This is a genomic window from Enhygromyxa salina, assembly GCF_002994635.1.
Taxonomy (GTDB): Bacteria; Myxococcota_A; Polyangia; order Nannocystales; family Nannocystaceae; genus Plesiocystis; species Plesiocystis salina_B.
This window is the reverse complement of record NZ_PVNL01000035.1, coordinates 115,343-157,498: the sequence shown is the minus strand read 5'-3', so window position 1 is coordinate 157,498 and position 42,156 is coordinate 115,343. Positions and strand designations below refer to the sequence as shown.

Below are 42,156 nucleotides of genomic sequence, written 5' to 3'. Positions count from 1 at the left end.
GCATGGGTGTCTCCGTGGGGGGTGGGGTGAACGCCAGCGTTCGCCCTCGCTTAGCACATGTCGCCGGCGAGCGCTCCGCGGCTCCCCGTCCGCGTGCCATCGAGTGGTGGAGGGGCGAGTTCGAGACCGACGTGCCCGTGGGGCTGTTCCAGTAGACCTGCATGTGAAACCTCGGTGCACGTTGACCCCACCGACCTCGGCGAGCGTGTCGTTGGGCTTGGGCTCGGCGACTTCTCGCACCGCGTGCGCGAGTGACCAGACCCGGATCGGCGCCGTGCGGCTGCGCGAGCCTGATCCGCCGCACGACTACGTCGACAACCGCGAACACACGGTGCCGCCTTTGTTCACCTGCGCGAGCTCGAAGGCATCGCGCACCAGCTGAGCCGCGACGACGTCGACGACCACCGCGGCCAGCTCACGCTCGGCGCCCGCGTCGGCACGTCGCGACCGAGCAAGGCCGCAAGCAACGTGGGCCCGGATGAAGGTCTCGTTGACCGTCGCGGGGTCGCCGGTGATCGCCGCGATCCGACGCGCGAGTCGCCGCCCCCGCTCCCGGTAGGCGCGCGTCAGGATCTGGCACCGCTCGTCCCCGTCCATGGCTGTCGCTGCGGCCCGTCCGCCCGCAGACGTAGCGTCCATGGTCCGGGTTGTCGACACGCACCCCCTGAGTGACGCCAGCCCGGGTAATTTCCAGGTCCCGCCAAGAGAATATTCGCTCGCGCGGCGATCGTCCGACCCGCCCGCGTGCGGTGCTCTTCACTCCACCCGCGACCATGCCACGTCGACTCCGCTCGGGTGATCCCCCGGCGCATGGCCAGGCGCCAGGCTCCGCTCAGCCGCGGCCCAAGCTGGACCGCGGCTTCGCGGAGCACCGCTCAGCGGCGCCGCCGAACGAGGCCAAGCAAGGTCAGCAGGTCAGCAGCGCCAGCGGGCCGCTCGTGCCTCGAGCAGCCCGAGCTGGTGCAGCTGCGGCTGGCATGGGTCTGGCACTGACGAGGGTCCGTGACGACGCCCCCCCTCTCAGCCACTGAATTCGAACCACCAAGCGCTGTTCCCGGGTCCGCGAAGCCCCTCGTCGAGCCCGACCGACTGTCCGCGAACCGTCTGAGTAGACCGAGCGACAGCTGACGACAGTCGGCGACAGTCCGCATCGGTGCTCCCCCACGCGAGAGACGAACCATGGACTTCGAAGAAACCCGCGCCCTCCTTGCCGTGATCGACAGCGGCTCGTTCAAAGCGGCGGCCTCGGCCGTCAAGCAGCCCCGCGCGACGCTGCGCCGCCGGGTCGACGCCCTCGAGGCGCGGACTGGGGTGGCCCTGCTCGAGCGCAGTCGCAGCGGTGTCATCCCCACGCGCGCGGGCGAGCTGCTCGCGAGCCAGGGCCGCACGATGTTGCGAGAGACTCAGGTGCTGCTCGACGCGCTGCGCAACCTCGGCGACGCCCCGAGCGGTGAGGTCCGCGTGGGGATCTCGGCCAGGCTGCCGGCTCACCAGCTCACCCGCTCGTTCGGGCTGTTTCAGGCCAAGTTCCCGGCCCTGCGCGTGCACGTGCGGGTGTCCGACGATCCCCTGGCCGAGCTGATCGAGCACGTGGACATTGCGATCCACGCCGGCCGAACCACCCCGCCGGGCAACTGGCACTCGCGCACGCTGATGTGCATGACCGAGCGACTCGAGGCCAGCCCCGCGTACCTGCAGCGCCACGGCGTGCCGCGCTCGATCGCGGAGCTCGAGCACCACTTGCTGCTCGGCTGGCAGAGCCCCGGCGCGCCCTCGTGCTGGCCAACCTTCGAGGGGGGGAGCTTCGAGATCGAGCCACGGCTGACCACGAACGACCTCAACCTGCTGCGCCAGTTCGTTGGGCTCGGGCTTGGAATCGCCCTGCTACCCGACTTCGCGCTGCCCCACGCCATGCCCGAGGATGAGCCCCTGACCGAGCTGATCCCCGTGCTCGACGGGCTGGTCGGCTGCCGTCACGAGCTGCGCGTGGTCGTGCCCGAGGCGATGGTGGAGATCCCCAACATCAGGGCGACCCTCTCGCAGCTCGAGCGGTTCGCGGCGGGCCTGCGTCCGCAGCCGAACGCCGGAGCAAGCAACATGAGTTCGCTGCCCACGGTGGACCAGCCTACAGATGGCGTCTGCAAGCGGGCGAGGAGCCTCGCCCGAGCTGAAAGCAGTTTCGGGTCCGGCCTGCAGGGGCTGCACGCGCGGGCCGAGCTCAGTTGACCCAGCGGGCGGCGAGCAGGTCGTCGCGGTTGCCAGCCAGCGCGAGCACGTCGCCCTCGCGCAGCGGCTGCTTGGGATCGATCGTCAGCAGCTGATCATCGCGCCGCCACTCGAGCACCTGCACGTTGACCTGTCCGCGCAGGTCAAGCTCGATCAAGCTCCGCCCGGCCCAGTTGCGGCCTACGACCACGCGCTCGAGGGTCACGCCGAGCCCCAGGTTGACCTCGTGGTCGAGCCCGGCGCCGCTGTGCAGGGCGAGCTCGGCGTCGCGCTGCTCGAGCACGTGCTCGCTGTAGTGGGTCATGAGCACGGTCCGCTCGAGCAGCCCGAGCAGCTGACGATCCGCGTCGACGACCGGCAGCACGTCGCGCCCCGAGCGGGAGAATGCCAGCATCGCGCCAGCGAGGGTGTCGTCGGGGACCAGCAGGGTCGGGCGCTCGTTGGTCGCCATCGACCCAGCGCTGGCCTCATGGTCGACCTCGCCACGCAGGACCCGGGCCGCGAGCGCGCGGCTGTCGATGACCCCGGCGACGCGCTCGTGCTCGTCGAGCAGGTACAGCGTGGGGGTGTCCTCGACCAACGCGGCGCGCTGCAGCTCTTCAAAGCTCGAGCTCATGCGCAGCATGTGATCGGGCAAGACCATGAGATCCCCGACGTGCCCGCGCTGCATCACGCCGATGTCGTCGCCAGTGTCGAGCACCCGCGAGCTGCCGCGGCGGCGCAAGGTCAGATCGAACAAGGTGTCCTTCTCGACCCGACCGGCCACGAACGCCGACAAGATGCAGGCGAACATCAGCGGCAAGATCAGCCCGTAGTCGCCGGTCAGCTCGAAGATCATCACGATCGGGGTCAGCGGCGCGCGCAGGGTGGCGCCGAGGTAGGCGCCCATCCCGACCAGCGCGTAGGCGGCCGGCTGACTCACGCCGTCGCCGAGCACCAGGGCCGCGAGCGCGTGAACGACCGTCCCGACGCAAGCGCCGATCACCAGCGACGGCATGAACACGCCGCCCATCCCGCCCGAGCCGATCGTCAGCGCCGTCGCGAGGATCTTGAGCAGGGCCAGCTGCAGGGCGATCTGCCAGACCAGCTCGCTGTTGAGCGCATCGAACACGATCCCGCGGCCGGGCCCGAGCAGCTGGGCGAACAGGACCACGCCGAGGATGCCCACGCCCAGCCCGCCGAGCCCGGGTCGGATCCACTGCGGCAGCGACTTCATGCGCTCGAACAGATCCCCGATCCACAGGATCACCCGGCTCATCAGCGGGCTCAGCAGCCCGGCGACCACGGCCAGCGCCAGGAAGAAGATCATCTCGAGCAGCAGCCGGTCGCCCGCGACATCGCCGGGGGCGATCAGCTCGGACCGCTCACCAAAGATCGCGTACGAGGTGAAGGTGCCCGCGACCGCCGCGACGATCAGCGGCGTGAACACGGACATGGTGCCCACGTTGCCGCCGACGCTGCGCTTGAACACGACCTCGACCGTGAAGATGACTCCGGCGAGGGGCGCGTTGAAGGCCGAGGCGAGACCCGCCGCGCAGCCGGCCCCGACCATGGTGGTCTGCCTGCGCATGCGCAGCCCGAAGAAGCGGGCGACGACCGAGCCGACCGTGGCCCCGATCGCAACGGTTGGTCCTTCGTGACCGACCGAGCCACCCGAGGCGATCGTCAGCCCGGTCCCGATGCCCAGCACGCCGCCCGAGCGACCCTTGAGCTGACCCTGCTGGCCGACGGCTTCGATCACGGCGGGGATGCCCTCGGCGAGGTCGCCAAAGTAGCGGCGCGCGACCACCCGCAGGGCGCCGACCATCAGGCCGCCGAGCGCGGGCGCGAGCACCAGGTAGATCCAGCCGAAGCTCGGGAACGCTTTGCCGACCGCGGGGAACAGCTCGACGGCCCGGGCGATCCACAGCAGCAACACGCCCGCCGTGGCCCCGCTCGCAACCCCGACGAGCACGGCCATCATCAGCAGATAGAGGTGGTCGTCGCCGACGGCTTCGGCGATCCGCTGACCGACCCGCAGCCCGAGCTCCTCCCACAAGCGAACAATCCGTCCGGTCGCGGGCAGCGGCTTGTAGAACCCAGTCTTGCTCGTGTCCCACATGCCCGTCGCCGGGCGCGGGCGCGCGTGGCCGAGCGCGTCGATCGAGCTCGTTGGCTCACGCGGGGCCGCACCGACCGAGGCGTAGGTGCTGGTCTTGCGGGGCGCGCGGCGGCGGGTGTGGGAGGGCGGCGGCTCGGGTTCGTCGACCACCGCGTGCGCGCCCGTGTCCTCGCGAACCTCGAGCCCGGCCAATGATTGATGGACCCCCGCCGCGTGATGCTTGCGACGGCCGCGGGCACCGACCTTCGCAATTTCGTAGGTGCCCGAGGCTGCCGGGCCGTCGCTGCTGGTGATCGGAGAGCGCAGCTCCTCTTCGAACGCGATGTCCAGCTCCAGGCTGGGCTCGATCGGCAGCTCGGTGCTGGGCTCGCGCACCACCACCGTCTTGGAACCAATCGTGATCGGCGGCAGCTCGACGGGCTCGGTCACTGCATCCGACACCGACTCGGGCACCCCGTCCGCCGCAGGCTCCCCAGCAGACTCCGCCGCAGGCTCCTGGCCTGGCTCAGGCTCGGCGTCGCGGTCGTCGTCACCCACGGCTCGGGCTCAGTTTGGCAGGCTGTAGTAGATCCCGGCCATCTCGCGCTTGATCAACCCGAGCAGCTCCCGGCTGTCGGCCGCGAAGGGGTCGATCCCCGGGGCGAAGTACTGCGACGGATCCAGGTCCGTGCGCATCATCTTGGTCTGCCAGATGTTCTGCCCAGGCAGCGCCAGGTCCTCGCACTCGTAGTCCGCGAGCACCTTGGGATCGATGAAGTCCTGGATCGACCGCACCGTGTGATCCATGTAGACGCGGTTGCCCTCGGTGTCGCGCGTGAAGCCCCGGACCACGTAGTCGATGATCACCACGTCGTTCTCGAAGCTCTCGAGCATGTAGTCGAGCGCGCGCAGTGGCACGATCGTCCCGCAGGTCGCCACGTCGATGTCGACCCGAAACGTGCAGATCCCGCGGGGATCGAGCACGTCGGGATAGGTGTGGGCGCACAGGTGGCTCTTGGTCAGGTGCGCCGCCACGCTCGACGCGATCTTGCCGTCGGCACCCACGACCTGGCCGTGGCCGAGGTCGCTCATCAGCACCAGCGAGCTCGCTCCATAGGGATCGTAGTCCTGGGCCGAGACGCTGAGCACCTCGGCGTCGATGATCCGCGCGATCTCACTGAGGATCTGGGTGATCCGCGGCCCCGAGAAGTGCTCGTGCAGATACGTGATGTAGCTGTCGCGCTCGGCCTGGGTCCGCGCCACCGCGAAGTCATAGAGGTTGAAGCTCACGATCTTCGTGAGGTTGTTGAAGCCCTCGAGGCGGATCGGCTCGCGCGGCATAGGCTGGGCATTTTCGGCAGCCTCGGGTTTTTTGCAAGTCAGCGGCCCCGTGCAACGCGCGGACCACGGGCGAGCCGGGTGCAACAGCGCTACATCCGCAGTTCTGGCCGGCCGTCGCGGGCGCTGCTGTGGCCCGGCAGCCGGCATGCGATGCTCCCCAGCGATGCAGCCGCTGTTGCTCGCGCTCGCCGACGACGAATTACCCAACTACGACGCGATCGCCCTGTCGCCGGGGGTCGGCTGGTTCTTGCTCGCCGCCGTCACCTGCCTGGCGATGTTCTTCCTCGCGCACCGCGACGCGTGGCGAAAGCTGTGGCTGCGCATGGAGGACCCCCGCCCGATCGCCGCGATCCGGATCGTGTTTGGGTTCTGCGCGCTGTGCAACGTCAACGGGCTGTGGGAGCTGTTCGAGTACCTGTTCATGGACGAGGGCGTGTTCTCCACGGACATCGCCCAGCACTACCGCGCCCGCTCACAGTTCGCCGGGTTCGGCGACGGCAACAGCGAGACCGATCCCGCCAAGTTCTTCTCGTTCGGCGCGTTCGTGGAGTGGCTCAAGGGGCCCAACTACTCGCTGCTGCTGTTCGACAGCTCGCCCAAGTTCTTCTGGACCTACCTGGTCTTGTTCGAGATCTCGATGGTGATGTTCATCGTCGGGTTCCAGACCAAGTGGATCAAGTGGGTCGCGTGGTTCCTGTACATGGGGATCATCCTGCGCAACACCCTGTTTTGGGAGGCGACCGAGAACGTCTTCCGGGTGTTCTTTTTCTACCTGCTGCTGGCGCGCTGCGGCGAGGGCTGGAGCGTCGACAACTGGCTGCGCTGCCGACGACTGCGCAAGCAAGGCCGGCTGTCGGTGCCAGGTGGGCCAGGCAACGGCGCTGGCGCGGTCGTCGAGACCGACGCTGCGGATCCCTACCGGAGCGGCGCGACCACGCGCTACCTCGAGCCGATCTACCGGGCGATCCCGGCGTGGCCGCGGGTGTTCGTGATCCTCAACATCGCGGTGCTCTACTGCGCCACGGGCACGCTCAAGAACGGCCCGGTCTGGACCCGGGGTGACGCGTTCTACTACGCGTTCAACCTCGACCACTTCTATCGCCTGCCGCCGCAGCTGCTGTCGTCCTACTTCGGCACCTCGCTGTTTCGGATCAACACCTGGGTCGTGCACTGGTGGGAGGCCCTGTTCCCGCTGGTGGTGTTCGGCTTGATCCTGCGCTGGCACCGACGCGAGAAGATCCCGCGGCTCGAGGGCGCCCGCCTGTGGCTGGCGCGGATCGGCCTGGGTGGGTTCGTGGCGTGGTTCTACGCGATCATCTTGTGGAGCTACCCAGTCCACTACCGGGCGCCGGCCCAGGGCTTTCGGGTGTTCGGCCGGGTCTATCAAGACGACGAGGCGATCACCCTGATCCAGTGGATCGTCGGCGTCAGCATCCCGCTGGTCGCGGCGCTGGTGGTCTGGGGCTTCCGCAAGCTGCGGGATCGCCAGGACATCCCGCGTGAGAAGCGGGGCCGGCTGCGCTGGCTGGATCTCGACTGGGTGTGCCGCTGGGTGTTTGGCCGGCGGCTGTGGCTGATGCTCGGCATCATCTTCCACGGGCACCTGATCCTGACCATGAACGTGGGGTGGTTCTCGCCCGGGGTCCTGGCCCTCTACCCAGTGTTCCTCAACGGCGACGAGCTGGGCCTGCTCAGCACCAAGATCGGCCAGTTCCTCCACAAGCACCTCAGGCTGCCGATGCCCAAGCACGTCCGCGAGGGGCAGATGATCCCGTCGGCCGATCTCGACCTGCCGCCGCAGCCACCCGCGGGCGCGAGCAAGGGTTGGAAGCCGATCCGCGACGGCTACCAGCAGCCGTGGGCGATGCTGTTCACCGGGCTTGGCCTGGCGATCGTCGGCGTGATCCGCCGGGTCCAGACCGACGAGGACATGTGGGCCAGGCTCGGCAAGCTCGCCGACAACACCGCCAAGACCCCCCTGCCCAGGGGCCTCACCGACCAGGTCCACCTGATCGAGGCCAACTGGTTCGTCTTGATGATCGCCGTGATGGCGGTGGTCGTCATGGCCCGGCGCGTGCGTGGGTTCGACTTCAACCCGTGGTTCTCACCGGTGATCTTACTGGCGGCGTGGCTGGGCAGCGTCGCGGTCGAGCGCGAGGCGGTGGGCATGATCTGGGTGGTGCTCGCGGTCGGCGTGCTCAGCTTTGGCGGCTGTCACGTCAAGGCCGACGCGCCCAAGCCGATCCCCACCCACGATCCGGTCACCGGGCGTCAGAACCGGCCGTGGTCGCACGGGCCGATCGGGCGCACGATCGTCACGCTCGTCGCGGTCTATCACCTGGGCGCCGTGGCCTCGACCGAGTTCCCCGAGAAGGACTCGTGGTCGACCTTCCGCCACGACATCGACCAGACCTACAAGCACTGGCTGCAGACCACCCAGACCACCCAGGGCTGGGGCATGTTTGCGCCCAACCCCCCGCGCAGCAACGTGTTCTTGCGGGTCACGGTGACCGACCAGGAAGGCGAGATCTACGATCTCAACACCGACGTCTACGCCTGCTTCATGCCCGGCGCGACCCAGGCGATCTGCGACGCCGTGTACCCGATCCCGTGGGTGTCCTACACGCGCCAGCGCAAGATCAACCGGCGGATCGCAGGCAGCGAGGGGGGCAACGGGGCGTGGTACCAAAAGTGGCACGCGCGCTGGGTCTGTCGGCAGTGGGAGCTCGAGCACGGCGAGCTCCCGCGCCGGGTCGAGCTCTACAAGGTCACCTATCCGATGCCTTCGCCGCAGGAGGTGTTCATGAAACCCTACGACGCGAAGACCCAGTACAACGCCAAGGGTAGCCACACCAAGATCCACACGACCGAGTGCAAGAGCACGACCGAGGGTCAGCTCAGGAACGAGATCCGGCGCCGCCACGGGCTGCCCGAGGTCGACGAGAATGAGATCCGCACGTGGAACAAGCACCGCTGCGCCAACTGGGAAGCCAAGCTGATCGAGGACGCGCGCGAGCGCGGTGAAGAGGTCGACGTGCTCGACCCCCGCTTCGACGTGTGCCTCGACATGCCCAAGGAGGTCCGCAAGGCCGCGTACGCGCGCGGCCGGGTCGACCTGCTGTTGGACGACGACGAGGACGACGAGTAAGTCAGCGGTAAGTCAGGATCCGCCGGGCTTGCGGCGGATCTTGCCTTGCAGCGCCTCGACCACGACGTCGTGCGCCTCGCCCTCGAGCGTGCCTTGCAGCAGTCGGCGCAGGTAGGTGCGATGCTCGGGATCCCCGGCGGCCCAGCGCAGCGGCTTGCCCTTGAGCTTGCCAAAGTTGAACGCCGGCTCGCCGTCCTTCCACATGAACCGGCGGCCCAGATCGACGAACGCCGAATTGAGCGCGGTGCTGAGCTCGTCGAGCTCGCCGACCTGGGTCGGCAGATCTTCGTAGCGGGCCAGCTGCCCGGCGAACACCTTGAGGCTGGCGATCGTGTCGGCCTCGGCTCCGTGCGCGCCCTCGAGCGTCTCGCTGCAGTAGAACTCGACAGCGGCCGCCAAATTTCGGGGCTCGCGGGCGTGGAAGATCACCTGCGCGTCGACCAGGCGTGGCACCGAGAGATCGAGCTCGACCTCGCTGCGCGCGAACTCGGCCTTGAGCAAGCGCAAGTCGAGCCGGCTGATCGCAAACCCGGCCAGGTCGGCGCCGCGCAACACCTGCGCGAGCTCGCCCGCGAGCTCGACGAAGCTCGGGCAGCTCTCGAGGTCTTCGTTGTAGATGCCGTGGATCTCGCTGGCCTCTTGCGGGATGCGCTGCTTGGGATTGATCCGCCAGGTCCGCGGGGCTTCGATCGCCACGGGATCCGATGACACGCGGAGCAGCGAGATCTCGATGATGCGATCGCGCTGCGGGTCGACCCCCGTCGCCTCGATGTCGAGGAACACGACCGGGCGCTCGAGGCTCGAGACAAACTCGAAGAAGCGGGGGCCGAGGTCCTTGATCTGCGGTACGGAGGTGGGGGCGGTCGCGTCGCTCATGCGGCCGCCCTTATACCCGTCGGGCTTCGTCTGTCTCGCGTCCCGTCAAACTCTGCATCAGACCGAGCGCAGCGCCGGTTCCTGTGCGCCGCGGAGGAACCTGCGCCGGCGGGCGCCGTGCACACCTAGTAAGTTCGGTTGCTTCAAAATTGGGCGCTGATGGCAGAATTCGAGCTGCCGAACCCTTCATTGGTTTCTTACCCACCCAGATCGCTGGTAGGTTACCTGCCATGACGTCGGGGTCTCGTCGTTCGTACACTGCGCGCTTCACCATCGCCACGCTGAGCGGCGCGCTCGGGCTCATGACGATCGGCTGCAAAGAGGCACCTGGTGACGCATCTGATGACGGCATCGACTCGGGCATCGACGGCGGCATCGACAGCGGTGTCGACGACACCACTGGCGATGGCGACTCGGGCGACGGGGACATCAAGCTCGACATCGAAGACAACAACGAGACCGACACCGTGCCGTGTGGTGAGGGTGAATTCTGCGACTGCGAGGTCCCCGTCCACACCCCCTGCGACGACACGGCCAACACCCCGATCGTCCAGGCCCTCGGGCTCAACTGCCCCGGCGAGCCAACTGTCACGTTCGCAACCAACGGAGCGACGGCCGGCATCGGGATGCGCTCGTCGTTCGGCAACCTTGGCGCGTTCCCGCCGCGAGAAGGCAGCAAGTACGTGGTCATCGGCTCGGGCCGCGTCGACGAGCTCGACGACAACACCGGGCTCGGCTGCAGCTCGGACCTCGGTGCCTATGACCCGATCACGCTGCCAGCCCCGATGGTCGGCTCTGACGTCGGCGCGCAGACCTGCGCCGACAACCCTGACCTGATCGGCATGGGCGACTGCTCGAACACGATCGAGTCGCAGCTCGCCGGCAGCGTCAACGACTACACCGAGCTGCGGATCACGGCAGAGGTCCCGCAGGGCGTCAACTCGTTCAGCTACGACCTCGCGTACTTCAGCTTCGAGTACCCGGACTATTACCTGTCGGTCTACAACGACATGTACATCGGCTGGCTCGAGTCCGAGGTCTGGACCGGCAACGTCTCGTTCGACAACGACGGCGCGCCGATCTCACTCAACGCCGGGTTCCTCGACTACCGCGACGCCAACCCGCTCAACGACCCGGATTGTCAGGGCGGCTGCTCGGCTCCCGAGCTGCACGGCACCTGCATGGAAGGCCACGCGGGCACCAAGTGGCTCACCACCAACGCTGGCGTCAAGCCGGGCGAGACCTTCACGCTGGTGCTGGGGATCTTCGACATGAGCGACTCGGTCCTCGACAGCTACACCTTCATCGACAACTTCCAGTGGGGCTGCGACGGCGATCAGCCGCCCTCGACCACGCCGATCGAGTAGGTCGGCCAATCTCAGCGCCCAGAGGTCTTGGACGGTAGCGCCTGTTGGTCACGCTCGGCCGTGACGAGGGCGGCGATCCGCTCGGACACCCACCCGAGCAGCTCTCGCTCCTCGCTCATTTGGCGCTCGTGGATCTTCTTGGTGACCTCGAGCCCGGCGAGGATCCCCAGACCGAGCCCCGAGAACACCAGCACCGGCTCGAACGCGACGAGCAGCCCCGGCAGCAGATCCGTCAGCACTGCGCCCGTGAAGAACCCGAGGAAGCCCCCGAGCACGATGCCTCGGCGCCGCCGCTTGCGGGCCAGCGTGGCGAAGCTGCGGCGGATCACCAGGCGCGCGCCGCCGGGCTGACGATCGATGCTGACCTCGGCCTCGCGGTTGGCCCAGGTCATGCCGCCCTCGAATTGCTCGACGCCGCCGGTGCCGCCGAGGTTGCGCTCGAGCTCGCGGACGACCCGGCGTTGGGTGTCGAACGAGGGCAGGGCGGAGAGCTCTCGCTCGGCGAGGATCGTCGACGGCATGCCGAAGTGGGTGCGCTCGCCGGCCTTGAAATGGTTGGGCTCACCCGCGGTCGCGTCGACTCCCAAGTCGGGGCTCGACGCGTGCAGCTCGAGCCCGACCTCGTCAGCGATCTCCGCGACCTCGGCCTCGCTCAGCGAGGGGCGACGGCCGCCGCCAGCGTCCGCGCGCGGCCCCACGCCAAACGCACGCTCGATCGCGCGAGTGTCATAGCTTGGCCCTGGCGAGGCTGGGGGCGCGGCCGGTTCGGCGAGGGTGTCGAGGCCGATCCGGACGTCACGCAGCTCGGCCAGCAAGGTCTCCATGTTGGGGTAGCGCGCGTCGGGCTCGACCCGCAGCCCGCGGAGCACCAACCGACGCAGCCGATCCGGCACGCCCGGCACGACCGGCGGCGGCGTCAGCTTGCCCGCGACGATCGCCAGCGAGAGCGCGCGCAGATCATCGGTCGGGAACGGCAACGCCCGGTACAGCGCCTGGTACAGCGCCACGCAGAACCCAAATTGATCGCTGCGCGCGTCGGCCCGCTCGCCCAGGTGTTGCTCCGGCGCCATGTAGGCCGGCGTCCCCAGCAGCACGCCATGCCGCGAGAGGCTGGTCGCGGTCGCCTCGGCGCTGTCGGCAAACGCTGGCGGTCGCGCGGCGACCTGCGGCTCTGGCCCGCGCGCCAGTCCAAAGTCCAGGATCCGCGGCCGCCCGTCGGCGCCGACCAGCACGTTGTCGGGCTTGAAGTCGCGGTGGATCAGCGCCGCCTTGTGAGCCGCGGCCAGGCCCTCGCCGGCCGCGATGTAGACCTCGAGGATCGCCGCGAGCGAGCGCGGGGTCTCGAGCCAGCGGCGCAAGCTCTGACCTTCGACGTACTCCATCGCCACGAACAGCTGCCCGTCGTGCTCCCCCACGTCGAACACCGCGACCACGTTCGGGTGCGAGAGCTTGGCCAGCGACTGGGCCTCTTTCGCGAGATCTGCGTGTCCGTCGCTGCCGAGCCGGTTCAGGTCTGGGCGCAGCAGCTTGAGCGCGACCGTCCGACCCAGCCGCTCGTCCCGCGCCGCATACACGATGCCCATCCCGCCTTGACCGACGCAGCTCAGGATCCGGTAGCGATCGATGCTGACCTGGCCCTGCTCAGTCCCGAACAGGCGCGACTTGACCTCCCGACGCAGGCGCTCGAGCTCGAGCATGGGCAGGTCCGGCGCGGCCGGAGCCGTGCGCTCGATGTCCGCGCGCTCGTCACCGGGAGCAGGCGCGGGCAGCGAAGTGAGGAGAGGCTGGTCGGGAGGGGTCTTCACGAGGGCCGTCATCACGAGTCGGCGAGTTAGTACCCGGTCGCGGCGATCGAGATTGTGCCTGAGGCAATTTTTTTGGCCCCCGACCGAACGACGAGCGCGCGTGGGGCCAAGCCCGTAGACTACGGGTGCTTGAGCGCCCGCGACAGCGATCCACGTGCGGAGCTGCGTCGCCTGTATCGTGGCTTGCGTCTCGACGGGTTCGAGATCCCGACCGGCGACCGACGTGCGGTCGAGCGCTCCGCGGGGTCGCCGATCTACGGAGAGCTGCGACCGACCGCGACGATCCGCCTGCTCGCCCGGCTGGGGCTGGGTCGGCGGGATCAGTTTGTCGATCTCGGATCTGGACTCGGCAAGGTCGTGCTGCTGGCCGCGATGACCACCCCAGTGGGCCGTGCGCTGGGCGTCGAGCTGTCCGCCACCCGGGTGGACGTCGCCGCGCGGGTGCTGGCCCAGGCCCAGCGCGAGCGGGTCGCCGGCACTCGGCGCGCCTCGTTCGTGCGGGCTGACATGCTGCGGCACCCGCTCGATCAGGCTACGGTGATCTACACCTGCTCGACGGCGTTCTCGTCGGCGTTCATGGCTCGGCTGCAGCGGCGCATGGTTGAGCTCCCGCGGCTGCGCACGCTGGTTAGCTTGCAGGATTTTGATCCGCACCCGGCGTTCGAGCTGCGCGAGGTGGTTCGGCTGGACGCGAGCTGGAAGCGGGGGACGAAGGTTCACATCTACGCGCGCCGGGCGGGGTTGATGTGGTGACTGACCGACGCACAAAACGCGGTGCCAGCGGCGCGAGATGCACGGGAGTATACTTGGTGCGTCCGATGCTCCACTACGTCTGCCACGATCTGTTCGAGTCTCCAGCTCAGACGCTCGTCAACACCGTCAACACCGTCGGCGTGATGGGCAAGGGCATCGCGGCTGAATTCAAGCGTCGCTACCCAGCGATGTTCGAGCGCTACCAGGAGCACTGCCGCACCGGGACGCTGACCGTCGGTCAACTATACCTGTTTCGGACCTCGAACAAGTGGGTGCTCAACTTTCCGACCAAGCAGCACTGGAGGTCGCCCTCGAAGCTCGAGTGGATCGAGGCCGGACTCAAAAAGTTTGTAGCCGAGTACGAGGCCCGCGGCATCACGAGTGTGTCCTTCCCACAGCTGGGTTGCGGAAACGGCGGACTCGACTGGGCGCACGTCAAACGCCTGATGGACCAATACTTACGACCACTTCCGATCCCCGTATTTATCCATACCCGAATCAATGACCCCAAATTCGTGCCGGAGCATCAGGGCGACCGTCACCCCACACCAGTCGACCCAAAGACACTCAGCGAAACCCCTGAGTCGATCTCCTTTCATGAAGTCCTGCAGGACTTCATGAGGCTGTTCGGCCACGAGGACGCGATTGACATCGAGTTCTCCGGTCCTCCAGAGGCCGAGGAGCCACCGCCACTTCCGGCGATCGAAATAGAGGATGGCGAGCGACGGCTGCGCGTGACTGGTGAGAGCCTCCAGCACGTATGGAACAAACTGTTGATGCGCGGTGCCCTCCCCGCGATGTCGCTGCCGGGCTTCTGCCAGCAAGACTCGGCGCTCCTCGCCCACCACCTACAGCGCTTGCGATACATCGAGTCCATCGCGTTCGTAGATGGCTCTATCGACGCGCCAGAGTTGCATCCGGGCATTCGTTTTGCGCCGCCACCAGGCCGGCCCACCGCGGACTTGTTCATCGCCCAAGCGACGGAGCATCGCGCGAATTGAAGACCTGGGCGCCGCGCATCGAGCGTCACGTACATGTCTGGACGGAGCGCTGTCGCCGGCGAAACATCCCGTGGTGGCCACGCTTCGCCTATCACTTCACTGAGGTCCACAATGCGGCACGCATCATCGAGCACGAGGAGTTGCTCAGCCGTGAGAGGGCAGTCTCGACCGACAGCATGGTCAACGACAACGCGGCCCCTCAGGTCATCGCAGAAACGCCGGCCGAGCACCGACGTTTCGCGCGGCTGTACTTTCGGCCACGGACGCCAACACAATACCGAAACGAAGGCATTCGAGCGAGCGAGCGAGCAGCGGTGGCACGGCGCTCACTGTCCGGTGCCAGTGTTCTTCTGCTTCAACCTCGCCGCACTGCTGTCGCGCACGGGCGTGTGTTTCTCAAACGGGAGTATGGCTCGACCCGAGGTTGTTTATGGCGACTCTCTCGAACTGTTCGAAACCATTCCCTTTGAGTTGGTCTATCACGATCGTTCGATCTCGAGCGACGAAGACAAGTCCCTGATCACTTTCCATCGTCATGCCGAGATACTCGTTCCCGACCGACTGGGGCTCGAGCATTTGGTCGCTATTGCATGCCGCACGGGCGCCGAACGTCAAACCCTCCTTCACGGTTTGTCTGCGGCCGCGCGAACGAAGTGGGAGTCGCGGATACGGGTCGTCGGGGATCGCCTGTTTCTCCGCCAGTGGCCACATCTGGACGGAATTTATTGGGCCAACGACATGCTTCACCTGCGATTCGCCGCGCTGTCGCCGACCTCTGTGATCCCCGTTGGACTTCAGGCTTCGGAACTCGGGACATCCCGAGCCTGGACTTGGTCGGGCCAACATCAAGGCAACTCGGACTTGAAGCTACGGCTCCCGAGAGCCCCCACGTCCAAGGTCGAACTCGAGGTCGAGGTCCGGATTCACAACTGCGTCGCCTTTCGTGCGTTGGTCGCAATTCACGACGAGGCACCGTTCTGAGAGGGCGCACTGATCAACCGGGGCGCCCGCGCAAACCACTGCGACATCCCCGGCCGCCGCGTGACGCTGGTGGAACTATCGGGCGTCGTCGACCTCGACTTGCCATTGTCGCGGATCCAAGGGCTCGAATTCCGCGGCCTCCCAGGGCTGGCTCGCCGTGTAACCTCGCGGCTGCAAATGCCGCCCTTGCCGGACCCGTTACAGACGACCGTCCACTGCACGTCTAGATGTTCGATGCTCACAAAATCCGCTCCTCAGTCGCCGATCAGGAGCCATGATCCTCAACCGAGCCGTCAGCCAGCGTGACCGGCGTGGCCACGTGCTCCACCCCATGCTCACGCAACAACTCATCAACCAGCTGCGCGACCTGACCCACGACCGCCGTGCAAAACCGGTGGCGATCCCCACCCATGAACTCTCCGTGCGGCGCGACCATGTCGTTGCAGATCAGCGTGGGACTTGGCCCGCGATCCAGCTCGCTCTCGACCCGCTCGAGATACCGGTTCATCGCCGCACGCAGCGGCGCCGTCACGGTGCCGGTGGGATCCGGATCACCCAGAAACTCACCAAGCAACAGCTGACCAGCGACGATCGCCCCGCACTGGCCGTGGCCGGTGATCCCGCCGCGGCGCAGGCTCTGGTACGCGGCGCTCGGCCGGTCGAAGCTCTCGGCCAGCGCAATTCCACACGAGCGATGGGGGGTTCGCTCACCCGCGTAGAGCAGCAGCGCCTTGCTGCGGATCGGTCCGTGCCCACGTACCCCTTGGCGGTCGCTCATCACTCGAGTGTCGCAGCCCGGGTCCTGGGTTGCATGGCCGATTTAATATAGGCTGCGGCGCATGTCGTGGGAGGACCCGCTTGACGAGATCGAGGCTCTGGCCCCAACCCTCACGGAGATCCGTCGGGACATCCACAAGCATCCCGAGCTCGGGTTCGAGGAGGTCCGCACCCAGCGGCTGATCAAGAGCTGGCTGACCCAGCTCGGGTTCGAGCCGCAAGAGTGCGCGCGCACGGGGCTGATCGCGGACCTGCGCCCGGAGCTCCACGGGCAGGGGCGAACGATCGCTCTGCGCGCCGACATCGACTGCCTGCCGATGGCCGAGCACACCGAGCTCGAGTGGCGCTCGATCCACGACGGCCGCGCGCACAAGTGCGGCCACGACGGTCACACCGCGATCTTGCTCGGCACCGCCGCGATGCTGGCTCGCTATCGCGAGCACGTCGGCGGCAACGTCCGGTTGGTGTTTCAGCCCGCCGAAGAGGGCGTCAACGGCGGCGGCGCCAAGGTCATGGTCGCCGAGCGCGCGCTCGAGGGCGTGAGCGAGATCTACGGCCTCCACAATTGGCCGCTCTATCCTCGCGGCGAGCTGAGGGTTATCTCGGGGCCAATCATGGCCCAGGTCCACACCTTCGAGATCACCGTGCGCGGAAAGGGTGGACACGCCAGCCAACCCCAGGACTGCCGCGATCCGATCGTCGCTGCCGCGGCGCTGATCAACAGCTTGCAGACCGCGATCTCACGGGGCCTGAGCGCGGCCGGCGGTGCGGTGCTCAGCGTCTGCACCTTCGAGGCGGGTGAGGCCGTCAACGTGATCCCCGAGGTCGCCCGAATGACTGGCACCGTGCGCAGCTTCACGGACACCGCGACCGAGCGCGTGCTCGCCCGCATGCGTGAGCTCGCCAAGGGCATCGGCGCGGCCTACGGCGTCGAGGTCGATCTCGCGCTCGAGACCGGCTACCCGGTGCTGGTCAACAACGTCGAGTGTGTCGAGGCCGTGGCCCGCGTCGCCGCTGGCATCCCAGGCCTGTCGCTGAACGGACGTGACCTGCCGATGGCGGGCGGCGAGGACTTCGCCTACTTCGCCGCTGAGGTGCCCGCCGCGTACTTCTTCTTGGGGGCTGGGCGCGAAGGCGAGAGCACGCCTGGCTGTCATCATCCGCACTTCGACTTCGACGACGAGCTGATCCCAACCGGAATGCAGATGTTCCTGGGTCTGGTGCGCGATCGCTTGTCGGTCTGAGTCGCGCTGTGCGCGGACTCGTCGGCGGAGCTGCTCCGCCGAGTTGGCCCGCCGGCCTGGCGCCAGACGCTCGCCGGGCCGGGTCATCCTGGGGTCGGCCACAGTCGACACTCGCGAATGGCTCCAGCCGCGGAATAACGATTGCCACGGCTCGGCGCCCATGCAAAAAAACTCAGGCTAGGGACCCAATGCGCCCCCAACTCGACGCCATCGCGACCTTGCTCGATCAGGGTGCCGCCGACTCGGCCGTACGTCTGCTGCGAAGCTCATGGGAGCCAGAGCTGCCCGAGCACGATCGCATCCCGATCTACTGCATGTGGATCCGCGGGCTGTGTGACACCGGCGACTATGTCCACGCGCTGATCTTGGCCCGCCGTGCGGCTGAAGAGTTTCCACGCAAGCCCGACATTTTGACCGCGCTCGGCAACGTGCTGGATCTGTGCGGCGAGCTCGAGCAAGCGCGCGAGGCCTTCGAGGTCGCGGTCGCGCTCGACCCCAGCGGCGTGCTGCAGCACTACAACCTCGGCGCCGTGCTCGAGCGGCAAGGTGACGAAGCCCGGGCCGAAGCTTGCTACCGCCGCGCGCTCTCCCTCGACGAGAGCGCGCCGACCATGGTCGAAGCCAACGCCGCGCTCGGGGCCCTGCTGCGTCGCCAAGCTCGGCTCGAAGAGGCCGAAGAGGTCTACGATACCTACCTGCAAGAAGATCCGCTCGACGTCGAGATGCTGGTCGAGCACGGCATCTGCCTGTCGGATCTCGATCGCCTCGACGAAGCGATCGAGCGGTTCGAGACCGCGCTCTCGCTCGAGTCGGAGCACGGCAGCGCGCTCTACAACCAGGCGATCACGCTGTACCGCCTGGGTCGTCACGACGCCGCGCGCGAGACCATGGAGCGCGCCCACGCGGCCGAGCGGGACAACCCGCTGACGCTCGCGGTGCTCGGTGCGTGGACACTCGCCGATCCGGCCGGCGATCTCGACGTCGCCCTGCGCCTGGTCTACCGCGCGTTGGATCTGGTCATCATGTTCCATGATCGCGGTGAGCTCGGCACGGGCTACGCGAGCCTCGTCACCGAAGAGGTGTTCGAGTCGCTGTGGCAGTACGGGCGCAAGACCGAGGCCCGCGAGGTCGCCCGCCTCGCTGGCCGCCGCGACTGGATCACGCCGCACATGTTCGAGACCATCAACCGCGCCGACCATGGCACCACGGAGCGCATCGCCGACGCGTTTCGGGTCCGCGTGCGCGCCGAGCTCGAGAGCACGCCCGCCGACTGGCCCGACGGCGCCGAGGGCTACACCACGGATCTCACCGTGATCGCTGCGACCGAAGACGAAGCCCGCGAGCTCACGCTGCACTACGTCACCCAGCTCGAGCCCATGGTCGAGATGCAGTTCGACGTCGACGTGGTCAGCCGCGCGCTCGACAGCTTCGACGGCGCCCGCACCCGCGGGGTCGCGCGGGTCGACGGCTCGCGCGCCTACTTCCGCGGCGACGCGGGCCGCAAAGCCGCGCGCTAGTAGCTCGCGCTAGTCTTCCTCGGGTTCGGAGTCCGCCGCGGAGGCGTCGGGCGGAGCCTGCGGTGTGTTGACGGGCTGCGGTGGCTGCCACTGAGGCGCGGGTCGTGGGGTCACGCTGGGAGCACGCTCAGCTTCGGTCGGCGGCGAGGCCACCGGGGGCTCGGGCTGCTTGACTGCGGTCGGCGGCATGACGCTGGCGCCGATCTGGGGCCGCGCTTCGGGTGGCGGCGGACCACCGGGCGCGGCGGGGAGGCCCAACATGGTCTGCATCGGGATCCCAGGCGCGGTCGGCATCTTCGCTTCGCTCGGCGGCTTGGGCTCGATCGGCGCGGGCGCGATCCCGTAGGCGGTGCCGCTTCGGCTGGCTGGTGCCGGGCTCGGTTGCTCCGCGCCCGGCTCCGATGCCAGCTCGGCGGCCGGGCGGCCATCGAGCATCAGGCCCGGGTCGACCGCCAGCCCGGGCGCTGATGGTTCGTCGGTCGGCGCGGGTGGCAGCTGAGCGGTGGGGGACACCGCCCCGTCGGGCATGGCCGTGGCGATCGCGGGTCGCTGAGCCTGCGCTGGCTCGGGAGTCGCCGAGCCGTCGGCCGCCGCGTCCACCAGCTCGACGGCGGCGCCGGCTTCGACTGATTCGCCGACCTCAGCCGGGGCTTCCGACCGGACCTTGCGGAACCCGTAGGCGAAGATCGCAATGCTGGTCACGACCGCGGCGAACACCATCGACGGCAGGTCTTCCGTGCCCTCGATTTGATACTTCGCCGAGGCCGGCAGCGTCGCGAGCACACCGGCCGCCATCCCGCGCGGCAGCGAGATCGTGACCATCTTGCGCTGGCTGTCGGTGAAGCCCTTGCGCGCGACCAGCATCACCGCCGGGATCCGCGTCACGAACAGCGAGATCCCCACGACCATGCCGAGCAACAACAGCGACACCGGCCGCGAGAGCATCAGCCCGATGTACGTGAAGAAGAACGACTTGATGATGAACGCCGCCTGCGAGTGAACGGTGACGACCGCGTCGTCGAGCTCGAGCGGCTTGTCGCCGAGCGAGAACTTCATCATCTTCATCAGGGCCTCGGCGTTGCCGACGATCACCGAGAAGGTCAGCACCGCCATCGCCGGGTTGCCGCCCGTGTTGTCCACGAACACGTAGAGGATCATCAGGGCGGCGAGCGTGATCGGGTACGCGTAGGGGTTACCCGACAGCGTGCGCAGCACAGGCATCCACACCCAGCCCGCGATCAACCCGATCACCAGCGCGAACCCAAAATTCTTGCCGAGCACCAGCGCCGCCTGGCCCCCGTTGGTCTCGCCGGAGGTGATGATGTTCATCAAGACCACGGCCACGACCACGCACAGCGCGTCGGTCAGCGCCGACTCCAAGCCCACCAGGTTCGAGACCTTGCCCTCGACCTTGGCCAGGTTCATCGACGGCATGATGATCAGCGAGCTCGAGCCCCCGAGCATCGCGCCGACCATCAGGCTGTGCAGGAACGTCCACGAGGCCGGCAGCAGCCCGGTCAGCGCCGCGAGCTGCAGGATCACCGCGACCCCGCACACCGACAGGATGAAGCTGAGGAACGCCATCGCCGAAGCCTTCGGCGCGGCCTTGATCAGATCGTGGATCACGATCTGCCGGCCGCCGTCGAACAACACGATGATCAACGTCAGCGCCGAGAACAGCGGCAGGATCGGATCCAGGTTGCTGGGGTCGATGAGCCCGGTGACGTTGAGCCCGACCCCGGCCAGGATCAGCCAGACCACGTCGGGGATCTGCGTGCGAGCGAAGATGACCTCGCCGACCGCGCTGAGCAGGAACAGCGCCGCGATCAGCACGAGGTAGCGCCCCGTCGGGTCGACCTCGCAGCCGAGCGAGAGCGCGACCAGGAGCACGGGGATGAAGCGTCGAACGAGGCGACCGTCGAGCCGGCTATCCATCTTCGGCGACACTAACAGGCCCGCTGCACGATCGCAGCGGCGGGGCGATCCGCGCGAGGCAAAGGGTGACAACCTGGCCACGAAGGGGGATGCTGCGGCCCGTGCTGGGACTGCGCGGCCCAAGGCGACTCGGCGTGAGGGTCCTGGCGTTCGCCACGGGGATCGTGCTGTGGTTGGGGCCCGGTGTGCTCGAGGCCGCCCCGCCGCCCGCGGCTGGCCCGGTCAGCGAGCTGATCCCCCCCAAGCCCAAGTCGACGATCAGCGTCAGCTATCCGGCCCAGCTGCTCGAGCGCGAGCACCCGCCCGGGGGCACGATCGTGATCCAGTACGTCGTCGGGGTCGACGGCTCGACCAAGGAGATCGAGCTGCTCGAGTCCGTTGACCCCGTGCTCGACCAGATCGCCCTCGACGCGGTCGCGCGCCTGGAGTTCGTGCCAGCGAGCTATGAAGGGGAGCCGGTCGAGGTCGTGCTCTCGCTCGCGCTCGAGCTGGGCCCACCGACGCCGGCCCCAGTTCCGGACGAGATCCCGGACGCGATCCCCGATGAAGCCGTGGCCAACCCCGACGGCAGCGACGCCCAGGCCGTCGCGCCGCCGGTCACGATCCGCGGTCGGATCCGCGAGGCTGGGCAGCGCTCGCCCGTCGAGGGGGCGTCGGTGCTCGCGGTCCCGGCCCCACCGGGCTGGCCGGCAGGTCAGGTCAAGGGCCGCCGCTACGAGCAACCCGAGGAGCCGGCCTGGCAGGTCGAGGCCCGCACCGACGCCGAGGGCTACTTCGAGCTGCGGGGCGTGCCGGCCGGCGACGTGCGCCTCGTCGTGCTCGGGCTCGGCTACGAGCGGCTCGACTACATCGAGACGCTCGAGCCCGAGTCGATCCTCGAGCTCGAGTATTTTCAGCACCGGCTCGAGAGCAACCCGTATCGCACCGTGGTCACCACCGATCGCGAGCTGCCCGAGGTCACCCGCCGGACGATCACCCCCGACGAGATCAACGCGCTGCCCGGCACCCAAGGCGACGCGCTCAAGAGCATCCAGAACTTCCCTGGCGTGGCCCGTCCGCCGTTTGGGGCCGGCTTGTTGGTGGTCCGTGGCTCGGCGCCGACCGACACCAAGACCTATTTGGGCTACCACGAGATCCCCCAGCTGTTTCACTTTGGCGCGATCACCTCGGTGTTCAACTCCGACATCCTCGCGCAGATCGACTTCATCCCCGGTAACTTCGACAGTCGGTTTGGCAACGCGATTGGTGGGATCATCAACGTGCAGCCGCGTCGCGGCCGACGTGACGGACACCACGGCTACATCGACGCTGATCTGTTCGACGCGGGCGCGCTCGTGGAGGGGCCGGTCGGCAAGGGCAGCTTCGCGGTCTCGGCTCGACGCAGCTATGTCGACGCGATCTTGCTCGCGGTGATCCCCCCGGGCTCCGGGATCGACTTCAACGTCGCGCCGCGCTACTGGGATTATCAGGGTCTGTTCGACTACCCGCTCGGCGATGGCAACTTGAGCGTGCGGGTGTTTGGGTCGGATGATCAGCTCGCGGTCGTCAACCCCGACGTCAACGACACCGAGCCGGATGACAACGACGGGTTTGATACTCAGATCGCGTTTCATCGGGCGGACTTGGTGTGGGAGGCCGAGCACGGGCCGTGGAGCGTGCTGCTGACCCCCTCCTACCGCCACGATCTGTTCACGGGCAACGGTGGCGACACGTTCTCGTTTCAGGTGGTCCGGGACCAGCTGAGCTTTCGCGGTGAGCTGGGCTATCGGATCAGCAAGCGCGCGGCGCTGCGGCTCGGGACCGAGGTTGTGGCTGGCTCGTATGACCTCGAGGCGCGCGCGCCGGGGTTTCCGGCGGTTGGGGCTGGCGGCAACGGGTTGTTCAACGCCGCTGATCTCGGCGGGCCGTTTGCGAGCCTGGCGCTTTACGCTACGTCTACGATCGCGGCCACTGATCGCTTCACGATCTATCCGGGGCTGCGCTTCACCTACAATGGCATTGTGCTGGAGCGGGCCGGGCTCGATCCACGCGTGCGCTTTGCCTGGCAGGTTGGGGATGACACGACGCTCAAGGGCGGCGTTGGGGTGTACTCGCAGTTTCCTGACATCTTTGAGCTCAACGAGGTCTGGGGGAATCCGAATATTGCGCTCGAGAAATCGGTTCATAACAGCCTCGGGGTTGCGCATGTGTTTGATGATTATGGGTTACTGGTCGAGGCGACGCTATTTTATAAGTATGTGTATTCGATCGCGGTCCCGACTTCCGCACTGGTGCTCAACACCGGGAGTGGGACTGCGATTGTACCTGAGCGGTTTGATAATGAGGGCTTTGGGCACGTCGCTGGGCTCGAGTTGTTGATTCGCAAGGATCTGACGAAGAAGCTGTTTGGGTGGGTTAGCTATACGTTCAGCCGTGCGTTTTATGATCTGAACGATGGCGAGGGGCTGGCCCGGTTTGACTTTGATCAGCCGCACATTCTCACGCTGCTGGCTGTGTATAAGTTGCCGCGCGGGTGGAGTCTTGGGGGGAGGTTTCGGTTGGTTAGTGGGAACCCTTATACGCCTGTGTATAGGGGGGTTGTCGATGCGAGCGACGGCGGATACTTTCCGATTACGGGTCCGCGGAACTCTGCTCGGCATCCGGCGTTTCATCAGTTGGATCTGCGGGTTGATAAGAAGTGGAGTTGGCGTTATGTTGGGCTCACTGCTTATGTTGATGTTCAGAATGGGTATAATCGGCGGAATGTTGAGGGGATTCTTTATGCGTACGACTTCACGCAGAAGCGGAACATTGCTGGGCTGCCGATCCTGCCCTCGGTTGGGCTCAAGTTCGAGTGGTAAGGACGGAGACCGGAACGCGGACCGGACCGGACCGGACCGGAAGACCGGAACGCGGACCGGACTCTGAGTCCTCATTTCGATCTTAGGATCAGGTTCGTTTTGGTAGGTTCGAGCACAGAGTAGACCCTCAGGCGGACCGGACTCGCGTTCGGGTTTTGATCTTTAGTTCAGGTCGCGGCCACATTTTTTGCAGTCCGCCGCAGAACCCGTGCAAACGGCCCATCCGCGGGCCGAGAACCCTGCGTGGCCATCTCCAACGCGCAAAAACAAGCCAGCGCCGCCCGTCGGGCGGAAAATCGAGCCCGCGGCCAAGCCCGCCCCCACGCGCGGGTTCGCGCTCGGCCGATCCATCCCCACAGCAGCTACAAGGTCACCAAGCGTTGCCTCGAGCGCCGACTGTTCCTCACCCCGGGTCACAAACCGGCGGAGCTCCTCAACCTCATCGGCTATCTGCTGGCCCACACCGCCAACGAGCACGGCATCCAGATCCACTCGGCCGTCTTCATGTCGAACCACTACCACATCGACGTCACGGACCCGCGCGGCGAGCTCGTCGCGTGGAAGCAGCTGTTCAACAGCACGCTCGCCCGCGCTCTGAACGGGGAGCACGGGCGGTCCGGCGCGTTCTGGGCCAACGGAGCTTGCGACACGCTGCGGCCGACCGACGACGCGACCTTCATGGACCTCGTTTATACAATCGCTAACCCGGTCACGGCGGGTCTCGTGAAGTGGAGCCGAAAGTGGCAGGGGTTCACGACCGCGGACTGGCGATTTGGCGAGACGCGGACGTTCAAGCGACCCGAGGATTTCTTCGATCCCAAAGGCGACATGCCGGAGAAGGTGTCGTTGACGCTCGTGCGGCCGCCGATCTTTCTCGAGCTCGATGACGACGCGCTCTACGAGAAGCTCGCGGCGACGGTGCGGGAGAAGGAGCGAGAGATTCAGACCGAGTTTCGGGCCCGGAACCGGAAATTCATGACCCCGAGCAAGGTTGCTCGGCAAAAGTGGTACCGGCAGGTGGTCAGCTTCGAGAAGCGATTCACCGTGACGCCGAAGGTGGCCGCGTCGTGCAAGTGGCGACGCTTGGCGCAGCTGCAGCGGGATCGTGAGTGGGAGCGCGAGTATGCTGCCGCGCGGGCGTCGTGGCTGGCCGGGGACTCGGCGGCGGTGTTTCCGGCGGGGACGTACTGGCTGCGGCGGTTCGCCGGGGTCACGGTTGCGCCGCACCCGATCTGCTGAGTGTGTGGACATCGGTGATGGCGGGGTCGCTCGAGGCCATCCCGCCCGTTAGCATTGGTTTGGAGCGAGATTTTGTGCGTCGGCGCGTGTGTAGGCGCGTGTTTTCGGCTCGGTGCGACGAAAACGGGCGCGAGACTGCGACTCTCGCGTGCGGGCGCGCTGCCTCAACCCTCTCACCGACGGACGTTTTCGCCAAGACTCTCAGTCCGGTTTGTCTCCCGCAAAGACTCTCAGTCCGGTTTGTCTCAGAGGGCCAAGCTGAGCGCGCTGGTGTCTAGCCGGCTGATCGGCCCAGAGCTGGGCGTGGCAGCCGGCTTGGGCGTGGCCGCCGGCCGGCGCTTGGGTGAGCTCGGCAAGCGCTCAAACCAGCCCCGGGCCTCCAGCACGCGATCTGCAAACCCCTGCGCCCCAGCAGGCAGCGGCTCACCAGCGGCCACCCACTTCGAGACCGTCCCACCGCCACGGTTGTACCCCGCCAGCGCCAGCGTCACGTCACCCTCAAAGCGATCGAGCAGACGCGACAGCAGCAACGTCCCCGCGTGGATGTTGAAGTCGGGGTTGTAGGAGTCACGCCGACGACCGAGCCGCTCGGCCATCGCGCCAGCGGTCTTGGGCATCAGCTGCATCAACCCCTGCGCCCCAGCGGGGCCGCGCGCGCGCCGGTCAAACTTGCTCTCGACCCAGATCAACGCGTTGATCAGCGCCGGGTCCACGCCATGTGCAGCAGAGGCAGCCGCGACAATGTCTTGCACGGCGTAGATCCGCTCGAGCTGCTCGGCGTCGAACGGCAGCGCGACCTTGGGCTTGGGCTTGCTCGCAGCGGCGAGGGTGTCGGCGTCGAGCTCGATCAGAGGTGTGGCCACAGGCGCGGCGTCGACCGATCCCGAATTTGCCCCTACCGACGGGGGACCCGTCACGCTGGCGTCTACCCCCTGCTCCAACCCAGCCGCCCCATCCACCAAGCTCGCAGTCTGCCCCGTCGGCCCGCGCGTGCGCGTGCCCGCCACACACGCCATCGCCATCGTCAGCACCCCCAGCCCCAGCCACCAGCGTCGGGGCGGCGGACACCAAGTGCCGCCATCGTCACGCCGCATCACCACGAGCGTCGATCGTTGTTCCACGCGCACGCCCGTGTCAACCGAGCCAGCCGCGCCGGCCAAGCTGGTGTCCTACAAAACCTCAATTGCACTAACCTCCACCCGAAAATGCGACGCGCACACGGATACTCGGTTCATCGCGTGGTCATGGCCACATTGGTTTTATGTCTCAGCTGCACCAAGCGTGAGACAAGCGCCGACGTGCCTCCAAGTCACCCCGAGCACGGTCACCACGGTCACGGTCACGGCGCGGAGCTCAACGAGCACGGATACAAAGGTCACACCTTCGAGGACCCGCAAGCGTGGACCGAGCGGTTCGAGTCACCCGAGCGCGCGGCGTGGCAGCGGCCCGACGAGGTCATCGCCAGCCTCGCGGTCGCGGCCGACGCCAAGATCGCCGACCTCGGAGCGGGCACAGGCTACTTCGCCGTTCGGTTCGCGGCCGCGGCTCCGCAAGGCCAGGTCTACGCCGTCGACATCGAGCCCAAGATGGTCGAGTGGCTAGCTCAGCGGGCCACAGACGAAGGCCACGCCAACCTCGAGGCCGTGCTCGGTGAGGCCGACGAGCCCAAGCTGCCCGAGCCGGTCGACCTCGTGTTCATGTGCAACGTGTTCCATCACCTCGCCCAACCTCAGGCGTACTTTCAAGCTGTGGCCAAACAGCTGCGCCCAGGCGCGCGGGTGATCATCGTCGACTTTCGCAAGGACGCACCCGAGCACGCGCCCGGCCCACCGCAAGCGATGCGCATGAGCCCCGAGCAGATCAGCGAGCACATGCAGGCGGCGGGGTTTCGGCTCGCGCGCAACGATCTCGAGCTGCTCGAGTATCAGTACGTGCTCGAGTTCGTGCCCGCGTGAAGCCGAGCGCTACGGAGCCGCCGCGACCGCCCCCGCGACCGCGTCCGTGAGCTCGGCTCGAACGGCGTCGTCCCACCCGTTGACCACCCGCGTGATCCGGCCGCTGCGGTCGATCACGAACATCGTCGGAAACGTGGCCACCGAGAACTTGGCTGCCAGCGCGCCCGCGGGATCCCACGCCAGCGTGAACGCGGGCGACAGCCCCTCCAACCCAGCGTCGGCCGGATCCGCGACGATGACGATGACCTCGAGCTCGCTGTGCTCACCCAGCAGCTCGGCATAGAGGTCGTGCGCCTCGACAAACCCCGGCTCCCAGCTGGCGGAGATCTCCAGCAACACAGGCTGACCACGCAGGCTCGACAGCTCGAACGACCGCCCCCCAACCACCGGAATGGTGGCCTCGAGCTCCTCGCCAGCGGCCCGATTCGCCGGCTGTGCCGGGATGATCGGCGCGGCAGGATCCTCGGCCTCGATCGGCTCGACGACCGGCGCCGTGGTCGTCGGCGCGCGACAACCAGCCGCCCCCATGCTCAGCGAGCTCAGCGAGATCAGCAAGCTCAGCATGCTCAGCAAGCTCAGCAGCCCGCCCGACCACACGCATCGACGCAAAACCATCATCTGGCTGTCACAGACCGTGAACCGTGTCGACCATCAGCTTGGCGTGGTCGGGATCCGTAAACCGCGAGATCCCGTGTCCGAGGTTGAAGACATGCGCCTTGGCCCCCGCGCCAGCGGCCAGCGTGGCCCGAACGCGCTCGCGGATCAGCTCCGGTGGCCCCAGCAACACGCCGGGATCTAGGTTGCCCTGGACCACGCGATCTGAACCGACGACCTCGATCGCGTCGTCGAGCTCGATGCTCCAGTCGATCCCGATCACGTCCGCGGGCGCAGTGGCCGTGAGCGCGAGGGTGTTGGCGTTGCCACGCGCGAACAAGATCACAGGGACCCGCTCGCGCCCGGCGGGCACGTGAGCACGAACGGCCTCGACCAGCGCGATCGTGTGGGGCAGCACGTGGGTCTGGTAGTCGCGCGGCCCGAGGGCGCCGGCCCAGCTGTCGAAGATCTGCACCGCGTCGACGCCCGCGTCGATCTGGCCGATCAGATAGCGGGCCAGCAGCTCGGTGGTGTTGGCCATGAGCCGGCCGAACGCGACGGGCTCGCAGAACATCAGCTTCTTGACCTCCAGGAAGTCCCGGCTGCCGCCACCTTCGATCAGGTAGCTGACGGTCGTGAACGGGGCCCCGCAGAACCCGATCAGCGGGACCCGGTCCGCGAGCGCGCGCTTGCACGCCCGGACCGCGTCCATCACGTAGCCGACCTCGTCGACGGGATCGCCCCAGCGCAGCGCCGCAATATCGGCGGTGGTGCGAACCGGCTTGGGCAGCTGTGGGCCTGGGTTGAACTCGACAGCGACGCCCATCGCGTCGAACACGACCAGGATGTCGCTGAACAAGATCGCCGCGTCGACACCCAGGCGATCGATCGGCTGCACGGTGACCTCCGCCGCGAGCTCAGGCGTGCGACACAGCTCGAGAAACGAGACCCGCTTTCGGATCGCGCGGTACTCGGGCAGGTAGCGCCCCGCTTGACGCATGAGCCACACGGGGGTCTGCGCGGGTCGGTGACCACGGCAGGCGTCGAGGAAGCTGGTGTTGCGGATCGGCATCGCGCGGCGACACTATATATGCGCGGGCGGGGAACATGCGCGGGCGGGGAACATGCGCGGGTGGGGAGCAGCCGGATCTTCTCAGCGCGGCCCGCTCGACGACCTATGCGCATTCCGCACAGCGGCGCTGAAGCCCCCGAAACCCGTGGTCTCCGCATTTTGGTATCAGCATACTTGGACGCACATCGGCGCGACCGGGGCGGCCATTTCGGTCATGCTACGGCGTGCACGAGGTCTCACCCAACCACATTGGTCGCTGAGTTCGATAAAAAATAGCAAGCACCGGGTTTGGGTGGGCTACACTCCAGCCACGGATGAGTGTGGGGAAACGCATCAAGAACCGTGTTCGCCGCGCGGTCAGCATCGTCACCGATGACTTCGAGTACGGCCGCCACCTGGTTCGTGGCAACAAAGTCAGCACGGACATGTCGTGGACCCGGCCGGAGCTGCCGCCAGTGGTGCTGGTCCACGGCTTCATGGGCACACGCGGGACCATGCTCCCGCTGACGCGTCGGTTCCAAAACGACGGGCGTGTGGTCTTCAGCTATGCGTACGGCACGTTCAACCTCGCGTCGATTCGACGCTCGGCGGAGAACCTCACCGCCCACCTGCGAACGATCTGCGAGGAGCTCGAGGTCGATCGTGTCGACCTCGTCGGCTACAGCATGGGCGGGCTGATCAGCCTGCACTCGATCAAGTTCCTCCAGGGTCACCGCTACGTCCGCAACCTCGTGATGATGGGCTCCCCGCTGCGCGGGACCTGGGCCGGGCTCGCGGGTGTCGCCACGGTCGGGGCGTTCAGCCCGTCGGTCTGGCAGGTGCTGCCCGGCTCTCCGTTCCTGGAGGATCTGCTCGCCGCGCCCGCCCCCGCCACCGTGCGCATGCGCCAGATCCACGCCGCCTCCGACGCCCTGTGCCCACCGCCAGGCCCGATCGAGGGTGTGGCCGCGCGCGACTACATCATGCTCGCGGGTGGCCACTCGTCGCTGGTCGTCGCGGAGCACTTCTATCAGGCATGCCGAGACTTCCTCGACGCGGACCCACAACACGCCAGCGTCGACCCGGCAGCCGAGACGACGCCGGTCGCTCACGACCAGGCCAAGGTCGAGTACATGTTCGACCACGCAGCCGCGTCCGGGCTGCGCCTGGTCGCCAACGGCGAGTTCGACCACGACGCCGCCGAGTAGTCGCACCAGCAGTCGTGAGCAAAAACAAGAGCGCGAACCCACTCGGGTTCGCGCTCTTCAGCATTCATGAGCTTGGCTCAGGGGCCTGGCTCAGGAGCAGACTTCTTGCGTGATGGCTTCCATCATGCCGTCGGTGCCGCAGTACCAGTTGTCGCCGTTGGCGTCGCAGCAGCCGTCGCCGGTGAGGGCTGGGGTGACGCCGTCGCACGCTTCGCCGACGACCAAGCCGTCGGGACAGCCGCTCGGAGCACCGTTGGGGTCTTCCCCGACGCCGCCGCAGCCGTAGTACATCTCGGCCTCGAGCCAGCCGCAGGTGGGAGCGTCGCCGTCGCCGTCGCCGTCGCCGTCGCCGTCGCCGGTGGGATCGCCGTCGCCATCGCCGGGATCGCCGTCGCCATCGCCGGGGTCGCCGTCGCCATCGCCGGGATCGCCGTCGCCATCGCCGGTGGTGGTGCCGGTACCGTCGCCGTCGCCGTCGCCGTCGCCGTTGGTGAGGCTGGTGCCGGTGTCATCCGTCACCAAAACGCAGCCGGTCATCGAAGCGGCAAACGCCATCGCGCCGGCCATTGCAAGGAAGGAAATGTTCTTGAGCATGTCGTCTCCAGTAGGGTGTTCGTCAGTGGCCACGAGGTGGCCTGGGGGGCTCACGACCGACGCTCATGCAATCGGTCGATTCATGGGACGCCAGCGCTCGAACAGTTCGCATGGTGACCCGGGGAGAGTGCGACGCGAAGCCTGCTCCGCGTCGGTCGATACACATAGCAGTCGCGGTGCCAAGCACCAAATCTCCAAGGATCTCAACGCAGTGAGTTGACGAGATGGCGCGCGCCTGCTCAGCACTGTGACACAAATGTCCTAGACATCTGCGCGCGTGTCCTGATCTGTGCCCGAATTGACCTCATTCGAGCGAAGCATCGCGTGGTGCATTTGCGCCGTTGCGAGCGCGGCGTGAGCACGATCAATCAACAACGTGATCGACTGACCATCTGTGCGGACGCCCCGAAGCTCGATCCCAGCTGCGTCGAGCACGTCTAGCGCACGGGTGGTCGTGTCGTCGCGCTCCTCGAGGCCGGCGCCGACCAAGGTCACGGCGGCGAGATCACCACGGGACTCGACGAGGTCCAGACTCACGGGCGGGTCGAGCTGCTGCAGCTGTGAAACCACCCGCCCGAGCTGCGACTCCAAGCTGTCGACGTCGTCGCGCTGGCTGGCGAACAGCAGCCCGGTGACGCCGCGCTCGTCGATCTGGAGATACGCGAGCCCGAGACCCCCGAGCCCACGGCCGAGCGCGCCGATGATCCCCGACGCCCCGGCGCTGGCGGTCACGGTCACGCGCAGATCGATCACCTTCGGATCGCAGGTGACCGCGCGAACCCCCGTGGGCGCCGCAGGGTTGTTGCGGATCACTGTCTGCCCAGCTCGACCGACGGCCTGGTCTGCGTTGGGGAAGCTCGCGCGTGCATAGATTGCGATGCCGCGCTCGGCTGCGAGCTCGACGGCGCGCGCGTGCAGGACCTTGGCGCCCGCGCGCGACAGCGCCTGCATCTGCTCGTAGCCGAGCTCGTCGATCCGGGCGGCGGCGTCGACCTGGCGGGGATCACCGTCATACACGCCGTCGACGTCGCTGTAGATCTCGCAGTCGGCCCCGAGCGCGGCGGCGAGCGCGACGGCGCTGGTGTCTGACCCGCCGCGACCGAGGGTCGTGACCTCGCGCTTGTAAGACACGCCCTGGAACCCGCCGACCACGACGACATGACCGGCCGCGAGCTCGTCGAGGATCCGAAACGGCCGGACCTCGATGATGCGCGCGCGCCCGTGCTGGTGATCGGTGATCACCCCGCACTGCGAGCCGGTCAAGCTGATCGCGGTGTGCCCGAGCCCATGCAGCGCGAGGGCCAGCAACGCCATGCTGGTCCGCTCGCCTGTGGTCAGCAGCATGTCGAGCTCGCGCGGGGCTGGGGGCTCACACAGCGCCCGCGCGTCGCTGACCAGGCGATCGGTCGTCTTGCCCATCGCCGACACGACCACCACCGTGGGCCGCTCGCGGGCCGAGCTCGCAATGATCTGCGCGACGCGACGCATGCGGTCGAAGTCCGCGACGCTGCTGCCGCCAAACTTCATCACGACCGGTCGCGCTCGCTCGATCACGGCGCGGTCATAACATGAGACGTGACTGGGACTCCGGGTTACCATGCAGGCGTGGGTCTGCGGATTGCGCTGCTGGGTCTGAGCGCCACGCTGATGGCATGTCAGGCGATCGCGGCCGCCCCGACCGACTCCGCACAGACCCTGCCGACGTCACCGCGCGACAGCCCAGACGCGCACCACCAACCGCAACTCGAGTCACCCGAGCAGGTCACCGAACCCGCGCTCGCGGCCGCCGTCGAGCCTGGTCCCGGGCCTGCCGCCGACGTCGAGCCGCAGTGGCGCATGCCCGCCCGCGAGTCGGGATCACTGCCACGCTGGATCGTTCACCAGACCATCCCGCGCGAGACCATCGAGCAGCTGGCGCTGCGCTACGGGGTGCAAGCGCAGAGTATCCGCGGGTGGAATGACATGACGGCCGAGCAGCAGCCACACCCGTGGCGACCCGAGCCGCTGCGGATCCGCGCGCGCCAGGTCCCGCCGCCTCGCCAGGCGCTCGAGCACGTGGTCGTGGTCGGCGACAGCTGGGGCTCGATCGCGCGCCGCTACGGCGTCGACTATCGGAACTTGCGGGCGTGGAACGTCGGCGAGCTCGGCCGCGAGCTCGAGCCTGATGAGCACGTGCAGGTCTGGGTCGATCCGATCGTGTTCAACGCGATCGTGCATGACAACCCGGCGAGCGATCGACTCGCGCGGGTCCGCCCGGGCGCGCACAGCGTCGGCACGCCGCAGACCGGCAGCTTGATCGCCGGCGTCCAGATCCCCCCTGGCCAGGGCTACGAGCTGCGGTTCCCCAAGTCGGCCTACGGCACGACCCACGCCGTGCGCGAGGCCGTCGCCGCGCTCGATCGCTTCGTCGCCAGCACCGAGCACCCGCACCCGATCAGCGTCGGGACCATGAGCCGCCAGCGGGGCGGGGAGATCGGCAGTCACCTCTCGCATCAGACCGGGCGCGACCTCGACATCCGCCTGCCGCTGCGCGCCGAGGTGCCCCAGGCGCTGAACCCCACCCCGCGCCGAATCGCGTGGGACGTCACGTGGGAGCTGGTCCGCGCGTTCGCCCAGTCACCGAGCGTGCAGGTGATCTTCTTGGACTACGACAGCCAGCGGCGGCTCTACAAGGCGGCCAAGGCTGCGGGCGCGAGTGAGCCCGTGCTCGACGACACGCTGCAGTTCCCGCGAGGATCGGCGGCGAGTCTGGGCCTGGTCCGCCACTCGCCCGGGCACGAGGGCCACATCCACGTCCGGTTCGACTGCGGCCCCGCGGAGCCCGAGTGCGCGGATCAGTAGCGCCCGGCGACCGGCTCAGCGCGGCCCCGAGGAGATCACCGCGAGATCGTGCAGTGACCAGATCCGCGGGTTCTTGATCCGCCGCGAGCCCGTGTTTTGGTAGGCCATCTCGACCAACGCCGCCAGCCACGGGCGCAGCTCGTCGAGCCGGATGATCTCGTCGGTGTCCATCTGCCGACCCGCGACGAAGGGATCCATGTCGGCTTCGATCCGCTCGGCGACGGCCTTCATGCCCGCCTCGATCTCGGCCCGCTCGGCCGGATCCGTTGCGACGATCTCGAAGTCGTCGTCGAGCTTGGTGTTGTAGGTGGCGATCGCCAGGGTCCGGCCCTCCATGACCGAGAGCCGCGAGATCGTGCTGCTCAGCTGCACGATCGGGTCGTAGGGCAGGCCGCTCATCGCGTAGTAGCCCGCGCCCGAGGCCTTGCGCAGCAGCACCGTGAACATTGGCACGTCGTTGGTGCTGTTGGTGTAGATCAGGCTGGAGCCGTAGCCGAGCAGGCCCTGCGCCTCGGCCTCGGCGCCCACGTCGAAGCCCGAGATGTCCTGCAGCCAGATGATCGGGATGCCGTCGGCGTTGCAGGCCCGCGAGAACGCGCTGATCTTGGCGATCCCACCCCGATACAAGATCGCGGCCGGGCGCTTGCGATCGCGGTGCTCCGGGTCGCCGACCAGGCCCTGGCGGTTGATGATGAACCCGGCGTACAGCCCATTGATCCGGCCGACCCCGGTGATCATCTCTTCGCCGGTCTCGGGCATCAGCTCCCAGAACAAGCTCTGGTCGCACAGCCGCGCGAGCACCTCGGTCGCGTCGTAGACCTCGCGGTGATCCGGCGGGATCAGCCCAGCGAGCTCGGCCGCGGGGTGAAACGGCTCGATCGCGCCGCGCCCATGGCGGTAGAAGTCGGCGCCGGAGCTGGGCAGCTTGGCCACGTCGCGGCGGATGCAGTCGAGCGCGATCTCGTCGTCGGGCACCCGGACGTCGGCGCAGCCGCTCTGGTGCACGTGGACCTCTGGCCCGCCGATGTCCAAGCTGGTGATGTTGGTGCTCTTGGCGCCTTTGATCAGCGCCGCGCCAGCGATCACCATGTAGGCCTGCTCGGTCATGTACACGCGATCCGAGATGATCGGCATGTAGCCGCCGCCGGCGATGCAGTCGCCGAACACTCCGGCGATCTGTGGCACGCCACTCGCGCTCAGCAGCGAGTTCATCTTGAAGATGTGCCCGGCACCCGTGCCGCCCGGGAACGAGCGTGACTGCTCGGGCAGGAACAACCCCGAGCAATCGACCAGGTAGACCGTGGGGATCCGCAGCCGCAGCGCCATGGTCTGCGCGCGCTCGATCTTCTCTGGCGTCTTGGGCCACCACGAGCCCGAGGCCACGGTGTTGTCGTTGGCGATGACCATGCACCAGCGGCCGTGGATCTGCGCGAACGCGGTCACCACTCCCGCGCCGGGGCTCTCGAGCCCGCGGTCGCCGAAGCTCAGGCCCCAGTTGACGAAGGTCCCGACCTCGAACACCTCCGTGCCCGGGTCGATCAATTTGGCGAGCCGCTCGCGGGCGCTGAGCTTGCCGCGAGTGTGCAGGCGCTCGAGGTACTTGGGGCCCCAACCGGCCTGGACCTTGGCGCGGCGCTCCGCCAGCAGCTGCTCGCGCTCGCCCAGGGTCTCACGGTACTCGCCGAAGGTGCGCTCGTCGCAGACTTGATCGCGGGGGGAGCCAATGGGGGACAGGGGGACGATGGCCATGGTGAGTCTGGTGGTCTGCCGTCAGGGCGCGAAGCCGGGGATCGCCCGCGTGTCGTAGCGGTCGCTGCGGAATGCTTCGCTGCGCAGGATCTGGAGGTGCATGGGGACCGTGGTCTGCACGCCCTCGCAGACCAGCTGCTCGAGCGCGAGGATCATCTTGTCGCAGGCTGCGTCTCGGGTGTCGCCGTGGGTGATCACCTTGCAGATCAGGCTGTCGTAGAACGGCGGGACCTCGTAGCCGTCGCGCACGTGGGTGTCGACGCGGATCCCCGGACCGCTCGGCGCGGCCCACTTGGTGATCACGCCGGGCGAAGGGCGAAATCCCTGGGCGGGATCTTCGGCGTTGATCCGGCACTCGATCGCGTGCCCGCCGAGCGTGATGTCGGCCTGGTCAACGGAGAGACGATGCCCGGCGGCCACGCGGATCTGCTCGCGGACGAGGTCGAACCCGCTGCGCATCTCCGACACACAGTGCTCGACCTGCAGGCGCGTGTTCATCTCCATGAACCGCAGCACGTGGGCGCCTGCGACTGATTGATCGAGCAAGAACTCGATCGTCCCGGCGCCGACATAGCCGATCGCGCGGGTCGCCTCGACCGCGGCGGCCAAGGTCCGCTCGCGCTCGTCGGGATCCAGGGTCGGCGCGGGGGATTCTTCGATCAGCTTTTGGTGGCTGCGCTGGACCGTGCAGTCGCGCTCACCGAGGTGCACGACGTTGCCGTAGCGGTCGGCCATGATCTGGATCTCGATGTGGCGCCCGCCCTGGACCAGCTTCTCCATGTACAGGCGCGGGTCACCGAACGCCGCTTGGGCCTCGGCGCTGGCTTGCGCCCAGGCTTGATCGAGCTCGTTTGCGGTCTGGGCCGCGCGCATGCCCTTGCCACCGCCGCCGCTCTCGGCCTTGAGCAGCACGGGGTAGCCGACGGCCTCGGCCACCTGCCGGGCCTGCTCGAGATCCGCGAGGATCCCGTCGCTGCCTGGGATCAGCGTGAGCCCCGACGCGCCCATCGCTCGCTTGGCGGGCGTCTTGCTGCCCATCAAGCGCATCACGTGCGCGGGCGGGCCGATGAAGGTCACGCCGTGCTGCTCGCACAGACCCGCGAGGCGCGGGTTCTCGGCCAAGAAGCCCCAGCCCGGGTGCAACGCCGTACACCCGCTCTGGCGCGCGGCCTGGACCACGCGCTCGAGCGCCAGGTAGCTGTGCGTCGAGCGGGCTGGCCCGAGCACGACCTGCTCGCGCCCGTCTGTCCACGGGCCGTTGCGATCCGCCGCGGACACGCCGAACACCGGGGTGATCCCGAGCTCGTCGCAGCTTCGCGCGATGCGGGCCGCAACCTCGCCGCGGTTGGCGATGAACAGGCGATGAAAGCCGGCCATGGGGGCGGGATGCTAACACGAACTCGCGCGCGGTCCTCGGGCCCGGGGGCCTGGCTCACGTGGAGTTCATTTGGAGTGGCCGCTCGCTCCCGGACCGCCGCAGCAGCGCTTGTACTTGTTCCCGCTCCCGCACGGGCACGGCGCGTTGCGGCCGATCTTTGGCCCCTTCACCACGGGCGGTCGGCTGACCGCGATGTCCCCCTTGCGCGCCTCGATCATGGTGATGCTCTCATCGGGCGTCCACGACGCGCGCCCAAACGCGGCGTACTGCTCGGGTAGATAGAACGACCTCGCCTCGACGCCGACGACCCACGGGATCCGCTCGAACAAGCCCGTGACCGCTTGGGTCATCCCGAAGATCTTGAACGGCAGGGTCAAGAACAGCGCGACCGCGACGTCGCCGGGCACCTCATCGAGATCGAGCGAGTCGAGGACGGCTTGGTCGCGATCGCTGTAGAGCTGTCGCAGCAGCGCGCGGCCGGACTCGACCGCGTTGTCGATGAACATCTCGGGGTTGGCACACAGGTGATCGAAGGAGCCGGCGGCCAGGCCGCTGATCGACTCGACGACCGTGGGTCGGCGATCCGAGGGTGGCCCGACCTTGGCCAGGGCCTTGCGCACCTCGGCCTGATAGCGACGGTGTCGCAGGCCGATCGCGATCAGGCTCGAGGCATCGGTCATGCTGCTGAAGAACGTGCCCTCGCCGCTCGCGTAGCGGCGCTTGGCAGCCGGGAGCACATGGGTTGGCAGCTTGCTGGCGACCCACGCACCGCGAGCCGCGAACGACGTCACGCCCAGCCGGATCAAGCCCCAGGGCAGCTGCAGCCCGGCTCCGGGCAGCTCGGGCTCGAGCCGGTCGATCAGGCCCCGCAGCGTGGCCCCGCCGTCGCTACCCAACGACAAGGTGAGGTGGGCGACCGCCCACGCGGATCGCCAGAACTCGTGGAGTGCCTCGTGGTGGCGGCGGCTGTACTTCTTGTGCAGACACAGGTGCTCGTAGAGCTGGTGGCACTTCTGGACCGCGTCGATCAGCGCCACGAACAAGTGGATCGACAGCAGCGGGAGCCAGCGCGCGAGCGCTTCGAACTCTTGCTGGTTGAGGTGCCGACCGGTGCGAAGCGTCCGCTCGAGCGCGCGCTCAATCTGGCCCTTGCCGCCCGCCTTCGCCTCGCTGATCAGCGCCCGCAGCGACTCCACCGACTCGCTGATCGTGTCCAGGCGGTGACGGGTGACGATCGGCTGGCCGTCCTGCACCTGCATGCCCTGGCCCAGGCAGGTGACGAAGTGACCGTTGCGGGCCACGATCACGTATGGCCCGTCGTCTTCGGGGCCGCCGAGCGCCAGCGCCACTCGGTCGGCGTCCGCCGGGATGTCGGCGACGGACAGCACGTGCTCGACGAGGGCGCTGTCGTAGTACAGACCCAGCGCGAGCTCGGCGTGGCCCCCGTCGAGTCGCTCGAGTCGGCTCAGAAAGTGCTCGTCATGCTGCATGCGTGGCCTCGGGACCGGTCCATGGTCCCCGACGACGTCACGCTCGATCAACCCGGGTTTCGCTCAGTCTTTCGGAATCGACTCGGCGTCCTTCAAAAATCGCGCGAGCCCGCTGTCGGTCAGCGGGTGGTGGATCAGCTTGGCGATCACACCAAACGGGATCGTCGCAACGTGTGCGCGCAGGCGCAGGGCCTCGACCACGTGGGTCGGCGAGCGCACCGAGGCGACGAGCACCTGGGTGTCGAGCTCGTAGGAGTCGTACATGTCGACGATCTGTTCCACGAGGCCCATGCCGTCGTGGCCGATGTCGTCGAGCCGGCCGACGAACGGCGAGATGTACGTCGCGCCAGCCTTGGCCGCCAGCAGCGCCTGCAGCGGGGAGAAGCACAGCGTCACGTTGGTCTTGATGCCCTCGTCGGTCAGCGTGACCACGGCTCGGATCCCCGCCTCGATCAGCGGCACCTTCACGACGATGTTGGGGGCGATCGCTGCGAGCTCGCGGGCCTCGTCGATCATCGCGTCGTACTCGGTTGCGAGCACCTCGGCGCTGACGGGGCCGGGGACCAACGCGCAGATCTCTTCGAGGACCGTGCGCATCTTCTTGCCCGACTGGGCGACCAGCGAAGGGTTGGTGGTCACGCCATCGAGCACGCCCATCGCCTGGGCCGCCTCGATCTCTCCAATGTCCGCGGTGTCGATGAACAGCTGCATGTCACGGTGGTGATCGCCGAAGGTCAGCCGCGATGCAAGCGAGAACCACTCTTCGAACTTACTGCCTGAGCGCGCCCAACAGCGCGTCCGCCTCGGAGATCGGCATCGAGCAGGTCTGAGCCCGGCACACCAGCGCGTCTGCTGCAGCCGCGTCGGCGCGCTCAACCAAGGAGATCGCGACCGGCGAGGCCAGCGACCCTCGGCGCTTGCGAACGGCGGCGGCGAGTTGCTGGCCCTGCGCGGCCTCAACTGCGCGGATCGTCACGTGCACGGCCCGATCACTGGCCCACTGTGCGGCGTTGATCAGCCCGGCGAACGCAAACGGCTGAGCGCTGGCCTTGTGGAACCGGCTGAGCGTCTGCTCGATCAGCGCGCGGCTCCCCGCTGGCGCAGCGGCGTGGCCGGCCGCGCCGCCGAGATCGAGTCGGGCGAGCAGCTCGATCGCGGCCGCGAGACCACTTTGCAGCGGAGAGTCGTGCTGGCTCTCGGTCCGCTCGATCAGCGGCTCGCCATCGTCGGCGGTGGTGAACAGCCCGCCGCCCTCGCGCGCGTAGTGCTGGATCACCTCCGCGGCGAGTCGCTCGGCCTCGTCGTGCCAGCGCGGGTCGAGGGTCAGCTCGTGCAGATCCAGGCAGGCCCGGCCGAGCAGGGCGACGTCCTCGAGGTAGGCCCGCGTGTGACCGACGCCCTCCCACGAAGCCCGGAGCAGGCGCTGGTCTGAATCGCGGTGCAGCGTGAGCATCACCTGCGCGGCCCGACCCGCGACGGCGGTCCACTGCTCGGTGCGCGCCGCGTCGCCCCATGCCTCGGCGGCGATCGCTGCCCGACAAAAACCAGAGATCGCCAGAGCGTTCCAGGCGGTCAGCAATTTCTCGTCCCGCAGCGGCGCGACCCGGCCGTAGCGCAGCTCGAGCAGCTTGGCGCGTGCCGCTTGCAGCTCGGCGTCGAGCGCAGGCGGGATCGGCTCGGGTCGATGCAAGGCCGACATGCCGTGCTCGAAGTTGCCTTCGGGTGTGACGCCGTGCGCCCGCGCGAAGGTCTTGCCCATGGCCTCGCCGAGCGCGTCGTCGAGCTGCGCGGGCGTCCAACAAAAATACTTGCCCTCGACGCCCTCGCTGTCGGCGTCGGTCGCCGAATAAAACGCGCCTTGCCCCGGCCCGGAGCTGACCATCATGTCCGCGACGAGGTAGTCGGCGGTCTCCTCGACGACCCGGCGCAGGTACGCCAGCTGCCCCGTGGCCCCATACGCGACGCTGGCGTCGGCGTAGAGCGCGAGCAGCAGCGCGTTGTCGTAGAGCATCTTCTCGAAGTGAGGGATCAGCCACTCGCGGTCGGTGCTGTAGCGGGCAAACCCGCCGCGCAGGTGATCGTAGATGCCGCCGCGCCACATCTTCTCGAGCGTGAGGCGCAGCGCCGGGCCGGCGTCGCCCCGCGGATCATCACGGCTGCGCGCAAGCAAGAGCTGCAGACCCGGAACATTGGGAAACTTTGGCGCGCGCCCCAGCCCACCCCACTCGGGATCGACCCGCTCGACCAACCGGCGCCCAGCGTCGACCCACGCGGCGGGGCTCGTCAAGCTCAGATCCGGCCCGGCCGCGGCGTCTTCGTCGATGCTCTTGGCGAGCTCGGCGAATCCGTTCATGAACGCCTGGGCCTGCGAGAGCGCGTCGTCGCGTCGCTCGGTCCACAGCTGCGAGAGCGCGAGCAACAGCTTGGCGAACCCGGGTCGCCCGTAGCGATCTTCGGCGGGAAAGTAGGTCCCGCCGTAGAACGGGCGCTGGTCGGGGGTCAAGAACACGGTCAGCGGCCAGCCGCCGCCCTGGCCCATCAGCGCGACCACCTTCCGATAGATCGCGTCGATGTCGGGCCGCTCCTCGCGGTCGACCTTGATGTTCACGAAGTGCTGGTTCATCAGCGCCGCGATGCTGGGGTCCTCGAAGGACTCGTGCGCCATCACGTGACACCAGTGGCACGCGCTGTAACCAACCGAGAGCAGGATCGGCTTGTCCTCGTGCTTCGCGCGGGTCAGCGCCTCGGGGCCCCAGGGGTACCAGTCGACCGGGTTGTCGGCGTGTTGGCGCAGGTAGGGGCTGGTCGAGGTGGCCAGCCGGTTGGGGCCGCTGGACCGGTCGTCGGGATCGGACATCGCTCTCAGTGTGACCGACCTTCGTCAGGAGATCTCGAGTGAGCCCGGGCTCGCGGCTCGCGCTGGTGCGTCAGCTCTCACCCAGGTCAATCAAAACCCGGGGCGCCGCTTTGGCTGGCCACGAAAAGTTGCTATGTTCCGCGCCCCTCCGGAGAGGTGTCCGAGTGGTCGAAGGTGCCAGACTCGAAATCTGGTGTGGCGCAAGTCACCGTGGGTTCGAATCCCACCCTCTCCGCTACCTGAAAATCTAGCCCAGAGCCGCCCGCCAGAGAACGGGTTGCTCAAGCTCGTCTCGAGCGCCGCTCGAGCACACCTGGAGAGGTGTCCGAGTGGTCGAAGGTGCATGATTGGAAATCATGTGTGGGGCAACCCACCGCGGGTTCGAATCCCGCCCTCTCCGTCGGTTGACATGCAGATCGTGTACAACCGTTCATGCCCCGGGTGACGTTTCTCCCCCTAACTCCGCCAGGTCCGGAAGGAAGCAACGGTACAGGGGAGAGCGGGTGCCCGTGGGCTTACCTGTTTTTACGCCGAGCCGGCCCCGACGCGGCCCGTGCGAAGCGAGGGTGGCGGCGCGCGCGGAGGCGAAGCCGAGCACGGGTCGCGTCGGGAACGGCTCGGGGTAAAACCAGCCATGCCGTACGTCGAGTATGCCTGCGAGGGACGCCTGCTGTTTCGGACGGAGACGACCGAGGCCGCGCAATTTGTGCCGCGTGTGCACGAGATCGTGGTGATCGATGACGAGCCCTACCAGGTGGTCGACGTCGAGTACTGGGCGCGGCGGCTGGGATCGACGGACCGCCGGTTCGTGTGGCCGACTGTCTACGTGATCCCGCTGTCAAGTGAGGACTGGAAGCTCAGGCTCGAGCGACGCAACCTAAAAGTGAAGCCCGACGGGCCGCCGGTGCGGTACTGACGTAGTCTGGAGGCGCGTGGCCTTGCTGCGACCAGACCTGATGCAGGCGCTGCTGCCCGCGCGTGAGCGTGAGCGCATCGAAGCTTACGCGCTCGACGACGCGGGCGCGGGCACGGATGTGTTTGGGACCTCGGCGACGGGGATCGGCAACGCGTATGCGCTGGCTTACTGGCTGCACCGCTACTACTTCCGCGTGGTCTCGACCGGGCACGAGAACATCCCGCTGTCGCGCGGCGGAGTGGTGGTTGGCAACCACAGCGGGGTGCTGCCGTTCGACGGCGTGATGATCTCGACCGACGTGTTTCGGCATACGGATCCACCCCGGCTGGTCCGGTTCATGGTCGACTTCTTCGTCTACAGCATGCCCTACCTCGGGACGCTGTTTCGCAGCCT

General features: G+C 67.7%; 30 protein-coding genes, 2 tRNA genes, 1 other RNA gene and 3 pseudogenes (1 of these 36 running past the window's edge). 19 read left to right on the top strand and 17 right to left on the bottom strand.

The annotated features are described in order from the left end of the window. Positions 1 to 306: 306 nt before the first annotated feature. A complete protein-coding gene (locus ENSA7_RS07655) occupies positions 307 to 639 on the bottom strand; it encodes a hypothetical protein (protein WP_181233401.1) in 333 nt (110 codons plus the stop codon). A gap of 540 nt (positions 640 to 1,179) precedes the next feature. Between ENSA7_RS07655 and ENSA7_RS07650 the strand changes: the two genes are divergently transcribed. Further along, on the top strand, positions 1,180 to 2,226 hold the full coding sequence (locus tag ENSA7_RS07650; RefSeq protein ID WP_106088544.1) for a LysR family transcriptional regulator: 1,047 nt from the start codon (positions 1,180 to 1,182) through the stop codon (positions 2,224 to 2,226). Here ENSA7_RS07650 and ENSA7_RS07645 read toward each other — a convergent pair. After that, on the bottom strand, positions 2,219 to 4,864 hold the full coding sequence (locus tag ENSA7_RS07645; protein ID WP_106088543.1) for a chloride channel protein: 2,646 nt from the start codon (positions 4,862 to 4,864) through the stop codon (positions 2,219 to 2,221). The two genes, ENSA7_RS07650 and ENSA7_RS07645, sit on opposite strands and share 8 nt — an antisense overlap. Before the next feature lie 9 nt (positions 4,865 to 4,873). Next, a complete protein-coding gene (speD, locus tag ENSA7_RS07640; RefSeq protein ID WP_181233399.1) occupies positions 4,874 to 5,647 on the bottom strand; it encodes an adenosylmethionine decarboxylase in 774 nt (257 codons plus the stop codon). Between the two features lie 163 nt (positions 5,648 to 5,810). On the opposite strand from speD, the gene ENSA7_RS07635 reads away from it, so the two are divergent. After that, positions 5,811 to 8,795 carry an HTTM domain-containing protein gene (locus ENSA7_RS07635; RefSeq protein WP_106088541.1) on the top strand — a complete coding sequence of 995 codons (2,985 nt, stop codon included), beginning with the start codon at positions 5,811 to 5,813 and terminating at the stop codon, positions 8,793 to 8,795. Between the two features lie 12 nt (positions 8,796 to 8,807). On the opposite strand, the gene ENSA7_RS07630 is transcribed toward ENSA7_RS07635, so the two are convergent. Further along, on the bottom strand, positions 8,808 to 9,671 hold the full coding sequence (locus ENSA7_RS07630; RefSeq protein WP_106088540.1) for a 3'-5' exonuclease: 864 nt from the start codon (positions 9,669 to 9,671) through the stop codon (positions 8,808 to 8,810). A 230-nt stretch (positions 9,672 to 9,901) separates the two neighbouring features. Between ENSA7_RS07630 and ENSA7_RS07625 the strand changes: the two genes are divergently transcribed. Continuing rightward, entirely contained in the window at positions 9,902 to 11,038 is a 1,137-nt protein-coding gene (locus ENSA7_RS07625) for a choice-of-anchor L domain-containing protein (RefSeq protein ID WP_106088539.1), read from the top strand. A gap of 11 nt (positions 11,039 to 11,049) precedes the next feature. Here the strand turns inward: ENSA7_RS07625 and ENSA7_RS07620 are convergent, their stop codons facing one another. After that, positions 11,050 to 12,843: a serine/threonine-protein kinase gene (locus ENSA7_RS07620; protein ID WP_181233397.1), complete on the bottom strand. Its 1,794-nt coding sequence runs from the start codon at positions 12,841 to 12,843 to the stop codon at positions 11,050 to 11,052. A 129-nt stretch (positions 12,844 to 12,972) separates the two neighbouring features. Here ENSA7_RS07620 and ENSA7_RS07615 point away from each other — a divergent pair, with 129 nt between their 5' ends. The 4 genes and pseudogenes from ENSA7_RS07615 to ENSA7_RS07605 all read left to right on the top strand — a co-directional run. Further along, positions 12,973 to 13,596 carry a class I SAM-dependent methyltransferase gene (locus ENSA7_RS07615; protein ID WP_181233395.1) on the top strand — a complete coding sequence of 208 codons (624 nt, stop codon included), beginning with the start codon at positions 12,973 to 12,975 and terminating at the stop codon, positions 13,594 to 13,596. A 65-nt stretch (positions 13,597 to 13,661) separates the two neighbouring features. Then, entirely contained in the window at positions 13,662 to 14,597 is a 936-nt protein-coding gene (locus ENSA7_RS07610; protein WP_106088536.1) for a macro domain-containing protein, read from the top strand. Further along, positions 14,594 to 14,881, top strand: a pseudogene (locus ENSA7_RS46105) (DarT ssDNA thymidine ADP-ribosyltransferase family protein); the annotation flags it as partial. The gene ENSA7_RS07610 and the pseudogene ENSA7_RS46105, both read left to right, overlap by 4 nt. Positions 14,882 to 14,921: 40 nt before the next feature. After that, a pseudogene (locus tag ENSA7_RS07605) lies at positions 14,922 to 15,578 on the top strand (DarT ssDNA thymidine ADP-ribosyltransferase family protein); the annotation flags it as partial. 265 nt (positions 15,579 to 15,843) lie between these two features. Here ENSA7_RS07605 and ENSA7_RS07600 read toward each other — a convergent pair. Further along, positions 15,844 to 16,356: a C-GCAxxG-C-C family protein gene (locus tag ENSA7_RS07600; protein WP_244923740.1), complete on the bottom strand. Its 513-nt coding sequence runs from the start codon at positions 16,354 to 16,356 to the stop codon at positions 15,844 to 15,846. A gap of 61 nt (positions 16,357 to 16,417) precedes the next feature. On the opposite strand from ENSA7_RS07600, the gene ENSA7_RS07595 reads away from it, so the two are divergent. Next, entirely contained in the window at positions 16,418 to 17,599 is a 1,182-nt protein-coding gene (locus tag ENSA7_RS07595) for a M20 metallopeptidase family protein (protein ID WP_106088534.1), read from the top strand. A gap of 188 nt (positions 17,600 to 17,787) precedes the next feature. After that, complete coding sequence (locus ENSA7_RS07590; protein ID WP_106088533.1) at positions 17,788 to 19,116, top strand: tetratricopeptide repeat protein; 1,329 nt, start codon at positions 17,788 to 17,790, stop codon at positions 19,114 to 19,116. A gap of 9 nt (positions 19,117 to 19,125) precedes the next feature. On the opposite strand, the gene ENSA7_RS07585 is transcribed toward ENSA7_RS07590, so the two are convergent. After that, positions 19,126 to 21,051: a cation:proton antiporter domain-containing protein gene (locus ENSA7_RS07585; protein ID WP_106088532.1), complete on the bottom strand. Its 1,926-nt coding sequence runs from the start codon at positions 21,049 to 21,051 to the stop codon at positions 19,126 to 19,128. 101 nt (positions 21,052 to 21,152) lie between these two features. Here ENSA7_RS07585 and ENSA7_RS07580 point away from each other — a divergent pair, with 101 nt between their 5' ends. Together ENSA7_RS07580 and ENSA7_RS07575 are read left to right on the top strand one after the other, a co-directional pair. Then, the gene (locus ENSA7_RS07580; protein WP_181233391.1) at positions 21,153 to 23,891 is read left to right on the top strand and encodes an energy transducer TonB; all 2,739 of its coding nucleotides are present in this window, start codon (positions 21,153 to 21,155) and stop codon (positions 23,889 to 23,891) included. 243 nt (positions 23,892 to 24,134) lie between these two features. Next, positions 24,135 to 25,130 carry a hypothetical protein gene (locus tag ENSA7_RS07575; RefSeq protein WP_106088530.1) on the top strand — a complete coding sequence of 332 codons (996 nt, stop codon included), beginning with the start codon at positions 24,135 to 24,137 and terminating at the stop codon, positions 25,128 to 25,130. 245 nt (positions 25,131 to 25,375) lie between these two features. Here ENSA7_RS07575 and ENSA7_RS07570 read toward each other — a convergent pair whose 3' ends face one another. Beyond that, a complete protein-coding gene (locus tag ENSA7_RS07570) occupies positions 25,376 to 25,993 on the bottom strand; it encodes a lytic transglycosylase domain-containing protein (RefSeq protein ID WP_219907927.1) in 618 nt (205 codons plus the stop codon). 435 nt (positions 25,994 to 26,428) lie between these two features. On the opposite strand from ENSA7_RS07570, the gene ENSA7_RS43325 reads away from it, so the two are divergent. Beyond that, positions 26,429 to 27,085, top strand: coding sequence for a class I SAM-dependent methyltransferase (locus ENSA7_RS43325; protein ID WP_181233389.1), 657 nt, complete (start codon positions 26,429 to 26,431; stop codon positions 27,083 to 27,085). A 9-nt stretch (positions 27,086 to 27,094) separates the two neighbouring features. Here the strand turns inward: ENSA7_RS43325 and ENSA7_RS07560 are convergent, their stop codons facing one another. Both ENSA7_RS07560 and hemE read right to left on the bottom strand, forming a co-directional pair. Further along, positions 27,095 to 27,700, bottom strand: a complete 606-nt coding sequence (locus ENSA7_RS07560; RefSeq protein WP_181233387.1) for a peroxiredoxin family protein — start codon at positions 27,698 to 27,700, stop codon at positions 27,095 to 27,097. A 10-nt stretch (positions 27,701 to 27,710) separates the two neighbouring features. Beyond that, the gene (gene hemE / locus ENSA7_RS07555) at positions 27,711 to 28,751 is read right to left on the bottom strand and encodes a uroporphyrinogen decarboxylase (RefSeq protein WP_106088528.1); all 1,041 of its coding nucleotides are present in this window, start codon (positions 28,749 to 28,751) and stop codon (positions 27,711 to 27,713) included. A 314-nt stretch (positions 28,752 to 29,065) separates the two neighbouring features. Between hemE and ENSA7_RS07550 the strand changes: the two genes are divergently transcribed. Continuing rightward, positions 29,066 to 29,938 (top strand): alpha/beta hydrolase, encoded by an 873-nt coding sequence (locus ENSA7_RS07550; protein WP_106088527.1) that lies wholly within the window; start codon positions 29,066 to 29,068, stop codon positions 29,936 to 29,938. Between the two features lie 90 nt (positions 29,939 to 30,028). Here ENSA7_RS07550 and ENSA7_RS43320 read toward each other — a convergent pair whose 3' ends face one another. Further along, the gene (locus tag ENSA7_RS43320) at positions 30,029 to 30,532 is read right to left on the bottom strand and encodes a hypothetical protein (RefSeq protein ID WP_181233385.1); all 504 of its coding nucleotides are present in this window, start codon (positions 30,530 to 30,532) and stop codon (positions 30,029 to 30,031) included. 261 nt (positions 30,533 to 30,793) lie between these two features. Then, entirely contained in the window at positions 30,794 to 32,086 is a 1,293-nt protein-coding gene (locus ENSA7_RS07535; RefSeq protein ID WP_244923739.1) for an aspartate kinase, read from the bottom strand. Positions 32,087 to 32,137: 51 nt separating this feature from the next. Between ENSA7_RS07535 and ENSA7_RS07530 the strand changes: the two genes are divergently transcribed. Then, positions 32,138 to 33,373 carry a penicillin-insensitive murein endopeptidase gene (locus ENSA7_RS07530; protein WP_106088524.1) on the top strand — a complete coding sequence of 412 codons (1,236 nt, stop codon included), beginning with the start codon at positions 32,138 to 32,140 and terminating at the stop codon, positions 33,371 to 33,373. A gap of 15 nt (positions 33,374 to 33,388) precedes the next feature. Here the strand turns inward: ENSA7_RS07530 and ENSA7_RS07525 are convergent, their stop codons facing one another. The 5 genes and pseudogenes from ENSA7_RS07525 to ENSA7_RS07505 all read right to left on the bottom strand — a co-directional run bounded on the left by ENSA7_RS07525 (position 33,389) and on the right by ENSA7_RS07505 (position 40,847). Continuing rightward, positions 33,389 to 35,122, bottom strand: a complete 1,734-nt coding sequence (locus tag ENSA7_RS07525; protein WP_106088523.1) for an acyl-CoA carboxylase subunit beta — start codon at positions 35,120 to 35,122, stop codon at positions 33,389 to 33,391. Positions 35,123 to 35,143: 21 nt separating this feature from the next. Next, positions 35,144 to 36,499, bottom strand: coding sequence for an acetyl-CoA carboxylase biotin carboxylase subunit (locus ENSA7_RS07520; RefSeq protein ID WP_106088522.1), 1,356 nt, complete (start codon positions 36,497 to 36,499; stop codon positions 35,144 to 35,146). A 66-nt stretch (positions 36,500 to 36,565) separates the two neighbouring features. Next, positions 36,566 to 36,688, bottom strand: a pseudogene (locus tag ENSA7_RS46320) (SEC-C metal-binding domain-containing protein); the annotation flags it as partial. A 1,365-nt stretch (positions 36,689 to 38,053) separates the two neighbouring features. Beyond that, positions 38,054 to 38,701 carry a fructose-6-phosphate aldolase gene (gene fsa / locus ENSA7_RS07510; RefSeq protein ID WP_106088521.1) on the bottom strand — a complete coding sequence of 216 codons (648 nt, stop codon included), beginning with the start codon at positions 38,699 to 38,701 and terminating at the stop codon, positions 38,054 to 38,056. Positions 38,702 to 38,759: 58 nt separating this feature from the next. Then, the gene (locus ENSA7_RS07505) at positions 38,760 to 40,847 is read right to left on the bottom strand and encodes a thioredoxin domain-containing protein (RefSeq protein WP_106088520.1); all 2,088 of its coding nucleotides are present in this window, start codon (positions 40,845 to 40,847) and stop codon (positions 38,760 to 38,762) included. 150 nt (positions 40,848 to 40,997) lie between these two features. On the opposite strand from ENSA7_RS07505, the gene ENSA7_RS07500 reads away from it, so the two are divergent. The 5 genes from ENSA7_RS07500 to ENSA7_RS07480 form a co-directional block, all read left to right on the top strand. Continuing rightward, positions 40,998 to 41,082, top strand: a tRNA-Ser gene (locus ENSA7_RS07500). A gap of 80 nt (positions 41,083 to 41,162) precedes the next feature. Beyond that, positions 41,163 to 41,247 (top strand) — tRNA-Ser (locus tag ENSA7_RS07495). A 29-nt stretch (positions 41,248 to 41,276) separates the two neighbouring features. Beyond that, positions 41,277 to 41,370, top strand: an RNA gene (gene ffs / locus ENSA7_RS07490) — signal recognition particle sRNA small type. A 111-nt stretch (positions 41,371 to 41,481) separates the two neighbouring features. Then, the gene (locus tag ENSA7_RS07485; protein ID WP_106088519.1) at positions 41,482 to 41,763 is read left to right on the top strand and encodes a hypothetical protein; all 282 of its coding nucleotides are present in this window, start codon (positions 41,482 to 41,484) and stop codon (positions 41,761 to 41,763) included. A 16-nt stretch (positions 41,764 to 41,779) separates the two neighbouring features. Continuing rightward, positions 41,780 to 42,156: the start of a lysophospholipid acyltransferase family protein gene (locus ENSA7_RS07480; RefSeq protein WP_106088518.1), read on the top strand. 484 nt of this gene lie beyond the right edge of the window; 377 of the gene's 861 nt are visible here — the first part of the coding sequence; it begins with the start codon at positions 41,780 to 41,782; its stop codon lies beyond the right edge, outside the window.

Coding starts and splice junctions, on each gene's coding strand:
- speD (WP_181233399.1), bottom strand. CDS start 5,647: ATGCCGCGCGAGCCGATCCGCCTCGAGGGCTTCAACAACCTCACGAAG.
- ENSA7_RS07655 (WP_181233401.1), bottom strand. CDS start 639: ATGGACGCTACGTCTGCGGGCGGACGGGCCGCAGCGACAGCCATGGAC.
- ENSA7_RS07635 (WP_106088541.1), top strand. CDS start 5,811: ATGCAGCCGCTGTTGCTCGCGCTCGCCGACGACGAATTACCCAACTAC.
- ENSA7_RS07485 (WP_106088519.1), top strand. CDS start 41,482: ATGCCGTACGTCGAGTATGCCTGCGAGGGACGCCTGCTGTTTCGGACG.
- ENSA7_RS07630 (WP_106088540.1), bottom strand. CDS start 9,671: ATGAGCGACGCGACCGCCCCCACCTCCGTACCGCAGATCAAGGACCTC.
- hemE (WP_106088528.1), bottom strand. CDS start 28,751: ATGCCGATCCGCAACACCAGCTTCCTCGACGCCTGCCGTGGTCACCGA.
- ENSA7_RS07585 (WP_106088532.1), bottom strand. CDS start 21,051: ATGGATAGCCGGCTCGACGGTCGCCTCGTTCGACGCTTCATCCCCGTG.
- ENSA7_RS07590 (WP_106088533.1), top strand. CDS start 17,788: ATGCGCCCCCAACTCGACGCCATCGCGACCTTGCTCGATCAGGGTGCC.
- ENSA7_RS07600 (WP_244923740.1), bottom strand. CDS start 16,356: ATGAGCGACCGCCAAGGGGTACGTGGGCACGGACCGATCCGCAGCAAG.
- fsa (WP_106088521.1), bottom strand. CDS start 38,701: ATGCAGCTGTTCATCGACACCGCGGACATTGGAGAGATCGAGGCGGCC.
- ENSA7_RS43320 (WP_181233385.1), bottom strand. CDS start 30,532: ATGCTCAAGAACATTTCCTTCCTTGCAATGGCCGGCGCGATGGCGTTT.
- ENSA7_RS07525 (WP_106088523.1), bottom strand. CDS start 35,122: ATGGCCATCGTCCCCCTGTCCCCCATTGGCTCCCCCCGCGATCAAGTC.
- ENSA7_RS07625 (WP_106088539.1), top strand. CDS start 9,902: ATGACGTCGGGGTCTCGTCGTTCGTACACTGCGCGCTTCACCATCGCC.
- ENSA7_RS07520 (WP_106088522.1), bottom strand. CDS start 36,499: ATGGCCGGCTTTCATCGCCTGTTCATCGCCAACCGCGGCGAGGTTGCG.
- ENSA7_RS07610 (WP_106088536.1), top strand. CDS start 13,662: ATGCTCCACTACGTCTGCCACGATCTGTTCGAGTCTCCAGCTCAGACG.
- ENSA7_RS07560 (WP_181233387.1), bottom strand. CDS start 27,700: ATGGTTTTGCGTCGATGCGTGTGGTCGGGCGGGCTGCTGAGCTTGCTG.
- ENSA7_RS07505 (WP_106088520.1), bottom strand. CDS start 40,847: ATGTCCGATCCCGACGACCGGTCCAGCGGCCCCAACCGGCTGGCCACC.
- ENSA7_RS07650 (WP_106088544.1), top strand. CDS start 1,180: ATGGACTTCGAAGAAACCCGCGCCCTCCTTGCCGTGATCGACAGCGGC.
- ENSA7_RS07550 (WP_106088527.1), top strand. CDS start 29,066: ATGAGTGTGGGGAAACGCATCAAGAACCGTGTTCGCCGCGCGGTCAGC.
- ENSA7_RS07595 (WP_106088534.1), top strand. CDS start 16,418: ATGTCGTGGGAGGACCCGCTTGACGAGATCGAGGCTCTGGCCCCAACC.